Raw genomic sequence first — 55171 nt, forward strand, 5'->3', positions numbered from 1 at the left:
TTCCAGCGTATCCAGCCGGTTGTTGCCGGGCCGGTCGGGGATGGCGATCGTCCGGTCGTCGAGGATGGCGGCGAAGCCGGGCCTGTCGCCGCGCGGCGTCACGTCGGCATTGCCCGATCCGTCCGAGGAGCCGATCAGCACGAAGGGGCTCTTGCCGATGAAGGACCGGCAATGGCCGTCGAGCGCCTTGAGCTCCTTGCGGATCGAGCCGTCGGTCGGCCGCGGCGTCTTGTAGATCTCCCGCAGCTCCTCGCGCGTGGTGATGAAGTCCATCGCTCTCCCCCGTTTTCGCCGACTACTTGCCGGCTTTTTCTTCTCCGCTCGCCTTGTCGTCCAGCGAATGGCGCAGGATCAAGGGCATCTGGCTGAAGGTGAACAGAAGCGTGATCGGCATGATACCCCAGACCTTGAAGGTAACCCAGGCATCGGTGGAAAAATTCCGCCACACCACCTCGTTGACGAGGGCCAGGAACAGGAAGAACAGGCCCCACCGGAAGGTGAGCTTCTTCCAGCCCTCGGCATCGAGCCGGAAGGCGGACTCGAAGACATAGCCGAGCAGCGAGCGGCCGAAGAGCAGGCCGCCCAGCAGCACGCCGCCGAACAGCGTGTTGACGATGGTCGGCTTCATCTTGATGAAAATGTCGTCCTGCAGATAGAGCGTCAGCGCGCCGAAGATGAAGACGACGACGCCAGACACCATCGGCATGATCGGCAAGGTGCGGGTCAGCAGCCACGAGGCGATCAGGGCGATGGCGGTCGCGGCCATGAACAGGCCGGTGGCGACGAAGATCGGGCCGCCGAATTCGGCCAGCACCGGAAATTTCTGCGTCAGCCATTCCCCGCGCGCGTTGGCGAAGAAGAAGACGAGCAGGGGTCCCAGCTCCAGCACCAGCTTGAGCACGGGATTGATGCCTTCCTTCTTCTCTTTCTGCGGGTCGGACGGGTCGCGTTCGAGAATGGGTGGGTTCATGGTTTCCTTCTTACGCATGGTCCGGAAAGCCTGTGCTTTCCGGCGTCATGCCGTTATGCCACTCCAGCGATCGCCCTGGCGAATTCGCTCGCTGAGAAAGGTTCGAGGTCGTCGACCTGTTCGCCGACGCCGATGAAATAGACCGGCAGCCTGTGCTTTGCCGCGATCGCCACCAGAATACCGCCGCGCGCCGTGCCGTCCAGCTTGGTCATCACCAGGCCGTTGACGCCGGCGACATTGCGGAAGATCTCGACCTGGTTCAGCGCGTTCTGGCCGGTGGTGGCATCGACCGTCTGCAACACGGTGTGCGGCGCTTCCGGGTCGAGCTTGCCCAGCACGCGCACGATCTTTTCCAGCTCGGCCATCAGCTCGGTCTTGTTCTGCAGGCGGCCTGCGGTGTCGATGATCAGCACGTCGGATCCCGCCTCCTTCGCCTTTTCGAAGGCGTCATAGGCAAGGCCGGCGGCATCGGCGCCGAGCTTGGATGCGACGACCGGCGATTTCGTCCGCTCACCCCAGATTTTCAGCTGTTCGATCGCGGCGGCGCGGAACGTGTCGCCGGCGGCAAGCATCACCGACAGTCCGCCATCGGTCAGCTTGGCGGCGAGCTTGCCGATGGTGGTGGTCTTGCCGGTGCCGTTGACGCCGACAACCAGGATGACATGCGGCTTGTGCGAGAGGTCGAGTTCGAGCGGCTTCGCCACCGGTGTGAGCACCTTCTCCACCTCGGCGGCCATGACGGCGCGGACCTCGGTGTCGGAAACATCCTTGCCGTAGCGGCTGGATGCGAGTGAATCGGTGACGCGCAAGGCGGTTTCCACGCCGAGATCGGCGCGGATCAGCACATCCTCCAGATCCTGCAGCGTCTCCTCATCCAGCTTGCGCTTGGTGAACACGCCGGCAATGCTGCCGGTGAGTTCGCGCGAGGAGCGGGCAAGCCCATCGCGCATGCGCTGGAACCAGGAGCGTCTTGGCGCCGGCTCGGGCGCACTCACCGGTTCGGCCTTCTGCTCGACCTTCTTGGCGACGGTCACCTTGCCGGGGGCCGGCTTTGGCTCCGGCGCCGGTTGAGGGGATGGCGGTGCCATGGGCGCCGGCTTTACCTCCCCCTCGATGGGGGAGGTCCCGAGCGCAGCTCGGGGGTGGGGGTGAGCAGCGCCAGCGTCGGCGCCATCACCCCGCCCCGCCACTTCGTGGCGACCCTCCCCATCGAGGGGAGGGTGGGGAGCTTCGTCCTCCTTCCCGTCCCTATACGGGGAGAAGGTGCCGGCAGGCGGATGAGGGGCAGCACCAGCCTTGGGGACCAGATCCTCGGCGGCGGCCGACGGAGCGGCCTCGACCGGAGCGGCTGGCGGCACCTCGATTGGCGCCGGCGTTTCGGCGGGAACCTCGGCAGGCGGCGCCGGAACTTCGGCAGGCGCCGGTTCCGGCTGCTTCTCGGGACGTGACGGCACAATCTCCGGCTCGGCCGGAGCAGGGACTTCTTGCGGCTGCGGCTCGGGTGTGGGCTCCGGAGTCGCGGGGGGAAGCGGAATTTCCTCGGGCGCAGGCGGCTCCGGAGGCTCTGGTGCCGGTTCCTCTTGCGGCGTGGGCTCAGGCAGTGGTTCCGGTTCAGACGGAACGATCGGCTCGGGTGCTGGTGGAATGGTCGGAGCCGGCTCGGGCGCCGGTTCTTCAGGTGCCGGCCGAGGCGCGTCCTTTACCTCCCCCTCGATGGGGGAGGTCCCAAGCGAAGCTTGGGGGTGAGTGGCGCCAGCGTCGATGTCTGCGCCGTCACCCCTCCCCGCCACTTCGTGGCGACCCTCCCCATCAAGGGGAGGGTGGGGAGCCTGCTCGGCCGAGGGTGCCGCCACGACCTCCGCCTCGGGCTCTGCCTGCTCGCGCTTCAGAAACTCCGGAACGACCTGGTCCGCCGCCGGTTTCAGCGCGTCGAGCTGGTCCCATTTGATCGGCGGCAGCGGGGCGGTCTCGTCGATCCGCTCCTCGACAACCTCCTTCTTGCCGAACGAAAATATCTTCTTGAAAAAACCAGCCATGCTTTTGCGTTTCTCAGGCGGCGCGGGCGGCAAGGGGAGCGGCGATCAGGCGCGCACCGTCATGGCCCGATATGCTGGCCTCGACGATCTCACCCGGTGCGCCGATGCCGAGCGCGGCAAGCGTGAATCCCTCCGTCCGGCCAAGGCCGTCGCGCTCGATCAGGATCGACTGACGGGTGCCGGCGAGCGACGTCAGATGTTTGACATAGGCGGTCTCGCCGGCGGCACGCAGCCTTGCGGCGCGTTGCTTGACCGCCTCTCGGCGAACCTGCGGCATGCGCGCGGCGGGCGTGCCTTCGCGCGGCGAGAACGGGAAGACGTGCAGATGCGTCAGGCCGCATTCCTCGACGATCTTCAGGGAATTCTCGAACATCTCGTCGGTCTCGGTCGGGAAGCCGGCGATGATGTCGGCGCCGAAAACGATGTCGGCACGCAGCTTGCGCACATCCTCGCAGAAGCGGATCGACTGGTCGCGCAGATGCCGCCGTTTCATGCGCTTCAGGATCATGTCGTCGCCGGACTGCAGCGACAGGTGCAGATGCGGCATCAGCCTCGGCTCGGTGGCGATGGCATCGAGCAGGTCGTCATCCGCCTCGATGGAGTCGATCGAGGACAGCCTGAGCCGTTTCACATCGGGCACTTGTCTGAGAATGGTCTTCACAAGCTTGCCGAGCTTGGGCGCGCCCGGCAGGTCGGCGCCGAAAGATGTCATGTCGACGCCGGTCAGCACGATCTCGGCATAGCCGTTGCCGGCGAGCCGCTTGACCTGTTCGACCACGGCGCCCATCGGCACCGAGCGGGAATTGCCGCGGCCATAGGGGATGATGCAAAAGGTGCAGCGATGGTCGCAGCCATTCTGCACCTGGACGAAGGCGCGCGCCCGGCCTTCGATGGCGTCGACCATATGGCCGGCGGTCTCGCGCACCGAGAAGATGTCGTTGACGCGGGCCTTTTCGGTGTCGTTGACGCCGAAATCCGGCAGCGCGCGATAGGAATGCGCCTTGAGCTTCTCTTCATTGCCGAGCACGAGATCAACCTCGTCCATGGCGGTGAAGTCCTGCGGCGCGGTCTGGGCGGCGCAGCCGGTGACGATGATGCGCGCTTGCGGGTTTTCACGGCGCGCCTTGCGGATCGCCTGCTTGGCCTGGCGCACGGCCTCGCCGGTGACGGCGCAGGTGTTGAAGATCACGGCGCCGCCAGCCAGCGCGCCAAGGCCCGCACTTTCGGCCTCGCGGCGCATGACTTCGGATTCATAAGTGTTGAGGCGGCAGCCGAAGGTGACGACGTCGACGCCTTTTTGAAGAGCCGGCATCAGGCCGCGCTTTCGGTGTCGCGGGCCCAGGCGCCGGTCGAGGGGTCGAAGCTGCCGGAAAATTCCCACTCGGCCGCACCCGTCAGGATGACATGGTCGTCGTCGCGCCATTCGACATGCAGCGTGCCGCCGCCGGGCGTCAGCAGGCTGACGGCGCGGCCGGTCCGCTTGGTGCGGGCCGCGGCCACCACCGCCGCGCAGGCGGCCGAACCGCAAGCCTTGGTCAGGCCCGCGCCGCGTTCCCAGGTGCGGATGATCATGGTCTGCGGTGAGGTCACTTGAGCGATCGTTATGTTCGCACGCTCCGGGAAGATCGGATGGTTCTCGAGCAGCGGGCCGAAGCGGTCGAGTTCGTAGGACCAGACGTCGTTGTCGACCCAGAAGATGGCATGTGGGTTGCCCATCGAGACGGCAGAGGGCGAGTGCAGGACCGGCGCATCGATCGGGCCGATCTGCAGCTCGATCATGCGGGTGTCGCGGAATTCCTCGGCCAGCGGAATTTCCTGCCAGCCGAAACGCGGCATGCCCATGTCGACCGAAATCGTGCCGTCGGCATGTTCCCTGGCGTTGAGAATGCCGGCGCGGGTCTCGAAGGTGAAAGTCTTCTGGCCGGTTTCGGCGGCAAGCGCCTGCACCACGCAACGCATGCCGTTGCCGCAGGCCTGGGCGCTGGTGCCGTCGGAATTCAGGATGTCGACATAATAGGCGGTGCCCGGCGTCCTGGCGTCATGGATCGCCATGATCTGATCGAAGCGGGTCGCGCCGTCGGCGTTCAGGGCGACCGCAGCCGCAGCCGTCACCTGGTCGGCACGGCCGCGCATATCGGCAACGATGATCTCGTTGCCGATACCGTTCATCTTGGCGAAGGGGGCGGTGCCTGCCATTTGTCGCGCAAATTCCACGTCCGTTTGGCGCTATATGGCGGAAACGGGCGGGAATTACCAGTCCGGGATAGGCTCAGCCGCGTTGCTCGCCTAGTTGCTCAACCAAGTTCCTGGGCAAGCCCGATCAGCAGCCCTTCAGGCCCACGGATATAGCAGAGTCGATAGACGTCCTTGTACCGGACCACTTCGCCCACGAGCCGTCCGCCGCGGGCCTGGAGCCTTTTCAGCGTGTCATCGATGTCGTCGACGGTGAACATGGCACGGAGGTAGCCGAGAGCATTGACCGGGGCATTCCGGTGATCGGCCACGACAGCCGGCCTCAGAAAGCGGGAAAGTTCGAGCCGGCTGTGACCATCCGGCGTGCGCATCATGGCGATCTCGACATGCTGGTCACCCAGTCCGGTGACACGCCCAGCCCATTCGCCCTCGATCGTCGCCCGCCCTTCGAGTTCTAGGCCGAGTTCGACAAAGAAATCGATCGTCGCGCCGAGATCCTCGACGACGATTCCCATATTGTCCATCCGCTTGAGCGCCATGCTTCCACTCTCCAATATGCCGGTCGGTCACCCGCAATCGGCCCACTGCCGTTCCCGGAAACCTTTATCATTGCCGGAGCCGTTCAGCACTTCGCGGAAGCGCAGAACGGCTGCGGCTCGCCAATTCTATGGGAGGCCGCGCCGGGTTCAGGTCACCGCAAATACGCCGAGCACGATCAGCAGGAAGATGACGAGCACGATGCCGATCAGCACCCGCGCGCCGGTGGCCGCGGCTCCGGCCAGCGCCGGCATGCCAAGCAGGCTCGCGGCGGCGGCGACGATGAGAAGAATGATGATCCATTTGATCATGGGAATGCCTCGCAAGCCGACAGTTTTTGAAAACCGCATCAAAACGCGGCTGCCGCGCCTGGGTTCCGCAAGCTATGCGAGACATTTGCTGGATCAGTATGATGTCAGGTGTTGGAGCCGACATCATCCGAAGGACGTAGAGCAGCGAATTATCCGGCGATCTCGATGTCGGTGCTGAATGGCGCCGTCTTGGTAGAGTTCTGGTCGTGCATGAGGAAATCGCAGCGGTATTTGCCGGGCGGCAGGCCGTCGAGCGACAGATCCAGCTTGAAGAACAGCTCGCGGTTGTGCGACCGCGATGCGACCTGAACGGCGCCGATCTTTTCGAAAGTGCCGAGCTTCTCGCCCGCTGCGGAAAGCACGGTCAGGTCGACGGACAGCGCTATCTGGCTGTTGCCGAGGCCGTCCGAGCCGTAGCCATAACCCACCGGCTCCATATAAAGGACGACCTTTTCGCCAGGCTTGTAGATATGGTTGGCGCGTTCGCTGTAGATGCCGAAGCCGCTGGCCGAATCGACCTGTTTCACATTCATCACGGCGAGCGGCATCGCCGTCCACAGCGCCTCCTCGGCGCCGCGGAATTTTTCCAGAGCGCCTGCCGCGTCGCCCGACTGGAGCGCCTTCTCCGCTTCTGCCGACCTGTCGGCGATTTCGCCGGCACAAGCGGCAGAACCCGCGATCATCAGCGCCGCCAGGGCTAAGGCTAGCGATTTCATCTGTCTCTCCCGCATTGTCGTGCGCGCATCGTGGTCGAAAAAGCCCGCGGGGTAAACTGTCACGTCATCGCGAAGCGCCGGTGTCAGGCACTTCCCACGCTTCTCCGGGACGCATGGCGCGGAAGCAATCTCCGGAGATGCCTTCCGCCGCCAGGGCCTCGGCCAGTTTGCGGGCGGGCTCGTCAATCGGTTCATCCGTGAGCTGGAACGTGCCCCAGTGGCAGCCGGCGGCGAAGGTCGCGTTGGCGAGTTTCATGCCCTGGACGGCTTCCTCCGGGTTCTGGTGTTGCGGCGCCATGAACCAGCTCGGCTCGTAAGCGCCGATCGGCAGGATGGCGAAGCGGAAACCGCCATGCTTTTGCGCCATCAGCCGGTAGTTGATGCCGTCGTGGAAGCCGGTGTCGCCGGCGAAATAGAATTTTCCGCCCGGTGTCTCGATGACGAAGCCGGCCCACAGCGCCATGCGCCGGTCGCGGGCGCCGCGCGCCGACCAGTGATGCGCCGGCTCGACATGGATGGCGACGCCATTGCCGGTCTCGACCCTGTCGCCCCAGTCATGCGCCGACAGCCGCATGCCGGGAATGGCGGCGGCAATGATGGCGTCGTTGCCGAGCGGCGTGATTACAAGCGGATCGTGGACCGCCTTCAATCGTCGCAACGTGGCGAGATCGAGATGATCGTAATGATTGTGGCTGACCAGCACGAGGTCGATCGGCGGCAGGTCCTCAAAGGCGATGCCAGCCGTATTGACGCGTCTTGGCCCGGCAAAGGAGAATGGCGAGGCGCGCTGCGACCACAACGGATCGGTGAGGATGTTCAATCCTGCGGTCTGGATCAGCAAGGTGGCATGACCGACCATGGTCACGATCAGCCCGGATCCCTCGATCCGCGCCGCCGGCCTTGCCTGCGGGAAGGGGCTCGGGCTGGTTGCCGGCCATTTCGAACGCTGGCCGTTGAACTGCCATTTCAGCAAATCCGTGAAGCGGCCGGGCATCCGGCCGCCCGGGTTGAAGAACAAGGTGCCGTCGAAATGATCGCTGGGTGGTCCGCTGTAATAGCGGTTGGCGGCTCTTTTGCTCGCGGGCAAGATCTGTGCTCCAGCGGATTTCGGCTCCTAGAGATAGGCCTTGTGCCGGCTGACGCAACATCCGGCCGCGGGATCGGCATGAGATCGCTGTCGGCGGATTGCCGCAACGGCACCATGCCGAGGTGGGGCGGTCGCGATTGCGATAAATTTGCAACAAATATTGCCGCAAACCCTATTTTAACCATATCAGGTTGAAATTTCGCCACCTTCTCCATCTTGGTGGAGGTGAGATTGCGCGGACGGCGTCCCCCCAGCCGGATCCGACGGAGGTTGGAATGAATTTTACGAAAAGCGGCCTTGTGGCCGTATCGCTGGCGGCGCTTTTTGCAAGCGGCTGCTCGACCTCGCGGTTCTCGTCCATGGACGACCAGCAGCCCGCGCCGCTGCAGCCGGCCCCGGCCGGCCAGGTGACCTCGAATCAGCTGCCGCCTCCGGCGGCACCCGGTACCACCGACCCGTCGCAGTTCCCGACGGCGCCCGCCAACACGCAGGTCGCCTCGCTGCCGCCGGACGGCACGGCGCCCGCCGGCGCCTCTGATCTCAGCGCGGCCAGCGTCGCCGGCGTCTGGAACGTCAACGTTTCGGGCCAGAGCTGCAAGATCGCGACGCCGCAGACCAAATTCGGCGCCGGCTTCCGCGCCGGGCCGCTGCATTGCCCGGCACCGATCGACGGCATCAAGTCGTGGAACGTCGCCGGCAAGCAGCTGACCCTTTACGACGACAATGGCGGCTCGCTGGCGCGGCTCTACTCTTCGGGCGGCTCGAAATTCGACGGCCAGACCTCCAACGGACAGCCGATCTCGCTTACAAGATAGGCTAGATATGCCGATATCCAGGTGATGCCGGCCTGCGAACGGCGGCTTTCTGCGCTTCCGGTGCTCACGTACTTTAAGTACGCTCCGCTCCGGTTCTCGAAAGCCACCATTCTCGGCTGGGCCTGACCTGAATCTCGACACATCTAGTCCTCGTGGCCTCCTGTTCTGAACAAACGACGTGACCGATGCATCTGCGTGACGGCCTCCAGACCCATGCGACCGTCAGGCAGCGCTACGACCACCTGGTGGCCACCGGGGCGATCGAGCGCGACCCGGCGCAGGAAGCGATCGCGGCGGCGCTCGACCGGCTGACGGTGGAGATTTCGGCCAAGCGGCTGGCGCACAAATCCAGCGCGCTGGGCTGGCTGTTCGCCCGCAAGCGCGAAACGCACGAAACGGTCAGGGGTCTTTACGTCCATGGCGGGGTCGGCCGCGGCAAGACCATGCTCATGGACATGTTCTTCGAGCTGCTGCCGGTGCGGCGCAAGCGCCGCGTCCATTTCAACGACTTCATGGCCGACGTGCAGGACCGGATCCAGAAGCACCGGCAGGCGCGCAAGGACGGCACGGTCAAGGAGGACGATCCTATCCCGCCGGTCGCCAAGGCGCTGGCCGAGCAGGCCTGGGTGCTGTGCTTCGACGAGTTCTCGGTCACCGACATCGCCGACGCGATGATCCTGTCGCGGTTGTTCTCGGCGTTGTTCGCCAATGGCGTGGTGCTGGTCGCCACCTCCAACGTGGCGCCGCAGGATCTCTACCGGGACGGGCTGAACCGGCAGCTCTTCCTGCCTTTCATCGCCATTCTGGAACGCCACGCGCAGGTGCTGTCGCTGGACAGCGACAAGGACTACCGGCTGGAGAAGCTGTCCCGTACGCCGGTCTATATCACGCCGGCCGATGCCGCGGCCGACCAGGCACTCGACGAGGCCTGGAAGGCGATGACGCATGGAGCGCCGACTGCCCCGACATCGCTGGCGCTGAAGGGGCGGCAGGTGGTCGTGCCGGCCGCCGCAGGGGATGCCGCGCGTTTCTCCTTCGCCGATCTCTGCGAAAAGCCGCTTGGCGCGCGCGATTTCCTGGCCATTGCCGGCCGCTTCTCGACCATCTTCATCGATCATATCCCGGTGCTCGGCGAAGGCCGGCGCAACGAGGCCAAGCGCTTCATCCTGCTGATCGATACGCTTTACGACCATCATGCGCGCCTCGTGGCGAGCGCCGAGGCCACGCCGCAGCACCTCTATGTGGCCAAGCGCGGCGTCGAGGTGTTCGAATTCGAACGCACGGCATCGCGCCTGATCGAAATGCAGAGCCGCGACTGGCTGGAAGACTGGGGGGAGCGGCGGAAGGCGAGGGCGGAAGGCCAGGCGCAGAATACCATGCCTTCTTCCACGAGCACTCAAAGCTTATAAACATACATCACGAACGCTTCCGCCTCCTCATGCGGCTCCTGGCGCGCCTCATAAAGCGCGCGGGCGGGACCATTGTCCGGCTCGGTACCGACCCAGGCCTCCTCGCAGCCGTTCTGCCTGCCGATCTCGAACATCGCATCCAGCATCTTGCGCGCGATGCCCTGGCGCTGGAAGGCAGGGGAAACGCCGACCTCGTCTATGTAGAGTTCGCTGACCTTGTCGGGATGGCGGTGGATGACGGCGGCACACTGACCGACGACGAGGCCGTCGGCGAGCGCCACGACCATGAAATGACCCGGCGCGGCGAGGTAGGCCGCCAGCCGGTCGGGCCGGACGGGTTCGTCAAACACATCCGGCGCGATCCGCATCACAAGGGCGTCATCGCCGGGATAGAGCCTTCGGATGTTCACATTCATTGTGTAACTTCTCCCAAGTCGGCTTACAAATTTTGACGTTTACGTAAATCCCAAATCATCTAACCGATTGAAAATGCTCGCTCCAAAATAATCGTTTGAATTTAATCCGCACCGGAGCTATTGGGTGCGGCGAAATTCGCGGTTCCCCGCAGCATTCCGGCTTCTTCCTCGACGCCGTGTTGGCGCCGTCACTGACAAAGGGAAATCATCCTCACATGGCACGCAACAAGATAGCGCTTATCGGCTCTGGCATGATCGGCGGCACGCTCGCTCACATGATCGGCCTCAAGGACCTCGGCGACGTGGTCCTGTTCGATATTGCCGAGGGCATCCCGCAAGGCAAGGGTCTCGATATCGCACAGTCGTCGCCGGTCGACGGCTTCGATTCCCGGCTGACCGGCGTCAACGACTATGCCGGCATCGAGGGCGCCGATGTCTGCATCGTCACCGCCGGCGTGCCGCGCAAGCCCGGCATGAGCCGCGACGATCTGCTGGGCATCAACCTCAAGGTCATGGAGCAGGTTGGCGCCGGCTTGAAGAAGTACGCGCCCAAGGCCTTCGTCATCTGCATCACCAATCCGCTCGACGCCATGGTCTGGGCACTGCAGAAGTTTTCCGGCCTGCCCAAGACCCATGTGGTCGGCATGGCCGGCGTGCTCGACAGCGCGCGCTTCCGCTATTTCCTGGCCGAGGAGTTCAAGGTTTCCGTCGAGGACGTCACCGCCTTCGTGCTCGGCGGTCATGGCGACTCCATGGTGCCGATGATCCGCTATTCGACGGTCTCCGGCATTCCGCTGCCCGACCTGATCAAGATGGGCTGGACCTCGAAGGAGAAGCTCGACCAGATCGTGCAGCGCACTCGTGACGGCGGCGCCGAGATCGTCGGCCTGCTCAAGACCGGCTCCGCCTATTACGCGCCGGCCGCTTCGGCGATTTCGATGGCCGAATCCTATCTCAAGGACAAGAAGCGCGTGCTGCCGTGCGCGGCGCATCTCTCGGGTCAGTATGGGGTCAAGGGCACCTATGTCGGCGTTCCCGTGGTGATCGGCGCGGGCGGTGTCGAGCGCGTCATCGAGATCGACCTGAACAAGAGCGAGCAGAAGATGTTCGACGCTTCCGTGGCGACGGTGCAGGGGCTGACCGAGGCCTGCGTCAAGATCGCCCCGCAGCTTGCCTCGAAGTAACCCCGGCCGCTGATCTGGAGATATCCAAATGAACATCCATGAATATCAGGGCAAGGCGCTGCTGAAGTCGTTCGGCGCGCCGGTGGCCGAAGGCGTGCCGGTGTTCAAGGCAAGCGAGGCGGAAGCCGCCGCGCAAGCGCTGCCCGGCCCGCTCTATGTGGTGAAGAGCCAAATCCATGCCGGCGGCCGCGGCAAGGGCAAGTTCAAGGAGCTCGGCCCCGATGCCAAGGGCGGCGTGCGGCTGGCGAAGTCGGTGGCCGAAGTCGTCGCCAACGCCAACGAGATGCTCGGCCATACGCTGGTCACCAAGCAGACCGGCCCGGCCGGCAAGCAGGTCAACCGCCTCTATATCGAGGACGGCGCCGACATCGAACGCGAGCTCTACCTTTCCATCCTGGTCGACCGCTCCGTCGGCCGCATCGCCTTCGTCGTCTCGACCGAAGGCGGCATGGACATCGAGGCGGTCGCCCACGACACGCCGGAAAAGATCGTCACCGTCGCCATCGATCCGGACAAGGGCGTCACGGCCGATGACGTCAAGAAGCTCAATGCCGCGCTGAAGCTCGACGGCGACGCCGCCAAGGATGGCGCCACGCTGTTCCCGATCCTCTACAAGGCCTTTGTCGAGAAGGACATGAGCCTGCTCGAGGTCAATCCGCTGATCGTCATGAAGAACGGCCGGCTGCGCGTGCTCGACGCGAAAGTGTCGTTCGACAACAACGCGCTGTTCCGCCACCCCGAACTGATGGAACTGCGCGACACCACCGAAGAGGACGAGAAGGAGATCGAGGCGTCGAAATACGACCTCGCCTATGTCGCGCTCGACGGTAATATCGGCTGCATGGTCAATGGCGCCGGCCTTGCCATGGCGACCATGGACATCATCAAGCTCTACGGCGCCGAGCCCGCCAACTTCCTCGACGTCGGCGGCGGCGCGTCCAAGGAAAAGGTCACGGCGGCGTTCAAGATCATCACCAAGGATCCGGCTGTCGAAGGCATCCTCATCAACATCTTCGGCGGCATCATGAAGTGCGATGTCATCGCCGAGGGCGTGATCGCCGCGGTCAAGGAAGTCGGCCTCAAGGTGCCGCTGGTCGTGCGCCTCGAAGGCACCAATGCCGAACTCGGCAAGAAGATCATCAACGACAGCGGCTTGAATGTCGTCTCGGCGGACGATCTGGACGACGCGGCCAAGAAGATCGTCAAGGCGGTGAAAGGCTGAGCGGATGCCTCCGCGCAAGATAAACCTGGTCGAGGCGGCGGATGCGAAGATCAGCAAGGTCTTCGATCCGCACATCGCCGGCGATGTCAATGATGCCCAGGCGAAGGTCGCCAAGTTCGGCGCGGCCTTCGATTGGCATGCGCATGAGCATGAGGACGAAGCCTTCCTCGTGCTGCGCGGGCGCATCGCCATCGATTTCCGCGACGGTCCGGTCGAACTCGGCGAAGGCGATTTCATCGTCGTGCCGCGCGGCGTCGAGCACCGGCCGCGTTCGCTGACATCGGAGCCCGTGGTGCTGATGTTCGAGCCGGCCACGACGCTTAACACCGGCAATGCCAAGAGCGACCTCACAGTCACCGATCTGAAGCGGCTCTGACCCATGAACGCGGCGTCCTTCTCCTCGCTGTCTTCCGACCACCAGCGCCTGCAGGCGTTGGTCGGCGCGTGGCAGGGCGTGGAGGAGGTGGCGGCCACGCAATGGGCCGACGAAGGCACGGCGACCTCGGACGTGGTGGCCGAGGCCGAGTTCGGCGGCCAGTTCGTGGTGCAGCGCTATCGCCAGCGCCGCGACGGCACGGTTTCGTTCGGCGCCCATAGCGTGTTCGGCTTCGACCAGCAGAACAGCCTCGTCACCATGCATCAGTTCGATTCGATGGGCTTCGTTCCGGCCGCGCCGGCGACCGGGAGCTGGAACGGCGACGAGCTGGTGCTCGAGCGCTCCTCGCCGCGTGGTTTCGCGCGCGTGACCTATATTTTCGACGGTCCCGACACCTACCGCATGCGGCTGCATTTCAAACCCGCCGGCAGCGATGCCTGGCAAGACATGGTGAGCGGCGTCTACCGGCGCGTCTCGCCTTCCTCGATCAACAGTCTTTAGAAAAGGGCTCCGATGTCCATTCTCGTCGACAAGAACACCAAGGTGCTGGTGCAGGGCCTGACCGGCAAGACCGGCACGTTCCACACCGAACAGGCGCTGGCCTATCACGGCACCAAGATGGTGGGCGGCATCCATCCCAAGAAGGGTGGCGAAACCTGGACCGGCGCCAAGGGCGAGAGCCTGCCGATCTTCGCCTCGGTGGCCGAGGGCAAGGCCAGGACCGGCGCCAACGCCTCCGTCATCTACGTGCCGCCGGCGGGCGCCGGCGAAGCCATCATCGAGGCCATCGAGGCCGAGATCCCGCTCATCGTCTGCATCACCGAGGGCATCCCGGTGATGGACATGGTCAAGGTCAAGGCGCGGCTCGACCGCTCCAAGTCGCGGCTGATCGGCCCGAACTGCCCCGGCGTGCTGACACCCGACGAATGCAAGATCGGCATCATGCCGGGCAACATCTTCCGCAAGGGCTCGGTCGGCGTTGTTTCGCGCTCGGGAACACTTACCTATGAGGCTGTGTTCCAGACCACCAATGTCGGCCTCGGCCAGACCACCGCCGTCGGCATCGGCGGCGACCCGGTCAAGGGCACCGAGTTCATCGACATGCTCGAAATGTTCCTGGCCGATGAGGAAACCAAGTCGATCATCATGATCGGCGAGATCGGCGGTTCGGCCGAGGAAGACGCCGCGCAGTTCCTCAAGGACGAGGCCAAGCGCGGCCGCAGGAAACCGATGGCGGGCTTCATCGCCGGGCGCACGGCGCCGGCCGGCCGCACCATGGGCCATGCGGGCGCGGTCATCTCCGGCGGCAAGGGCGGCGCGGAAGACAAGATCGCGGCGATGGAATCGGCCGGCATCAAGGTGTCGCCCTCGCCGGCGCGTCTCGGCACGACGCTGGTCGAGGCGATCAAGGGTTAAGGCAGTAGTGAGTAGGCAGTAGTCAGTAGTGAAAAAGGGAAGATCGGGCGAGTAGCAGTTGGGCAGGAATTTCGTTCTTCTACCCACGACTGACTACTCACTATTCCCCTCGAAAGGAGACGGAGCCGGGCTCCGCGGACAAAATGGCACGACAAGATCAGGCCAACGACCAATTTTCGCTCACCTCGTTCCTCTATGGCGGCAACGCCGATTACATCGACGCGCTGTACGCCGCCTATGAGGACAATCCCGGTTCGGTCGATCCCGAATGGCAGGAATTCTTCGCCGGGCTGAAGGACGATGCCGGCGATGTGCGCCGGAATGCCAAGGGTGCCTCCTGGGCCCGGCCGTCCTGGCCGCTGCAGGCCAATGGCGAACTGGTGTCGGCGCTCGACGGCAATTGGGGCCTGGTCGAAAAGCATCTGGAAAAGAAGGTCAAGGAGAAGGCGGTCGCCAATGGTGCGGCGCCCTCCGATGCGGACGTGCACCAGGCGACGCGCGATTCGGTTCGCGCCATCATGATGATCCGCGCCTACCGCATGCGCGGCCATTTGCACGCCAATCTCGATCCGCTCGGCATCGCCAAGCCGCTGGAGGATTATAACGAGCTGTCGCCGGAGAATTACGGCTTCACCGAAGCCGATTACGACCGGCCGATCTTCCTCGACAATGTGCTGGGGCTGGAATTCGGCACCGTGCGTCAGATGCTGGAAATCCTGACCCGCACCTATTGCTCGACGCTCGGCGTCGAGTTCATGCACATTTCCGACCCCGAGGAGAAGGCCTGGATCCAGGCCCGCATCGAAGGCGCCGACAAGGAGATCTCCTTCACCGCGACCGGCAAGAAGGCGATCCTGCAGAAGCTGGTCGAGGCGGAAGGCTTCGAGCAGTTCATCGACGTCAAGTACAAGGGCACCAAGCGCTTCGGCCTCGATGGCGGTGAATCGCTCATTCCGGCGCTCGAGCAGATCGTCAAGCGGGGCGGCCAGCTCGGCCTCAAGGAGATCGTGCTCGGTATGGCCCATCGCGGCCGCCTCAACGTGCTCTCCCAGGTGATGGCGAAGCCCCACCGCGCCATCTTCCACGAGTTCAAGGGCGGCTCGGCCGCTCCCGACGAGGTCGAGGGCTCGGGCGACGTGAAGTACCATCTGGGCGCTTCGTCGGACCGCGAGTTCGACGGCAACAAGGTGCACCTTTCGCTGACGGCCAACCCGTCGCACCTGGAAATCGTCGATCCGGTGGTGATGGGCAAGGCACGCGCCAAGCAGGACTATCTGTTCGCGCGCGGCCGCGAGGAGATCGTGCCGCTGGAGGAACGCGCCAAGGTGCTGCCGTTGCTCCTGCACGGCGACGCCGCCTTCGCCGGCCAGGGCGTGATCGCCGAAATCCTCGGCCTGTCGGGGCTGCGCGGACACCGGGTCGCCGGCACGCTGCACTTCATCATCAACAACCAGATCGGCTTCACCACCAATCCGCGCTTCTCGCGCTCGTCGCCCTATCCGTCCGACGTGGCCAAGATGATCGAGGCGCCGATCTTCCACGTCAATGGCGACGATCCGGAAGCCGTGGTGCACGCCACCAAGGTGGCGATCGAATTCCGCATGAAGTTCCACAAGCCGGTGGTTGTGGACATGTTCTGCTACCGCCGCTTCGGCCACAATGAGGGCGACGAGCCGGCCTTCACGCAGCCGCTGATGTACCGCAACATCCGCACCCACAAGACCACGGTCCAGATCTATGGCGACCGGCTGATCGCCGAGGGACACATCACCCAGGCCGAGCTCGACAAGTTGAAGGCCGACTGGCGCGCGCATCTGGAATCGGAATGGGAGATCGGCCAGCATTACAAGCCCAACAAGGCCGACTGGCTGGATGGGGCATGGTCGGGCCTGCGCACCGCCGACAACCAGGACGAAACGCGGCGCGGCAAGACCGCCGTGCCGGTCAAGACGCTGAAGGAAATCGGCAAGAAGCTGACCGAGGTGCCCAAGGGCTTCGAGGCGCACAAGACCATCATCCGCTTCCTGGAGAACCGTCGCGAAGCGATCGAATCCGGCGAAGGCATCGACTGGTCGACCGCCGAGGCGCTGGCCTTCGGCGCCATTCTGCTCGACGGCAATCCGATCCGCCTTTCGGGCCAGGATTCCGAACGCGGCACCTTCTCGCAGCGCCATTCCGTGCTGTACGACCAACGCGACGAGACCCGCTATATCCCGCTCAACAATCTGTCGGCGGCACAGGCCGGCTATGAAGTCATCAACTCGATGCTGTCGGAAGAGGCGGTGCTGGGCTTCGAATATGGCTACAGCCTGGCCGAGCCGAAGGCGCTCACCTTGTGGGAGGCGCAGTTCGGCGACTTCGCCAACGGCGCCCAGGTGGTGTTCGACCAGTTCATCTCCTCGGGCGAGCGCAAGTGGCTCAGAATGTCGGGCCTGGTCTGTCTTCTGCCGCATGGCTATGAGGGCCAGGGGCCGGAGCATTCCTCGGCGCGGTTGGAGCGCTTCCTGCAGCTTTGCGCGGAAGACAACATGCAGGTGGCGAACTGCACCACGCCGGCCAACTACTTCCACATCTTGCGCCGGCAGTTGAAGCGCGACTTCCGCAAGCCGCTGATCCTGATGACGCCCAAGTCGCTGCTGCGCCACAAGCGGGCGGTCTCGACGCTGCCGGAAATCTCGGGCGAGAGCTCGTTCCACCGGCTCTTGTGGGACGACGCACAGCTGCTGCCGAACCAGGCGATCAAGCTGACCAAGGATTCCAAGATCCGCCGCGTCGTGCTGTGCTCGGGCAAGGTCTATTACGATCTCTATGAAGAGCGCGAGAAGCGCGGCATCAACGACATCTATCTGCTGCGCGTCGAACAGCTCTACCCGTTTCCGGCCAAGGCGCTGATCACCGAACTGTCACGCTTCCGCAATGCGGAGATGGTGTGGTGCCAGGAGGAGCCCAAGAACATGGGCGCCTGGTCGTTCATCGATCCGTATCTGGAATGGGTGCTGGCCCATATCGACGCCAAGCATCAGCGCGTGCGCTACACCGGCCGCCCGGCGGCCGCGTCGCCGGCGACCGGGCTGATGTCCAAGCACCTTGCCCAGCTCGCCGCATTGCTCGAAGACGCGCTCGGCGAATAGGCAAACCGGGCGAAAAGACAGAACAGAACCGAAAGAAAACGGACAGGCACAATGGCTACCGAAATCCGCGTTCCAACTCTCGGCGAATCCGTTACCGAGGCGACCATCGGCAAGTGGTTCAAGAAGGTCGGCGATGCCATTGCCGTCGACGAGCCGCTGGTCGAACTCGAGACCGACAAGGTGACGGTGGAAGTGCCGGCCGCCGCCGCCGGTACGCTGAGCGAGATCACCGCCAAGGAAGGCGAGACGGTCGGCGTCGGCGCGCTCCTGGGGTCCATTTCCGCCGGTGCGGCAGCCGCGCCCAAGCCGCAGGCCGTCGCGCAGGCATCGAGCCCCGAAGCCGCCCATACCACCAAGCAGGCCGCGGCCGAGACCGCCAAGATCGCCGGTGACGGCCCGGTCGAGCCGCGCACCATGCCGCCGGCGCCGGCGGCGGCCAAGCTGATCGCCGAGAACAATCTGTCGGTCGACCAGCTTTCCGGCTCGGGCAAGCGCGGCCAGGTGTTGAAGGGCGATGTGCTGGACGCCATCTCCAAGGGCGCGCCGTCGCAGCCGGCCGAAACGCCGAAGGCCGCTCCGGCGCCCGCTCCCGTCGCCGTTCGCGCACCCTCCTCGGGCGACGACGCGGTGCGCGAGGAGCGCGTTCGCATGACCAAGCTGCGCCAGACCATCGCGCGCCGGCTCAAGGAAGCGCAGTCGACCGCCGCCATGCTCACCACATTCAACGAGGTGGACATGAGCGCGGTGATGGCGCTGCGGACCAAGTACAAGGACGTGTTCGAGAAGAAGCACGGCGTGAAGCTCGGCTTCATGGGCTTCTTCACCAAGGCCGTCACGCATGCGCTGAAGGAGATCCCGGCGGTCAATGCCGAGATCGACGGCACCGACATCATCTACAAGAACTTCGCCCATGTCGGCGTCGCCGTCGGCACGGAAAAAGGCCTTGTGGTTCCCGTGGTGCGCGATGCCGACCAGATGTCGATCGCCGAGATCGAGAAGGAAATCGGCCGGCTGGGTCTTGCGGCGCGCGACGGCAAGCTGTCGGTCGCGGATATGCAGGGCGGCACGTTCACGATCTCCAATGGCGGCGTTTACGGGTCGCTGATGTCGACGCCGATCCTCAACGCGCCGCAGTCCGGCATTCTCGGCATGCACAAGATCCAGGACCGGCCCGTGGTGGTCGGCGGCCAGATCGTGATCCGGCCGATGATGTACCTGGCGCTCTCCTACGACCACCGCATCGTCGACGGCAAGGAAGCGGTGACCTTCCTGGTGCGGGTCAAGGACAGCCTGGAGGATCCGGAGCGGCTGGTGCTCGATCTCTAACGGCATTTCCCGTAGTGTTTCGCATGCTGGCCACCCGAGCCAGCCAAGGAGGAACGCCCAATGGAAGCTTTGGCCGCATCGAGTGAAATCAGGGTTCTGGGCTGGAGCGTCATCCTGCTCCTGGTCCATATCGTCGCCCAGACGCTGTCGCTGATCAAGGACGGTGGGCTGGGCTACGCAATGAGCAATCGCGACGGCGAGGTCGGCATTTCGCTGATGACCGATCGATTGACGCGCGGCCTGCGAAACTTCGCCGAAACCTACGGCGCCTTCATCGCGCTGGTCGTGGCGCTCGCCGCAACCGGAAAGGTGGGTGGTCTCGCGGCTACCGGGGCCATGGTCTGGTTCTGGGCCCGCGTCGTCTACATCCCCGTGTTCGCACTCGGCATACCGGTGGCCCGTACCGGTGTATGGACCGTGTCCATCATCGGGCTGGTCCTGATGCTGGTCCGGCTGCTCGCCTGAACGGGATCGAGGGAAGGATCCGCCCCGGCGCATGACACTCCGTTCTCTCCAGCGCGTCAGGTTGGTCCTGTCGGCTCTTGCCGCAACGGGGCTCTGTGCCACGGCCGCGCAAGCCGCCTGCCCGATCGAACTCGCCGTCTATGGCGACGCGCAGAGCGGCAGCGAGATCGATTTTACCCCGACCGGCACCTCGGCTGTTGTCACCAACGACTTTCGCATGATCCTCGACAACAATGTGGTGCTGAACGGCATTGTGATGTGGAGCACGGGTGAAGCGCGGCCAAACGGTTCCTTGATGTACAAATGCCCTGAGGGCGACGTCACGGGCGGTGAACTTGCCGCCTGCACACTCTGGAGCGGCGTGATCTACACGTCGGACGACAAGGGCGCGATCGGGCTGTTGCCGGCGCAAGGCGTCGATGCTCCGAAGACGTTGATCCTTCCCGACCTTGGGCCGTCGTTGCGGCACTCACTTGCCTATGGCGGCAGCGGATTTTCGAAAGTGCCGTCGGATGTGTTCACGCTGAAGGGATGCCAGGAATGAGCGAGACGCAAAAGGTGCTGCTGGTCACCGGCGGCAGCCGTGGCATCGGCGCCGCCGTTTGCCGGCAGGCGTCAAAGGCCGGCTATCGCGTGGCAATCAACTATGCCTCGAACCAGGCGGCCGCCGACGCGCTGGTTGCCGAAATCAAGGCCGGCGGTGGCCAGGCTTTCGCCGTCAAGGGCGATGTCGGCGGCGAGGCCGATATCCTGACCATCTTCGAGACGGTGGACCGAACCTATGGCCGGCTCGACGCCTTCGTCAACAATGCCGGGATCGTCGACGCCAAGGCGCGCGTCGACGAGATGAGCGCGGCACGGCTGGAGCGCATGATGCGCATCAATGTCGTCGGCTCCATCCTGTGCGCCCGCGAGGCTGTGAAGCGCATGTCGACACGCCATGGCGGCCCGGGGGGATCGATCGTCAACCTCTCATCGGCGGCGGCAGTGCTGGGCGCGCCGGACAATTATGTCGATTACGCCGCCTCCAAGGGCGCCATCGACACGCTCACGGTCGGGCTTGCCCGCGAGGTGGCCGCCGAAGGCGTGCGCGTCAACGCGGTGCGCCCAGGCATCATCGATACCGATATCCATGCTTCCGGCGGACAGCCGGACCGGGTGGCGCTGATCCAGGGCACGCTGCCGATGAAGAGAGCCGGCACCGCCGATGAGGTCGCTGCCGCCATTCTCTATCTCCTGTCCGATGCCGCGTCCTACACGACCGGCGCGATCCTGAATGTCAGCGGCGGCCGCTGAGCCCCAAGCAAAGGAAAACCAACATGGCTTATGACGTCGTTATCATCGGCTCGGGACCGGGCGGCTATGTCTGCGCCATCAAGGCGGCGCAGCTCGGGCTGAAAGTCGCGGTGGTCGAGAAGAACGCCACCTTCGGCGGCACCTGCCTCAACATCGGCTGTATCCCCTCCAAGGCGCTGCTTTACGCGTCCGAAATGTTCGCGGAGGCCGGCCATTCCTTCGATACGCTGGGCGTCGAGATCCCGGCGCCGAAGCTCAATCTGAAGAAGATGCTGGCGCACAAGGATGCGACGGTGGCGTCCAACGTCAACGGTGTTGCCTTCCTGTTCAAGAAGAACAAGATCGACTCCTTCCGCGGCACCGGAAAAGTCGTCGCCGCTGGCAAGATCTCGGTGACCGGCGAGGACGGCAAGGTGGAAGAGATCGAGACGAAGAACATCGTCATCGCCACCGGTTCGGATGTCGCCGGCATTCCCGGCGTGAAGGTCGATTTCGACGAGAAGGTCATCGTGTCGTCGACCGGCGCGCTGTCGCTCGACAAGGTGCCCGGCCGCCTCGTCGTGGTCGGCGGTGGCGTCATCGGACTGGAGCTCGGATCGGTCTGGGCGCGGCTCGGCGCCAAGGTCACCGTCGTCGAGTTCCTAGACACCATCCTGGGCGGCATGGATGGCGAGGTCTCCAAGCAGTTCCAGCGGCTGCTGTCGAAGCAGGGCTTCGAGTTCAAGCTCGGCGCCAAGGTCACCGGCGTCGCCAAGGCCAAGAAGGGCGCGGCCGTCACCTTCGAGCCGGTGAAGGGCGGCGCGGCCGAGACCATCGATGCCGACGTGGTGCTGATCGCCACCGGCCGTCGCGCCTTTTCGGACAGCCTCGGCCTCAAGGAGGCGGGCGTCGAGGTCGACGAGCGCGGCCGGGTCAAGACCGACGGCCATCTCAGAACGAACGTGCCTGGCATCTATGCCATCGGCGACGTCATCGCCGGGCCGATGCTGGCGCACAAGGCCGAGGACGAGGGCGTGGCGGTGGCCGAGACCATCGCCGGCCAGGCCGGTCATGTGAATTACGATGTCATTCCGAGCGTCGTCTACACCAGCCCGGAAATCGCCTCGGTCGGCAAGACCGAGGAGGAGCTGAAGAAAGCCGGCATCGACTACAAGATCGGAAAATTCCCGTTTACGGCCAATGGCCGCGCCCGCGCCATGCTGCATACCGACGGTTTCGTGAAAATCCTCGCCGACAAGCAGAACGACCGCGTGCTCGGCGTCCACATCGTCGGCTTCGGCGCCGGCGAGATGATCCACGAGGCGGCGGTGCTGATGGAGTTCGGCGGCTCGTCGGAGGATCTCGCCCGCACCTGCCATGCGCACCCGACCATGTCGGAAGCGGTCAAGGAAGCGGCGCTGGCGACGTTCTTCAAGCCGATCCATATCTAGACGCGAAAGGCGCCAGACGCCGAACGCTTCGTCATTTTAGGGCGGAGCGGGGAGCGAAGCGACGGCGCACCTCGAGGCCTTGCGGCGGCGGTCTCCGAATGGATACTCGGGTCTAGCCGAGTTCGACCAAAGCTTGTTACCCAAGACAAAACGGCCCGCTTTTCAGCGGGCCGTTCGTATCCGTTATCGAACCGGTCAGTTGGCCGGTGCGGGCGCCGGAGCCGGTGCAGGAGCCGGTGCCGGAGCCGGGGCTGGCGCGGGGGCCGGAGCCGGAGCGGGTGCAGGGGCCGGTGCAGGGGCCGGCGTGGCCGGCTTCATCGGTTCTGCCGGTGCGGGCGCGGGCGCCGGTGTGCTGGCCGCCGGCGGCTCGGCCGGCGCGGGATGCTCGCCGCCGCCTCTTCCGAAAATGTAGTACGCGACAATCGCCAGGATCACGACGACCAGGGCGATCAGCCAGGGGCTGCCGCCACCACCTGACCTAGGGGTGTCGTTCGATGGATTCGCCATAAAGTTCCCTCCGTGGATGAAAATGATCAATCAACAGCCATCAACGTGCAACCGTTGAATGGGTTTCACGCTAGGGAAGGAAAACGCCGAAAACGCGGCATTTGAACCCTTCCGCCGTCGCCGACTCAATTGACGGCGGTGACAGTATAGCCGGCTTTGCGAAAATCCTCGACCAGTCCCTGCTGCGGCCTGGCGGCGTTTCGCCACGCAGCGAGGCCGGCCAATGGATGCTATCTTTGGTTGCGAGGGTTTTCCGGCATGACTCCCACTGCACAGACCTTTCCCGATCCCGAAGGCGTTCTTGCCGGCGCTCAGTTCGCCGACCGGTACGCGCTCACAACCGATGGTCTCGCCCTGACTGCCATTGGCGCGGCCGAGCGCGTCCTGGGGCGGCCACCGCGATGGGTCGGCCGGCTTACGCAGCTCCGCAATCTCGCCGTCAGGCCATTTGGGTTGAAGACTGGGTTGGCGTCCGACGCACCAGCGGAAGGCAGGGTCGGCATCTTTCCCCTCATCAGCCAGGCACGCGGCAGGGTCGTCCTGGGTCTGGACGACCGGCATCTCGATTTCCGCATCCTGGTAGAGGTGAACGAGCTCGGCGCGGGCCGGCAGGAGGTGGCTGCGTCGACGATCGTGAAGACGCACAACCTGCTTGGAAGAGCCTATCTCGCCATCGTCATGCCGTTTCACCGGGTCATCGTTCCGGCGATGTTGGCTCAGCTTTTGATCAAGTAGCGTTAAAGCCCTATGGCGGTGACGGTATAGCCGGCTTTGCGAAAATCCTCGACCAGTCCCTGGGGGCCGGGAAGGTGCAGAGCGCCGACCGCCATGAAGGCATTGCCCTTGGCCAGGATCGGCTCGGCATGATCGACCATCACCTTGTTTCGGCTGGTGATCATCGTCTCCTCGAAGGCCGCGTAGCCGGAGGGGTCGTTCTGCTCGTCGGGCATGGCGGCGCGGAACAGTGGCCAGAACATGCCGGTGTCGCCGCGCTGGTAGAGCACGATCATGGTCTCGTTGATGTCGTTGACCTTGTCGCCGAGCTTCAGCGTGTCGACCAGACCCTTCATGTGAAAGGCAAGCGGCAGCGAGGCCATGGCGCGCAGCTGGCTTTCGGCGGTCTCCAGTCCTTCGACCGGCTTGCCGGCGGCCTTGGCGCTCTGCGCCAGCTTGACGTCGAGCACCGGGGCTCCACCGGACTGGCGGGCGAGTTCGCAGGCCGGAAGCGCCATCATGGCCGACAGCATCCAGGGCTTCATCTTCGCGACGGTCGCCGGCGGAATGCCGCGCGCGTCGAGCGCGGCGTTCATCGCCGCGGCCTCGTCCGGCGACAGCAAGGACGACAGCGTCGTGGAGTCGGTGAACATCATCAGGTCCGGCTCCTTCAGCATCGCCGTCATCATCTTCTGCTTGTCGAGCACGTCGGTGGTTTCGATGATGAGCGTGCCGGCCGCGTCGAAGACCTTCTGCGCCGCCGCCGGCAGCGTGGTGACGCGCGTATCGGTCATGTGCATGGTGCCGAACAGGTAGGAGGGCTGTTCGCCCGACTTTTCGAGCTTCCAAAGCAGGCCCTTGCCGTTCAGCGTCGCGGCCGCTTCCGCCTCGATCTTGCCGTAGGTCGCGGGATTGCTCTTCTGCAGGGCCGACAGCATGTCGGCGCCGGTGCAGGTCGGCACTTCCGCGCGCGCCCTGCCGGCCGCGAACAGAAGCACGGCCAGGAAGGACAGGAAAAACAGGATGTTGAGCGCGACAAGCAGCCTCAGCGAGACGGAAGCGGCACGGTCGGCGATGGCGATGACGCGTTTCATGATGCCGTTCTAGCGGCGAAAAACGGCAAAACGGTTAATTGGGGGTGCGAAATTGTCTTCGACCGGCCATGAAGTTGGGTAGGCGTCGGCTAGTTGTGAACGTTCATAGTAATAGGCCACCGAGACTTTTGCGGCGCGACCGACGCTCACGCCCTTGGATGCGCGGACTCATAGATTTCGAGCAACCTCGCCGTGTCGACGCCGGTATAGACCTGGGTCGTCGACAGGCTGGCGTGGCCGAGCAGTTCCTGGATGGTGCGCAGATCGCCGCCGCGGCCAAGCAGATGCGTGGCGAAGGAATGGCGAAGCGCATGCGGCGTCGCGGTGTCGGGCAGGTTGAGGGCGGAGCGCAGCCTGACCATGTCGCGCTGGACGATGGCGGGATTGAGCGGGCCGCCGCGGGCGCCGCGAAACAGAAGACCCTTCGGGTCCAGTTGATAGGGGCAGAGCCGACGGTATTCTGCGACCGCCTTCAGCGCCACCGGCAGCACCGGCACCAGCCGCGTCTTCCCGCCCTTGCCGGTGACGCGCAGCACGGTGTCGGCCTCGGAGGCGAGATCGGCGCCGGCGAGGCCGAGCGCCTCGGAAATGCGCAGTCCGGAGCCGTAGAGCAGCGTCAGCACGGCGGCATTCCTGGCGGCGATCCAGGGCTCTTCCGCCAGTTGGCCTTCGATCGAAACGACATGCCTGGCGTCGCTTGCCGTCAGCGGCTTCGGCAGCGATTTGGGCTGGCGCGGCGCGCGCAGCGCGGCGGCGCCGGCCGCATTGGCGAGACCACGCCGTTCGAGGTAGCGCAGCAACGAGCGGATGCCGGCCAGGCCACGGCCAAGGGTGCGGGCACCGGCGCCGTCATTGCGGCGCGCGGCGAGGAAGCCGCGCAGATCGGCGGGGCGCAGATTGGCGATCTCCGCAATGCCTGCCGGTCCGCCGCAATGGCCGGTCAGGAAATGCAGGAACTGCCTGGTGTCGCGCTCATAAGCCTCGACCGTCTCTGGCGACAGCCGTCGTTCGCGCGCCAGCATCTTCAGCCAGCTTTCGCGCGCCGCCTGAAGATCCGGCTTTGCCGGGATGAGGAATTCCTGCATGGCGTCTGTTCCGGTTCGGCGTCATTCTGTGGCAGCCGGGTTAGGAAGCGATGAAGAGAGGCCGTCATTGAAATGGCGGCAAGGCGATCATTGAAATGACGCCGGGGCGGCGCTAGAGCAGGGCCAAAGGATGTCAGCCATGTCGAAGCCGCAAAACCCTGTCCAGATGGCCGTGATCGGCGCCGCCCACGGCATCAAGGGCGAACTCAGGGTGAAGACCTTCACCGGCGATCCGCTGGCGCTTGCCGACTACGGGCCGCTCTATGCCAGGGATGGCCGGGTGTTCCAGATCACCGATATCAGGCCGGCCAACACCGTCGTCGTGGTCCGCTTCAAGGGCATAAGCGACCGTAACGCCGCCGAGGCGCTCGCCGGCACCGAACTGTTCGTCGACCGTTCGATGCTGCCCGACGATGGCGAGGAGGATGAATTCTACCATGCCGACCTGATCGGGCTCGACGTACGCGACGATACCGGCGCCGTGCTCGGCAAGGTGGTGGCGGTGCACAATTTCGGCGGCGGCGACATCCTCGACGTCACGCTTTCCGGACGCAAGGGCGTGCTGATTCCGTTCACGCAGGCCGCGGTGCCCGCCGTGTCCGTCGCCGAGGGCTTTGTCCGCGTCGATCCGGCAGCTGCCGGGCTGGTCGAGGACGAGGACGGCGATGCGCCGCGCGATGAGGGGTTCGACCCGAAGGGCAGGCCGCGCGGGCCGCGCGATGCCGGAGGCAACCGGTGAGTTTTTCCGCCAGCGTGCTGACGCTCTACCCGGAGATGTTTCCGGGCGCTCTCGGCCTGTCGCTGGCCGGACGGGCGCTGGAGGCCGGCACCTGGTCGCTTCAGGCGATCCAGATCCGCGACTTCGCCACGGACAAGCATCGTACCGTCGACGACACGCCGGCCGGCGGCGGCGCCGGCATGGTGATGCGCGCCGACGTGTTGGCCAGGGCGATCGACCATGCCGCGCCGGCGGGCGATCCACGCCCGCGTCTGCTGATGAGCCCGCGCGGCAAACCGCTGACCCAGGCGCGCGTGCGCGACCTCGCCGCGGGGCCTGGTGCCGTGATCCTGTGCGGACGCTTCGAGGGTGTCGACCAGCGGCTGATCGAGGCGCGCGAATTGGAGGAAGTCTCGATCGGCGATTTCATCCTGTCGGGCGGGGAGCCGGCGGCACTTGTGCTGCTCGACGCGGTGGTGCGGCTGCTGCCGGGCGTGATGGGCAACGCGGTGTCGGGCGAGGAAGAAAGCTTCGAGAATGGCCTGCTCGAACATCCGCACTACACGCGGCCGCAGGAATTCGAGGGCAGGCAAATTCCCGAAGTGCTGATCTCGGGCAACCACAAGAAGATCGCCGCATGGCGTCGGGAGCAGTCGGAGAGGCTGACGAAGGACAGGCGGCCCGATCTTGCCGCTGCTCACCCCTTGGTGAAATAATAAATGGCCAGGAACAGGCCGACCGCGATGACGAAGCCGCGCACCGCGTTCTGCGGCACGCGCTTGGCGATCCAGACACCGGCATAGCCGCCCAGCGCGCCGCCGGGGATCATGACGATGGCCTGCGGCCAGGCGACGACACCGCCCCAGACGAAGACCAGGATGGCTATGGCCGCGATGACCACGGCCAGCATGTTCTTCAGCGCGTTGAGCCGGTGGTAGTCACCGGCCTGGGTGAGGCCGAGCGTGGCCAGCATCATGACGCCCATGCCGGCGCCGAAGAAGCCGCCATAGATGGATGTCACGAACTGCGCCAGCGCGCCGGCGATCGAGCCGACGGACGTTTCGTCCCCGGGGCGCGGCGCCGGCTTCAGCCAGGGGCCGGCGGCGAAGAGCGCGGTCGCGGCGATCAGCAGCCAGGGTACGAGCGCGCGAAAGGATGGGTTCGAGAGCGCCAGCAGGATGAGCGAGCCGGCCAGCGCGCCGCAGGCCGAGATCGCGCACAAGAGCAGCGCCTGGCGCCAGAAATGCCTGATGTCGTCGAGATAGGCGAGTGTGGAGGTGACGTAGCCCGGAAACTGCGTTACCGAGGAGGTGGCGTTGGCGACGATCGGCGGCACGCCGACCAGGGTCATGGCGCCGAAGGTGACGAAAGTGCCGCCGCCGGCGACGGCGTTGACCGCGCCCGAGACGAACCCGGCGAGGAAAAGCAGCACGGCATCGAAGAGTGTCATTGCACAGCGCCGAGGATCATGGAGTTCCGGCTTAGAAAGCCTGGAAGGCCCGCGCAACGCGGCACGGCGGCATTATCATGGTGCCATGGCGCAAAAAATAGGCCGCGAAGGCGTGACAAAGCCACGAAATAGCTGTATGTGCCCGCCCGAACCGGAAGAACAATCTCCCGGGACCCGTCAACAATGACGGTGTAGTCGCCCCTGCCCGATGTTTCGCAAGACAAATGTCCCGGAAACAAAAGGCATAGCCGAGCGGTCGAAGGAACTGCAAGGCGAGCGCAGGGCGCTCTGACTGTCGGAAGAACAAGAAGTGGATTTTTGAGATGGATCTCATCCGTCAGCTCGAGGCCGAACAGGCCGCCAAGATCGAAGCCAAGCGCAAGCTTCCCGAATTCCAGCCCGGCGACACCGTGCGCGTCCAGGTCCGCGTGACCGAAGGCACCCGCACCCGCGTCCAGGCCTATGAGGGTGTCGTCATCGCCCGCTCCGGCGCCGGCTTCCAGGAAAATTTCACCGTCCGCAAGATCTCCTACGGCGAAGGCGTCGAGCGCGTGTTCCCGGTCTACTCGCCGATGGTCGAGGGCGTCGAGATCGTGCGTCGCGGCAAGGTGCGTCGCGCCAAGCTCTATTACCTGCGCGACCGTCGCGGCAAGTCGGCCCGTATTTCGGAAAACACCGGCGTGCGCGCCCGCAAGCTCAACGATGAGGAGCGCGATGCGCTGAACGCCGAGAAGGCCCGCATCGAGGCCGAGAAGGTCGCCGCCGCCCAGGCGCTGGCCGCCGAGACGGCCGCCAAGGAAGCCGCCGAGAAGAAGGCCGCGGACGAGGCAGCCAAGGCCGCGGAAGCGACCCCGGCCGAATAAGATCTTTTGCGATCGATTTCGAAAAGGCGGCTCCGGCCGCCTTTTTTCGTTTCACCAGACTGTGAACGCTTTCGCCTCCGGAGGCGGGATGCGGTGTTGACGACATATTATCTTGTGTACTAAATAATCGTGCACAAGATAATTGGAGATTTGATATGGCACTCTATACGACACAGGCTCACGTCACCGGCGGCCGCGCCGGCCATGGTGAGACCAGCGACGGCCTGCTCAAGGTCGATCTCGCCATGCCCAAGGAACTCGGCGGGCCAGGCGGCGCCACCAATCCCGAGCAGCTTTTCGCCGTCGGCTATGCCGCCTGCTTCGAGAGCGCGGTCCGCTTCATCGCGCGCAAGCAGAAGCTGCCGCTCACGGACGCCGCGATAACGTCCACCGTCAGCCTGCTTCCCCATGGCGAGGGCTTCAAGCTCGGCGTCGCGCTGGCGGTGGAAACGAAAGGCCTTGATCAGGCGGCAGCCGACGCGCTTGTATCGGCCGCGCACCAGGTCTGCCCTTACTCCAATGCCATCCGGGGCAACATCGATGTGGCGCTTTCGGTAAAGGCGGCATGACGACAAAAGTCGAAACCAAAGTGAACGACATCCCGGCGCAGTGCGCCGGGACATTCGCTGTGCCGCGGCTGGACCAGCAGCTCTGCTTCGCGCTCTATTCGGCGAGCGGGCTGATGACCAAGGTCTACCGGCCGCTGCTGGCGCCGCTTGGCCTGACCTATCCGCAATATCTGGTGATGCTGGCGTTATGGGAGCGCGCACCGAGCATTGTGGGCGATCTCGGCGCGGCGCTGGGCCTCGATTCGGCGACGCTGACGCCGTTGCTCAAGCGGATGGAAGCGGGCGGCCTGGTCACACGCCGCCGCGACCCGGCCGACGAGCGCCGGGTGCTGGTCGAGCCGACCGCCAGGGGCGAGGCCCTGCGCGGTGCCATGAAGGACGTGACATCGGCGCTGGCCTGCAGCGTGCCGCTGAAACCGGGCGAGGTAAAAGCCCTGCACGCCACACTCACCCAGCTTGTCGCGGGGCTGCGTGAAAGCACGGCCGATGATCGCTCGACGGAAGCAAATGGCGCAGTCTCCGACAAGGGCACACTCTAGCTGCCAAGGCGGGTGCCCGTTCGAGGCGCGGACCATCCTGAAATCCTTGGCCCGAAATCCCGGGTATCAAGGTATCTGAATCCGTTTTCGCACGGGCTGACGCAGCGGAGCGTCTTGCATGCCGCATGCGGAAAGCTAAAGTCGGCGCCGGATTTTCCTGTAAGCCCGGCCGATATCCGGGCGCTTTCAATTTTCCGGGAGTGTGTCATGACCAAGTCGAAACTGCTGCTGGCCGGCCTGCTGGCCCTTGTCCTGGCGCCCGTCGCCGCTTTCGCGCAGGCATTGCCCGACCTCGGCGGCAAGAAAGTCGTGGTGGTGACCGAGAACGCCTATCCGCCGCTGCAGTTCATCGACGCCAAGACCGGAAAGCAGATCGGCTGGGAATACGATGCGATGAACGAGATCGCCAAGCGGTTGAACTTCAAGGTCGAGTACCAGAACACGTCCTGGGACGCGATGATCCAGGCGGTTTCCGACAACCAGTACAATATCGGCATGACCGGCATCACCATCAAGGACGACCGCAAGGAGAAGGTCGATTTCTCGGACCCCTATATGCGTTCGGAACAGTTCATGCTGGTGCGCGGCGATGAAAGCCGTTTCACCGACGCCAAGACCTTCGGCGCCTTCAAGGACGGGTTGGTCGGCGCGCAGCCGGGCACGACGCCGTTCTACACCGCTGTCTACAGCGTGCTCGACGGCAACGAGCAGAACCCGCGCATCAAGCTGTTCGAGACCTTCGGCGCCACCGTGCAGGCGCTGAAGTCGGGCGACGTCGATGTGGTGCTGACCGACGGCACCGCCGGCAAGGGCTATGTCGACGCGTCCGAGGGCAAGCTGAAGCTGATCGGCGGGCCGCTCGGTTCGGAGGATTTCGGCTTCATCTTCCCGAAGGGCTCGGACCTGGTGAAGCCGGTCAACGCGGCGATCGCGGCACTGAAGGCGGACGGCACGTTCGACGCGCTGAACAAGAAATGGTTCCTCGACTACAAGATGGGGCAGTAGGTCCTATTGTTGCTGCGGCCTCTATCAATCGCAGACGTCGATAAATGGACGCTGCCGCTGAATCTGCCAATCTCCCCCCTTGCGGGGGAGATGCCCGGCAGGGCAGAGGGGGGTGTGAAGAATCGCAACGCTTCGGTTTCAAATTTTTCCAAACAGAACCCAGGCAGAGGCCGTGGCTGTGATTCGCTGACAGGCCGGAGGGACAGCACCCCCCTCTGTCCTGCCGGACATCTCCCCCGCAAGGGGGGAGATTGGCAGCTTTTGCGAAGGCGTCTGCTCGCCAGCGTTGGGAATTGATGCCGCCGTCCTCCTCCAAACCCGAATTTCCCTGGTGGCTGGCCGTTGCCGCGGTGCTTGCGCTGGTGGCGGCGCTGTTCATCGCGGCCAGCGATCTCTATGCGCAAGTGTTCGCAACCGTCGCCAAGGGCATCGGCATCACCGTCTTTGTCACCGTTGTCGCCTTCGCGCTGGCGTCCATCATCGGCCTCGGCATAGCGCTCATGGGCCTCTCAGGCTCGCAATGGATGCGGCAGATCGCCCGTTTCTATGTCGAGATCATCCGCGGCGTGCCGATCCTGGTGCTGTTGTTCTGGATAGCTTTCGCCGGCGCGCCGGCCTTCGTGGCGGCATGGAACGCGCTGACGGCGCCGTTGCAGAGCGCCGGGCTGATTGGCGAACTGCTGGTGCGCGACGTGTCGCTGCTTTGGCGCGCCATCATGGCGCTGACCATCGGCTATTCAGCCTTCATCTCGGAAGTTTTCCGCGCCGGCATCCAATCCGTCGAGAAGGGCCAGATCGAAGCGGCCAAGGCGCTTGGCCTCAACCGTGTGCAGCGCTTCCGGCTGATCGTGTTTCCGCAGGCGATCCGCACCATCCTGCCACCGCTCGGCAATGATTTCGTCGCCCTGGTCAAGGATTCCTCGCTGGTCTCGGTGCTCGGCGTCGCCGACATCACCCAGATGGGCAAGGTCTACGCGGCCGGTTCGTTCCGCTTCTTCGAAACCTATTCGATCGTGGCCTATATCTACCTCATCCTCACCGTCGGCCTGTCGCTGTCGCTGCGGGCGCTGGAGCGGCGCCTGCGCCGCCAGCACGAGGAATAGTTTTTCGGCCAGGACAGGGTTACGATCCCGGCAACGTAGAACCGGGAGGTCTCATGATTGTCGACAAGGCCAATGCGGCGCTGGATTCCGTCTATGGCGCCGATACACCCGAAACATTGGCGCAAGCCTATGCCGCCTGGGCCGCGACCTATGACAACGAGACCGCGTCGCTGGGTTATCTGCTGCCGTTCCTGATCACCGCCTGGGTGGCGCGCCATGTGCCGCAAGGCGAGGGGCCTCTGCTCGATGCCGGCTGCGGGACCGGCCTGTCGGGGCCTTCGCTCAAGGCGCTGGGCTATGGCGACATTGCAGGTCTCGACCTGTCCGACGACATGCTCAGGATCGCCGGCAGCCGCAATGCCTATGGCGACTTGAAGCAGGCGATGCTGGGCGACACACTGCCGTGGCCGGACGGACATTTCCGGGCCTTTTTCTCGACAGGCGTGTTCACCATCAGCCATGCTCCCGCATCGGGGCTGCATGAACTGGTGCGCATCACGAAAAAGGGCGGCCACGGCATCTTCACCGTGCGCGACCAGGTGTTCGAGAGCGGCGGCTTCCAGTCCGTGTTCGACGACCTCACGCAGCAGGGCAAGTGGCGGCCGGTCGAGCACAGTCCATGGTTCCGCTGCTACGCCATCGCCGAACCGGACGCGCTCGTGAAGACGTTTGTCTTCGAGGTGCTCTGATTATCTAGCGTTCGGCTTTGGGCGGCCGTCTGGCAAGGCGCTCGCCCAGCGCCGCCATGTCGTCCAGGAACCAGAGTTGGTCGCCGCGATTGGCCTCGCGCACGAAATCGGCGAACGCCTTGCTTGCGGCCGCGTGCCGCGAGACGTCGCCGAGGATCGCCAGGCGCACGCCGTAGTTCACGCATTTTTGCGACCATTCTCCGGCAATGCCCGTCCTGAGCTCGAAGAAGTCGGCGGGCAGCGCGGACGTGGAAATCGAAACCCAGTCCGGATTGTGCGCCGATGCGTCGCCGATGAGGTCGAGTACCCTGGGCGCGCGATTGTCCTCGCCATGCCATTCAAGAACGCGATGGCCGTGGATGTCCGTGAGCGTGTTCATGACCGGTATCTCCAAGATCGCGCCCAGTGATATGGTTCGAGGGCCCTGTCAATGCCGGTCGCGAAGCAGGTACGGCGCAATTGCCGAAATCGGCAAACATTGATATGAGCAGGCGCATGGAAGAGCTTTTTGGCGATCCGGCTTACAAGGGGTTCGTGCTGCAGGACAGAAAACGCCTGCCGTCGCGCTTCTCCGCGCGCGTGTCCGGCGCGCTGACCAGCCGACTTACCTAGGCCGACCTGTCCAGGTCGTCGCGCCGGGGATTGCCCGGCACATGCTCTTTCCCATTCTCATATCGACGGATTTACGCACATGAGCGCACCGCGCACCCTCTACGACAAGATTTTCGACGACCATGTCGTCGACCGCCAGGACGACGGCACCTGCCTGCTCTACATCGACCGCCACCTCGTCCATGAAGTGACCAGCCCGCAGGCTTTCGAAGGACTGCGCATGGGGGGCCGCAAGGTCCGCCATCCGGAAAAGACGCTGGCCGTGGTCGACCATAACGTCTCGACCTCGCCCGAGCGCAAGTTCGGCATCAAGAACGAGGAAAGCCGCATCCAGGTCGAGGCGCTGGCAAAGAACGCCAAGGATTTCGGCATCGAATACTATTCCGAGAACGATATCCGCCAGGGCATCGTCCACATCATCGGTCCCGAGCAGGGTTTCACCCTGCCCGGCATGACCATCGTGTGCGGCGACAGCCACACCTCCACCCACGGTGCATTCGGCGCCTTGGCGCATGGTATCGGCACGTCGGAGGTCGAGCATGTGCTGGCCACGCAGACGCTGATCCAGCGCAAGGCCAAGAACATGCTGGTGCGCGTCGATGGCCAGTTGCCCGAAGGCGTCACCGCCAAGGACATCATCCTGGCCATCATCGGCGAGATCGGCACGGCGGGCGGCACCGGCTATGTCATCGAATATGCCGGCGAAGCGATCCGCTCGCTGTCGATGGAAGGCCGCATGACGATCTGCAACATGTCGATCGAAGGCGGCGCTCGCGCCGGCCTGATCGCGGCCGACGAGACCACCTTCGCCTATGTCAAGGACAAGCCGCGCGCGCCGAAGGGCGCGGCCTGGGATGCCGCACTCGCCTACTGGAAGACGCTGCAGACCGACGAAGGCGCGCATTTCGACAAGGTGATCGTGCTCGACGCGGCGAAGCTGCCGCCGATCGTCTCGTGGGGCTCTTCGCCCGAGGATGTCGTCTCTGTGCAAGGCATCGTGCCGAACCCGGACGACATCACCGACGAAAACAAGCGCACTTCCAAGCAGCGCGCGCTCGACTATATGGGCCTGACGCCCGGGACAAAGATCACCGACATCGCGCTCGACCGCGTCTTCATCGGCTCCTGCACCAATGGCCGCATCGAGGATTTACGCGCCGCTGCCAAGGTGATCGAGGGCAAGACCGTCAACCCGCGCGTCAATGCCATGATCGTGCCGGGCTCCGGCCTGGTCAAGGAACAGGCGGAAGCCGAGGGCCTCGACAAGATCTTCCTCGCCGCCGGCTTCGACTGGCGCGAGCCGGGCTGCTCGATGTGCCTGGCGATGAACGACGACCGGCTGAAGCCACATGAACGCTGCGCCTCGACCTCGAACCGCAACTTCGAAGGCCGTCAGGGCTTCAAGGGCCGCACCCATCTGGTGTCGCCGGCGATGGCGGCGGCGGCGGCGATCGCCGGCCACTTCGTCGATATCCGCGACTGGAAATAAGATCGCAGCCTTAGCGTTTCCGAAGGCTCCGGACGTCAAACCCGAACCGCGACGCGGTTCGGGTTTTTTCTTGCCCCGGGGCTGCCCGCAATCTCGCGAAAACCGTCGCCGGGCGACGTTTCGACGAGATTTCCGCCGCATATGCGCTTTCGCTTAACCGCTTGTTTGGCCTTATGCCCTAAGGTCTTCCCCGACGTAAGTGAGGGGAAGTCACGGTCCTTTGGACACCAGCCTGTTCATAGCGCTGCTCAATCCGACGATCGCGCTGGCCCTCGGCGCGGCGTTCATCGTGCTGTGGTTCTATCAGCGCCATCGGCCCTATCTTGCGGTGCTGGGCATAAGCTACTGCGTCTCGGCGCCGGGCTTCCTTTTCCAGTATTTCACCTTGCCCATCGGCCTGGCGCTGACCAAGCTCATTTCCAACATCTTCTTCACCGTCGCCGCCTGCTGCCTGTCGGGCGCCATCGTCGCCCGCTATGGCAGGCAGGTGCCCCGCCTTGGCATCTGCGTGCTCGCTGGCGGCGGGCTGGCGTCATTCTCCTGGTTTCTCTTCATCGACCCCGATCTCACCTGGCGCATCCTGGCGATCAACTTCGCCTTTGGCGGCCTCAGCCTGCTCGTTGCCGCCGAACTGCGGCCCGTGCGCAACAACGGTCCGACGGAAAACATCCTGTTCGTGCTGTCGCTGCTGTCGAGCATAAACTTCTTCGTGCGCACGCTCGCCGTCGTGATCGTGCATGGGCCGTTCGTCAGTTACGACGGCTTCTACAATTCGTCCTACTGGACGACGGCGCTGTTGTCGCATGCGCTGCTGTCGTTGCTGATCGCGCTCTCCCTGTTCACCGCCGCGGCGCTCGACGTGATGCGGGCGCTGAAAACCGAGACCCACACCGATCCGCTGTCGGGCCTGCTCAACCGGCGCGGCTTCGAGGAGCGGGCGGAACTTTTGCTGCAGCGCTGCGCCGCGGCAAAGTTCCCGGTGGCGCTGGTGCTGGCCGACCTCGATCATTTCAAGGCGCTCAACGATCTGCACGGCCATGCCGCCGGTGACCGTGTGATCGCCGATTTCGCCAGCAAGCTGCGCGCGGCAACGGGCGCGCGGGGCGCCGCGGGGCGCATCGGCGGCGAGGAATTCGCGGTGCTTCTGCCGTTGACGGACCTCGCGGCCGCGCGGCTGTTCGCGGAGGCCGTGCGCGCGCTCTACTCTGCCGGCAGCGTCGACGGGCTTCCCGCCGGCACCAGGGTGACCGCCAGCTTCGGCGTTGCGGCGCGCAGCGGCGAGGAGGCGCTGGAGCCCCTGATGCGGCGGGCCGACGACGCGCTCTACAAGGCCAAGAAGAACGGCCGCGACAGCGTGCGCCTGTCCTATGAAAGGCCGGAAACTATCTTCGTGCCGGAGCAGCTCAAGGCCGGCTGACCGCGCCTTCGTTAACGTCTTTTTCGCCCGTCGATGCTTAGGTGGAGACGGGATGCGAGAAGAGATGAGCGGCGCCAATTTCATATTGCTGATCAACCTGTCCGTCGCCGGCTTGCTGGCGGCGGCCTTCGTGGCTGTCGCCTTCCATGGCGCCAGCCGGGCGCCGGCGCGCTGGCTGGCGACGGGCTACGTGCTCGGCATGGCCTATTTCGCCATCGAATTCAGCATTCCCGCCTTCGAGGACGCGCGGCCGGCCGTGGTCGCCGCCTTCGCGGTTTTCCTGGGCGCTACCATCGCCTTCAATGGCGGACTTGCGCACAAATATGGCGTCGCGCCGCCATGGCCGCCGATGCTGTTCTTCCTCGTCGTCACCACCGTCGCCGTCTATGTCGCGCAGGATCTGCCGCGCCAGTCGCTGTCGCGCATGATGGCCTACCAGCTTCCCTATGCCGCCATGCAGTTCGCCGGGCTGGCCATCGTCTGGTCATCCAGGCAGAGGCCCGCCATTCTCGATCGCATCCTGATGGCCGTGCTTGCGGCCAGTGCCCTGCAGTTCGCCTCAAAACCGTTTATCGCGCATGCGCTCGGCGGATGGGGCGCCAATCCGCAGGCCTATCTGGAGAGCAGCTATGCGCTGGTGTCGCAGTCGCTCGGCACCGTCTTCGGGCTGGCGCTGGCGCTGGTCATACTCGCCATCCTGGTTCGCGACGTGCTTGCCGAAATGACGTCGAAATCGGAGATGGACACGCTTTCGGGATTGCTCAACCGCGGCGGCTTTACCCGGCAGGCGGAAATGGCGGTGCTCGGCGCGGCGCGGCAAGGCGTGCCCGTGACGCTGGTCATCGCCGATCTCGATCACTTCAAGGCCATCAACGACAGTTTCGGCCATGCGGCGGGCGATCGCGTGATCGAGACCTTCGCCGGCCTGTTGAGCGAGGCCGCCGCCGGCCATCACGCCGCCGGCCGCATCGGCGGAGAGGAGTTCGCCATTATCCTGGCGGGAACCAACCTTGCCGCGGCACGGCTGTTCGCCGAAGGCACGCGCAGCGCTTTCGGCACGCTGCCGATCGAGGGACTGCCGGCGGACAGCCGCTGCACGGCGAGCTTTGGCGTCGCCGAGCTCCATGCCGGCGAGGGGTTTTCCGGGTTGATGCGGCGTGCCGATGCAGCGCTCTACCAGGCCAAGAACGGCGGACGCGATTGCGTGCGCGTCTCCGCTGGACCAACCCTGGCCGAGATCGCGCCCGTCGCGGCGGGGCGCCGATCGTAGTCGTCGCCGGGCGTGCGGGCCTCGTTCAGCGGCAGGGGCTGAGTTGCGGCATCTCGCCGTCGGAAAGGCCGTACATGTAGCTGCGGCCCTTCACGAACACCGGCGGCCGGTAGCAATCGCTGTAACCCGATATTTCGTCGGCCTCGTTCTGGTAGATCACCTTGGGCTGGCCGGCGCTGGTGTAGTCCGACAGCCGCTTGGCGAGCTTGCCTTCGCCAACGATGATGCGCTTGTAGCCGGCCGCGCTGTCGATGACGAGATTGCCGAAGGAATCGGCATAGACACGATCCTGATGGCGGCCGTCGGCCATGGCCGGGGCGGCGAGGCTGGCGGCCAGCGCCGCCGCGATGAGCGCCGCAAGGCGCGATCTGCCGAAGTTCGAACGCATGGCGTCTTCCTTGTCTGGGGGCCGGGACGCGTCCCGCGTCTCACCCCTGGTTGGATGCACGTCGCTTGCGAACCCGCTGCCGCGTTCCGGTCGACATGCACGCCTCCTCGAATCGGAAATTAACTCTTTCTTAACCTTTGTTAAGAGGCTGACGCGTTGCGCTGCGATGTCTCGTCAAACATGGTTAATTTCAGAGGGCAGGAAAAACCCGGCCGCCATCATTCGGCCATGCTTGCCCACACGATCGCGACCGGCGCGAATTCAGCGTCAGGATTGGTGGGTTCGGATTGGTAGCCGGGGCCTGGTGACCTTGATCTTGGCGCAACATCACGGCTAGTTTGCCGCAGGGGAGGACAGCATATGGCGTTACGCCGCACAGCACGGGTGACGCTTGCGTTTCTTCCGCTGCTCGTCACCATCGCCTGCGTGCCGCAGGACAACACCCCGAAAGCTGCCAACAAGATGGCCGCTCCCGCAACGCTCGCGCCGGCGGCTTCGGCGAGCGGCCCCGTCACCGATGTCAGCGCGCCGCAGCCGCGCACCGCGACCTACAATTGCGGCGCCGATGGCATGATGACCGTCGAGAATCTCGGCAGCTCGGTGCATGTGCAGGGGCCCAATGGCATGAACGAGGACCTGCAGGCCTCGCCGGCCAACCAGAACAGCCGCTACCAGCAGGCGCATGACGCGATTGTGATCGATGGCCGCGAGGCGTTGGTGATGAAGGCGGGGTCGACGCCGGTGACATGCAAGCGCTGACGGCTGTGCCGGCGCCGGGCCGGCATGCTGCACTGCAGCGATATCGAGCCGGCTTCGGGCCGCCAGCCCCTAATCGATTGAAGCGCCGGCACGCCTTTTATTCAGACTAAATTACGTTTTCGAAACGGTTTTCTGGCTTTGACGCGGTGCAAAAAGAGCATTAGAAACCGGCTGTCCGAAGTCGCAACCGGAAGCGGCAATGCCGCAATTCCACATGAGGCGGGAGACGCCGAACTGGGGCAGCCATGAGCAAATCACCAGCCACCCAAGCCAGACGCGAACGGCCGCTTTCGCCGCATCTGACGATCTATCGCCCGCCGATCACGATGACGATGTCGATCATCCATCGCATCACCGGCGGCGCGCTCTATTTCGGCACGCTGCTGGTCGCCGTGTGGCTGATGGCGGCGGCAAGCTCGCAGGCGACCTTCGACTGGGTGAACTGGGCGTTCGGCACCTGGCTCGGCCGGCTCGTGCTGCTCGGCTACACCTGGGCATTGATGCACCACATGCTGGGCGGTGTGCGCCACTTCATCTGGGACACTGGCGCCGGGCTCGAGAAGCACACGGCATCGAAGATCGCCTGGGCGACGCTCGCCGGGTCCGTTGTGCTGACGTTGCTGATCTGGGTCGCTGGCTATTTGGCGCGAGGAGCCTGATCATGAGCGGCAAGAACAATACCGACATGCGCACGCCGATGGCCAAGGTCCGCGGCCTCGGCTCGTCGCATGAGGGTACACAGCATTTCTGGCGCCAGCGGCTGACGGCGCTCGCCAACATTCCCCTGACACTGTTCTTCGTCGGGTTCCTGATCGCGCTGAACGGCGCCGGTTACGCGGAGGTGCGGGCAGCACTCGCCAATCCGTTCGTGGCGCTGGTGATGATCCTTTTCCTGATCTCCGGGCTCTACCACATGCGGCTCGGCATGCAGGTGATCATCGAGGACTATGTGATCAGCGAAGGCCTCAAGCTGCTGACGATCGCGCTCAGCACATTTTTCACTGTAGCGGTCGGCGTGGCCTCGATCTTCGCCCTGCTCAAGCTGGCATTCGGAGGCTGAGTTGGCCAAGGACGCAAAATCAGCCAACACGGCAGGTTATACCTTCGTCGACCACAAATTCGACGTGGTGGTCGTCGGCGCCGGAGGGGCCGGCCTGCGCGCCACGCTCGGCATGGCCGAACAGGGCCTGCGCACCGCCTGCATCACCAAGGTGTTCCCGACCCGCTCGCACACGGTGGCGGCGCAAGGCGGCATCGCCGCATCGCTGTCCAACATGGGCCCGGATTCCTGGCAGTGGCACATGTACGACACCGTCAAGGGCTCGGACTGGCTGGGCGATGTCGACGCCATGGAATATCTGGTGCGCGAGGCGCCGGCGGCGGTCTACGAGCTCGAGCATTATGGCGTGCCGTTCTCGCGCACCGAGGAAGGCAAGATCTACCAGCGGCCGTTCGGCGGCCACATGATGAATTACGGCGACGGTCCGCCCGTGCAGCGCACCTGCGCCGCCGCCGACCGCACCGGCCACGCCATCCTGCACACGCTCTACGGCCAGTCGCTGAAGAACAACGCGCAGTTCTTCATCGAGTATTTCGCGCTCGACCTGATCATGGAGCCGGACGGCACCTGCACCGGCGTCGTCGCCTGGAACCTCGACGACGGCACCATCCATCGTTTTTCGGCCAAGACGGTGGTGCTGGCGACCGGCGGCTATGGCCGCGCCTATTTCTCGGCGACCTCGGCGCATACCTGCACCGGCGACGGTGGCGGCATGGCGGCCAGGGCCGGCTTCCCGCTGCAGGACATGGAGTTCGTGCAGTTCCATCCGACCGGCATCTACGGCGCCGGTTGCCTGATCACGGAGGGCGCGCGCGGCGAGGGCGGCTATCTCGTCAATTCCGAGGGTGAGCGCTTCATGGAGCGCTACGCGCCATCGGCCAAGGATCTTGCCTCGCGCGACGTCGTCTCGCGCTGCATGACGCTGGAAATCCGGGAAGGGCGTGGCGTCGGCAAGAAGAAGGATCATATCTTTCTCCACCTCGATCACCTCGATCCGGCGGTCTTGCACGAAAGGCTCCCGGGCATTTCGGAATCAGCAAAAATCTTCGCCGGCGTCGACCTGACCAAGGAGCCGATCCCGGTGCTGCCGACGGTGCACTACAATATGGGTGGCGTGCCGACCAACTACTGGGGCGAGGTGCTGAACCCGACGGCGAAGGATCCCGACAAGGTGTCGCCCGGCCTGATGGCGGTGGGCGAGGCCGGCTGCGCCTCGGTGCACGGCGCCAACCGGCTCGGCTCCAATTCGCTGATCGATCTCGTCGTCTTCGGCCGCGCCGCGGCGATCCGCGCCGGCCAGGTCATCGACCGCAAGTCGGCCATCCCTTCGCCCAACGAGGCCTCGGTCGAGAAGATCATGGATCGCTTCGACAAATTGCGTCATGCCAACGGCTCGACGCCGACGGCGGTGCTGCGCGAAAAGATGCAGAAGGCCATGCAGGAAGACGCCGCCGTGTTCCGCACGCAGGAGTCGCTGGAGAACGGCTGCAAGCGCATCTCGGAAATCTGGGGCGAGCTCAAGGACATCAAGGTCTCCGACCGCTCGATGATCTGGAACTCCGACCTGGTCGAGACGCTGGAGCTGGAAAACCTGATGGCCAACGCCATCACCACCGTCTATGGCGCCGAGGCGCGCAAGGAGAGCCGTGGCGCGCATGCACGGGAGGATTTTTCCGCCCGCGACGACACCAACTGGCGCAAGCACACGCTGGCCCGGCTCAGCGAGGACGGCAAGGTGACGCTGAGCTACCGGCCGGTGCACACCGAGCCGCTGCTGGCCGAAAAGGACGGCGGCATCAGCCTGGCCAAGATCGCGCCGAAGGCCCGGGTGTATTGATATGGCACCGGCGGCAGCGGGATATTCCGGCAAGCCCCTTCCGGCCAAGCTCGGCCTGAAGGACGGCATGACGGCCGCCTTCATCGCATTGCCGCCGGAACTCGACGATCTCGCCCGGGCCGTGGATTTCGCCGGGGTCGACCGGCTGGCCGACTGGTCCGGCATCTCGGGCGCCCACCAGAAATACGATGCCGTGCATGCCTTCACCCGGCAGCGCGCCGAGATCGAGGATCGCCTTGGCGATGTGGAGGCGGCGATCAGGCGCGATGGCATGGTCTGGGTCTCCTGGCCCAAGAAAGCCTCGAAAGTGGCCACCGACGTCACCGAGGGCGTCGTCCGCGCCGAGGCGCTGAAACGCGACCTTGTCGACGTCAAGGTCGCCGCCGTGAATGAAATCTGGTCCGGGCTGAAGCTCGTCATCCGAAAGGACCTGAGGTAATGGTCGAACTCACGCTTCCCAAGAATTCGAAGGTCCAGCAGGGCAAGACCTGGCCGAAGCCGGAAGGCGCGACCAATTTGCGCGAGTACCGGATCTACCGCTGGTCGCCGGACGATGACGAGAACCCGCGCATCGACACCTATTTCGTCGACATGGACGATTGCGGACCGATGGTGCTCGACGCGCTGTTGTGGATCAAGAACAAGATCGATCCGACGCTGACCCTGCGCCGTTCCTGCCGCGAAGGCATTTGCGGCTCGTGCGCCATGAACATCGACGGATCCAACACGCTGGCCTGCACCAAGGGGTGCGACGACATTTCCGGTGCGGTCAAGGTCTACCCGCTGCCGCACATGCCCGTCATCAAGGACCTGGTGCCCGACCTCACCAATTTCTACGCCCAGCACGCCTCGATCCAGCCCTGGCTGCAGACGGTCTCGCCGACGCCCGCCAAGGAATGGCTGCAGAGCCATGAGGACCGCGAAAAGCTCGACGGGCTCTACGAGTGCATCCTGTGCGCTTGCTGTTCGACCTCCTGCCCGAGCTACTGGTGGAACGGCGATCGCTATCTCGGCCCGGCGACCCTCCTGCAGGCCTATCGCTGGCTGATCGACAGCCGCGACGAAGCCAAGGGCGAGCGGCTCGACAATCTGGAAGACCCGTTCCGGCTCTACCGCTGCCACACCATCATGAACTGCGCGCAGACCTGCCCCAAGGGCCTCAACCCGGCCAAGGCGATCGCCGAGATCAAGAAGATGATGGTGGAGAGAAGGGTCTGACGCCGACGTTACCCGCGGACTTCTCCCAGGACGCCGTCGCGGCCATCCGGGCGCGGCTCGATCTTGTGCGAAGCCAAGGTGTGGAAATCCTGTTTGCCATCGAGAGCGGCAGCCGCGCTTGGGGATTTCCCTCGCCCGACAGCGATTATGACTGCCGCTTTGTCTACATCAGGCCGGTGTCGGATCACCTCGCGCTGCAACAGCCGCGCGACGTGATCGAGTTTCCGATCGAAGGCGAGATCGATGCCGGGGGCTGGGATCTGCGCAAGGCCTTGCTGCTGGCGCTCGGTGGCAATGCGGTCATCGTCGAATGGGCAAAATCGCCCATCGTCTATGAGGAAGTCACGGGATTTCGCGCGCGGCTGCTCGACCTGCTGGCCGGGATCGTCGATCCGGGAAAGGTATCGCACCACTATCTCGGCCTGGCGCGCTCGCATGTCGCCAAGATCGGTAGTTTTTCCGGCGAGGTGAAGCTGAAGAAGCTGTTCTATTTGATCCGCCCGCTGGTCGCGCTGGACTGGATGGAACAGCGTGGCTTTGCCGACCTGCCGCCGATGAATCTTGGCGAATGCCTTGACCAGACGGACGTGCCGGCGCCGGCAGCAGAGGAAATCCGGGGGCTGATCGAAAGGAAAAGCCAGACGCGGGAGATGGGGTCCGGTGTCATCCCGACGGCAATCGCGCACTACCTCGAAGCGCGCTATGGTCACCACGAAATGAACCTCGCCGCCACGATCAGGGATGAGGCCCGCCAAGCGCGCAAATATGCTCTTGCAACTGAATTTTACCGCCGGGAGGCTGAACAATTTCCATGAGCGAAGACCTTCCCATTCTGTCTCCCGCCGAGGCGCGGGTGCTTGGATGCCTTATCGAGAAGAAGGAACTGACGCCGGACGTCTACCCGCTGACGCTCAACGCGGCACTCGCCGCCGCAAATCAGAAGACGGCGCGCGAGCCTGTCATGGCGCTGGAGCAGACGGAGGTGCACCGGGCGCTCAAGCTGCTCGAGCAGAAGGGGCTGGTGCGGCAGATGTTCGGTTCGCGGGTGGAGCGTTACGAGCATCAGATGGCGCAGCGCTTCTCGCTGACCACGCCGCAGTCCGCGCTGCTCGGCCTGCTCCTGCTGCGCGGACCGCAGACCGCGCATGAGCTGTTGGCGCGAAGCGAGCGCATGGCGCGGTTTTCCTCGATCGAAGACCTGCGCGGCGAACTCGACATGCTGATCGGCCGCCGGCCGCCGCTGGTTCAGGAGATTCCGCGTGGCCCGGGCCAGCGCGAGGACCGCTACGTGCATCTTTTGAGCGGCGCGCCGCAGATTGCGCCAGCCGCGGTGTACCAGGCCCAGCCCTCGCCGGCCTCGGATCTCGAAGAGCGCATCATCGCCCTCGAAGAGGAAGTCGCGAGGCTGCGCGCCAGCATCGAAGCTCTGACTGGCAAAGGTTCCTGACGGCCCTTGGACGCCGGCGGAAAGGGCGCCAAGGCTCGACCGCCTTACCGCCTCACCTTCGCCGGCCCGCACCGGATTGACGCCGACGCGGCCGGACAGGCCGCAGCATAGAACCGGCGCGCCAGGGAAAGGCGTCGCGCGCCCTTGCCAGCCTCATGGCTGACGCTCTCCGGCGCGCGGCGGCAGCTTCAGGTCGCGATGATCGGCAACGGTTTTGCCGAGGGCGATGGACAGCAGATAGACGCGCGGATTGAAGCCTGCCGATGCGAGACCCGACAGTGTCTTCAACAGTTGCAAATGATACATCGAACCCCCTCGTGGTTGTTTGCGACGCGTCTCCGTACGGGAGCGCGCCGCAAGCTAGGGGGATTGAAGAGGGGCAGCTTGGACGCAGCGGCCCTAAAAGCGGTCAAAACGGCCCTGTATTGACGTTTTGGGCGCTCCGGCGCATATGAGCGCCCTCGTAATCGACCGTGATCCTTTCCAAAAACCGGCCCCCCTTTTGGAAATCATGGTCTGAGGCATGGGGGTGCCGGTGACTGCGACGATGAAGGGGCCGTCCGCCGCGTTCAGGCTGACGACGGACATGGTTTCGGAGCGCGACCGCGTCGAGGTCATGCGTGAGGTCTATGGCCGCACCGTGCTCAAGGTCGACCTCGATCCGCTCGGTCCCACCCGGGTCGACATAAAGGTGCGCGCCTTGCCTGGTCTCGGCATCGCTACCGGCACCTGTTCGGAATTCCGCGTCCATCACTCGACGTCGCTGATCGAAAGCGATGACCTCATCCTGCTGGCGGCCCTCGATGGCGCGAGCGTGATGAAGCATCGCGGCCGCGAGGAGGCGGTCGGCAATGGCCAGGCATTGATGATGAGTGGCGAAGAGGTCGGCCTCAACCTCATCCAGCCTGGCGGCCTTCGCTTCGTCAATATGAGCTTTTCGCTGAAGCAGCTTTCACCGCTGATCGGCGATCCGGCCCAGGTCCTGATGCGGCCGCTGCCTGCGGGCAGCGGGGCGATGCGGCTGCTGCTCGACTATGTGCAGTCCATCCAGGATGCCGGCGACGCGCTGACGCCGGAGGCCTTGCACCTGGCGACGACGCATATGTTCGATCTCGCCGCTTTGGCCATGGGTGCGACCCGGGACGCGGCGGAAATCGCGCGCGGACGCGGCGTGCGCGTGGCGCGGCTGCGCGCCATCAAGGCCGACATAGTAGCCCATGGCGGGCACGGCGATCTTTCGGCCGAGGATATCGCCCGCCGGCACCGTCTTTCCGCCCGCTACGTGCGCAAGCTGTTCGAGGGCGAGGGCATGTCGCTGTCGGACTTCATGCTGCGTCAACGCCTGCTGCGCGCGCATCGCATGCTCTCGGATCCGCGTCATGCCGGCCGCAGCATCACCGCGATCGCCTTCGAGGCCGGCTTCAACGACCTGTCCCATTTCAACCGGGCTTTTCGCCGATGCTACGATGCAACGCCTTCCGATGTGCGGGCCGCCGCGTTGAAGGACTGATCTTCAAGATGCGAGCGCCAGCCCGAAGCCGGCGCTCGCGATCGCGCCGTCCCGCTCAACCCAGCCTGGCGTCGAGCGATACCTTGATGGCGCCGAGGGCTTTCGAGACCGGGCATTCGGCCTTGGCTTTTTCGGCCAGTTCCTTGAATTTCGCGGCATCGATGCCGGGCACCTTGCCGACCAGCGTGATAGCGCTGCCGGTAATGCCGGTGCCGGGGACCAGCGTCACCACGGCCTTGGCGTCGAGTTCGGCCGCGGGCGTGCCGTTCTCGGCCAGGAAGTGCGAAAGCTGCATCGCGTAGCAGCCGGCGTGGGCGGCCGCGATCAGCTCTTCCGGATTGGTGCCGGATTTGCCGGTCTCGTCCTGGAAGCGCATCTTGAACGAATAGGGCGCTGCCTTGAGCGCGCCGCTCTGCGTATCGAGCGTGCCCTTGCCCTCGGTGAGATTGCCTTTCCAGACGGCGTTCGCTGTGCGGTCCATGGAGTCCTCCTTGGTTGTCGTGACCTTGTATCGCCGGGTCGAGCCCGGCGTCGGGTCAACTATAGCGCGGGCGTTCGCGAAGACCACTGCGCCGTTTGCAGCACACCACGATGACAGCGCGTCGCATCCCGAAAAAATAATCGTACAAAAATGTCGACTTCCGTCCGGTCAGTCCGTCCTGCGGTTGGCCATGTCATCGGTGGCTGGATGGAGGTTCGCATGGACGATCTGTTTTTCACACTCTGGAAAAGACCTGGGCGCAGCGCCGGGCGAAGGCAGGATTTCTGGCTTGATCCGCCGGCCTCGGGCCTTGGGCGCCTTCTGGCCGCGCTCGCCATAATCGGAGCCTCGGCCTGCCTTCTCGAGCGCGCGGCCACCGGCAAGGCTGACATGCCCGTTACCGCATCCTATGGTTCATCGCAGCAAGGGAGCCCGAAATGAAATATGTCTGTCTGGTCTATGGAGAGGAAAAGGACCTCCACGCCCTCACCGCCGAGCGGGGAGCCAAGCTCAATGCCGACTCGCTCGCCTATGACAGGACATTGGACCAGCAGGGCAAGCTGATCGTCGCAGAGGCGCTGCAGTCGGTGACGTCGGCCAAGACAGTACGGCGTCGCCAGGGCAAGCGGCTGGTCGTCGACGGTCCGTTCGCCGAAACCAAGGAGCAACTGCTTGGTTTCGTCATGGTCGAGGCCGGCACGCTCGATGAAGCGCTCGACATCGCCGCCGGCATCCCGCTGGCCGAAATCGGCACGGTCGAGGTGAGGGCTGTCTACGACATACCGGGGTCCTAAGCGGAGCCGAACCGCGTGAAGTGGATCCGCATCCGGCTCCAGCATCGCCCGCCAGATCAGACTTGTTATCCGCCTAAGCTTCACCAGCCGTGAATTGAATTTTCTCCAGGCAAGGCAACTCACGCGTGTTGAAGCGAGGCGCCAGTTCTCATATCGTCGCCGCGATTTTGAGGGGACCGTGCTATGCCTTTCGTGATTGCTATCCTTGGCGCATTGGGCGCGGCGGCGTTCTGGTGGTACCGGATGAAGGCGATGAACGACGCCGCGCGCGAGGTCGCCGACGTCGTCGGCCGCGTGCAGGGCAACATCAGGCGCAAGAAGCTGCGCAAGCAGGCGGCGCTGTCGCCGCTGACGGCGATCGACGACCCGGTGGTGGCGGCCGCGACGCTGATCACCGCGATCGTGTCCGAGGATGGACCTGTCCTGCCGCAGCGCGAGGCGGTCATCCGCGAGGTGATTTCGCAAATCGCGGACGGCCCGAAGAAGACGGACGAGGCGGTCGTCTACGCCAAGTGGGCCGCCTCGCAGATCGACGACACGACCATCGTCATCGACAAGCTGGCGCCGTTCCTGCGCGAACGCCTCGATCCCCATGAAAGGGAAGACCTGCTGCAGATGCTGAACCGCGTGGCACAGGGCGGCGAGCAGCGCCTGAAGATACAGGACCAGCGGATCTTGAGGTTGCGGCAGAAACTCGGGTTCGAGGTGAATTGAGCTGCGTTGATATTCGAGGTCGTGGCTTCGGGCTCAACTCATCTACAATCGTTTGCGCCGCCCCTACCTGCCTGCCGGCATCCTCTCCCCGTATAGGGACGGGGAGAGGGGCGCTGTATAAGCTATTTCGCCAATCGCCGACGCTGCAAGGAAAACGCCGAGGCTGCGGCCAGCCCTTTCTCCCCGTCACTATACGGGGAGAAATGCCCGGCAGGGCAATGAGGGGCGGCACTGACGTTCGATACTCTGGCCCCTCATGTTGAGCTCACAGTTAGTGCTCCGATCGGCAGCCAGGCGACGCAGCTTCGCTCAGATCGCCTCGCCCTTCAAAAGCCTCGGCGTGCCGGCGGACAGGCCGGAGGCCTGGCGGATGAAGAAATCCTTCACTCTCGGCATGCGCTCGACCAGGCCGAGGCCGATGTCGCGGACGGCGCGCAGCGGGGCAATGTCGTTGGAAAACAGCCGGTTCAGCACATCGGTGGTGACGCCCATCTGCACGGTGTCGAAACGGCGCCACTGCTGGTAGCGCTCCAGCACGTCGAGCGCGCCGATGTCCTGGCCGAGCCGGTCCGCCTCGACGATGACTTCGGCAAGGGCCGCCACATCCTTGAAGCCGAGATTGAGGCCCTGGCCGGCAATCGGATGAATGCCGTGGGCAGCATCGCCGGCGAGCGCGACGCGTGGCGCGACGAAGGCCTGTGCGATGGTCAGGCCGAGGGGCCAGGCGCGTGGCTTGTCGGCGACGCGGATCTCCCCGAGTTGCAGGCCGAAACGCTGCTCGAGTTCGTGCTCGAACACGAGATCGTCGCCTTCCACGAGCGCTTTCGCGTCTTCCGCGCGTTCGACCCAGACGATCGAGGACCGGTTGGTCCCGTCCTCGTCGGGTTTGAGCGGCAAGGTGGCGAAGGGGCCGGCCGGCAGGAAGTGTTCTTCGGCGCGGCCATTGTGCGGGCGCTCATGGGCGACGGTGCAGACAATGCCGGACTGGCCGTATTCCCATTTGACCGTCTTGATGCCGGCCATGTCGCGCAGCCTGGAGTTGACGCCGTCGGCGGCAACCAGCAGCCGCGCCGTCAAGGCAGCGCCATCGGCAAGGTGCACCGTGATGCCGCCGCCATCGGTTTCGAAGCCATGCACCGCGATGCCTTCGATGATGTCGATGCCGAGCTTTTCGGCCCTGGCGCGCAAGGCGCCGTTCAGCGTCCTGTTGGCGACCATGTGCGCGAAAGGTTCGCCCGGCGCGACCTCGCCGCCGAACGTCAGGAAGACCGGACGCACCGGGTCGGAACTGCGCGAATCGGTGATGATCATCTCGGTGATCGCCTGCGCCCGGGGCGCGATCTCGGCCCAGACGCCGAGCTGGTCGAGCATGCGGCAGGCGGCTGCGGCAATCGCCGAGGCGCGGCCGTCCCGCTGCCAGGCGCCGGCAGGCGCCGCATCGACCAGCGCCACGGCAAGGCCCGGCCGGGCCTGCTTGAGCGAGACTGCGGCGGCCAGCCCGACATAGCCGGCCCCGGCGATCAGGATATCGAGCCCGGCTCCGGTCTTGGCGTGCGCCTTGCGTTCCATTGTCCTGGCTCCTTGTGTCCGCCATCTTGTGTGCGCCATCTTGGGGCGCCGGCCCGGCCTGCGCCCTTGACGGCTGGTTCTTCCTGTCGGAAACCGCCATAGCAATTTTGCGGCGAGGTCACAAAACATGACGGCGGCCATGGACGAGCTTCTGCGCATTCTCGACCTCGAGAGGCTGGAACACAATCTGTATCGTGGTCGCAGCCCCCAGGTGGAGTGGCAGCGCGTGTTCGGCGGCCAGACGATCGCCCAGGCGCTGGTGGCGGCGCAGCGGACGGTGGAGCCGGACCGCTTCGTGCATTCCCTGCACGGTTATTTCATGCGGCCGGGTGACATCAAGGTGCCGATCATCTACGAGGTCGACCGCATCCGTGACGGCGGCTCCTTCACCACGCGGCGCGTGCTGGCGATCCAGCATGGCCAGGCGATCTTTTCGCTCGAAGCCTCGTTCCAGGTCGACGAAAAGGGTCTCGAGCACCAGTTCGCGCTGCCCGACGACGTGCCGCCGCCGGAAGGGTTGAAGACGCAGCGCCAGCTGCTCGAAACCGCCGACCGGGTGCCGGAAGCGGTCCGCCGCTTCTGGGCGCGGGAGCGGCCGCTGGAACTGCGGCCCGTCAACCTCCAGCATTACGAAAGCCGCGACAAGCTGCCGCCCCGCCAGAACGTCTGGATCCGGCTTGCCGGACCGGTCCCCGACGACCGCGCCCTGCAGTCGGTGCTTTTGGCCTATCTCTCCGACATGACGCTGCTCGACACCTCGACCTTCGCACATGGGCGCGGCCTGTTCGATCCCGACATCCAGGCGGCGAGCCTCGACCATTCGATGTGGTTCCACCGGCCGCATCCGCTGGACGGCTGGCTGCTCTACGCGCAGGACAGCCCGTCGAGTTCGGGATCGCGCGGTTTCAGCCGCGGCACGCTCTACGCGCGTGACGGCACGCTGATCGCCTCCATGGCCCAGGAAGGGTTGATCCGGCTCAAGCGTTGAGCAGAAGCCGGCGAATTAGGCATTTCGAGAAAATTGCATAATTTTTGAGCAAGTGCTGAGCCTCAGGCTTCGGCACTTGCCGGCTGCGGTCATTCCAATCCCTTTGTTTACAACAGGTTAACACGTCGCTTCGGCACTTGGCACGGAGCTTGAATCCCTTGGAGCACTCTCCGGCTCCTTGGGATCGGTGCAGTCGTGCAAACGCGGGGGACCGCAACAGCAAAGGGTGAAACCTTATGAAAATCGTGATGGCAATCATCAAGCCGTTCAAGCTCGACGAGGTGCGCGAAGCGCTCACCGCTGTCGGCATCCAGGGCCTGACCGTCACCGAAGTCAAAGGCTACGGGCGTCAGAAGGGGCATACGGAAATCTATCGCGGGGCGGAATACGCGGTCAGCTTCCTGCCGAAGATCAAGATCGAAGTCGCGGTCGGCGCCGACATGGTCGACAAGGCCGTCGAGGCCATCACCGCCGCCGCCAAGACCGGCCAGATCGGCGACGGCAAGATTTTCGTTTTCGGCATCGACCAGGCGGTGCGCATCCGCACCGGCGAAACAGACTCCGACGCGCTTTAAGCCGCGAACACGTATTCCAATGGAGAGTTCAATGAATATTCCTTCCACCTTGAAGACAACGGGACGGGCGGCCCTTCTGGGCTCGCTCGCTCTCGCGGCATTGGGCAGCGTCGCCGCCTTTGCGCAGGAAGCAGCTCCGGCGGCTGCCGCGGCCGCGCCGGCCGCCGCTCCCACTCCCGTGCTCGATACCGGCAACACCGCCTGGATGCTGACCTCGACGGCGCTGGTGCTGATGATGACCATCCCCGGCCTGGCGCTGTTCTACGGCGGCATGGTGCGCAAGAAGAACGTGCTGGCCACCATCATGCAGAGCTTCGCCATCACCTGCCTGGTGACGGTGCTGTGGTTCATGTTCGGCTATTCGCTCGCCTTCTCCACCAACGATTCCGCCAGCCTGAACAACTATATCGGCGGGTTCTCGAAATTCTTCCACCACGGCATCACGGTCTCGACGCTGTGGGCGCCGGGGGTGGCGAACATTCCTGAATTCGTCTTCTCCATGTTCCAGATGACGTTTGCCATCATCACCCCGGCGCTGATCGCCGGCGCCTTCGCCGAGCGCATGAAATTCTCGGCTCTGCTGATCTTCATGACGCTGTGGCTGCTGTTCGTCTACGCGCCGATCGCCCACTGGGTGTGGGGCGGCGGTTTCCTTGGCTCGTGGGGCGTTCTCGACTTCGCCGGCGGCACGGTCGTCCACATCAACGCCGGTGTCGCGGGCCTGGTCTGCGCGCTCGTCCTTGGCAAGCGCGAGGGCTACGGCACCACCAACATGGCGCCGCACAACCTCGTCTATTCGGTGATCGGCGCCTCGCTGCTGTGGGTCGGCTGGTTCGGCTTCAACGCCGGTTCGGAGCTTGCGGCCGACGGCGTCGCCGGCGCGGCCATGATGAACACGCAGGTCGCCACCGCCGCAGCGGCGCTGGCCTGGATGTTCGCCGAATGGATCGTCGCCAAGAAGCCATCGGTTCTGGGCATCATTTCGGGCGCCGTGGCCGGCCTCGTCGCGGTGACGCCGGCTTCCGGCTTCGTCAACCCGACCGGCGCCTTCATCGTCGGCATCGTCGCCGGCGTGGTCTGCTACCTCTCGGCGGTCAAGCTCAAGCACGCTCTCGGCTATGACGACTCGCTCGATGCCTTCGGCGTGCATGGCGTCGGCGGTGTGGTGGGAGCGTTGCTCACCGGCGCGCTCGCCGATCCGGCGATCAACGCGCTCGGCAAGGGCGCCTCGGTCGTCACCCAGTTCTACGGCATCATCTTCACCATCGCCTGGACCGCGATCGTCACCTTCGTGATTCTCTACATCGTCAAGGCGCTGGTCGGCCTGCGTCCGACGACCCAGGAAGAGGTCGAGGGCCTCGACATCTCCCAGCATGGCGAAGTGGTGCCATAAGGCAGGCTTCGCCAAGGGGCCGGCGGAACCCTCCTCCCGCCGGTCCCATGGTCACAGAGATCCCGTCGTGATGCTCCCGAAAGGCGCTTCACGCATTGAGGCCCGGACCTTGTCCGGGCCTCCTTTTGTTTGGAGATGCGTGTCGATCACATTCACTTGATTCGCCGGGGATGAAACATCCGCAGCGCCAACCCCGAACTGTTGTGGCGATCGTCGTTCCGGCGGTCGAAACAAAAAGGGAAGGACCTGCAGATGAACATCAAGAATATCCTCCTCGGGGCAATCGCTCTTTCCATGGTCAGCGGCGTTGCATTGGCGGGCGCGCTCGACGATCCTGACAACATGGCGCCGTTCTTCACCGATTCCAGCATGAAGACCATGAAGCCGATGGCGGAATTCAAGGCCGCCTTCATGGCCATGCCGAAGGACAAACAGGATGCCATGATGAAGGAATGCCAGGACGCGGCCATGAGCAAACCGCATGCCGAGTTCTGCGGCAATCTGAACACGCTCGGCGGTGCCAACAAGTAAGCGCCTCGCTCCCCTGTCGAATGGATGGCGGGCCAGGCGGCCCGCCATTTTGGCGCCGCGCGGCCGTCGTCGTGAATCTCCATGCCCCACGCTTCCGATCAGGGGCTTATAGTTAATGCGCCCTTAACCTTCCCCCGCATAGTCTGACATCCGAATCTGCCGGAGTGCGTCGTGCGCTCGGGCCAGCCACGCACAGACGAGGAAGAGGCATGCGTTCAGGGGCTTCAGCACCGCTCGCGCTGACCGACACGGGGCACGGCATCCAGGCTTTCGCGCGGCGCCAGGTCGGCCGGCTGGTCGGCGCCGGGCTGTTTGCCTTCGTTGCCTTCGGGGTCGCGAGCCTCGCCACCTGGAACGTCGCCGATCCCAGCTTCTCGCATGCCACCGCCAACACCGTCACCAACGCCATGGGCTATGCCGGCGCGGTCTTCTCCGACCTTGCCATGCAGTTCTTCGGCCTTGCCGCCGTCGCCGCGCTGGTGCCGGCCGTCATCTGGGGCTACCTCCTGTTTTCGGCGCGCGGCGTCGACAGGCTGCCCAAGCGCGGCCTGTTCTGGTTCGGTTTCGCGCTGCTGGCCGCGGCGATCGCCGGCTGCATTGTCCCGCCCAAGACCTGGCCGCTGCCGACCGGCCTCGGCGGCGTGTTCGGCGACATGGTGCTCAAGATTCCCGGCGTTCTGACCGGCGGCTATCCGACCGGGCTGATCGCCAGCGTGCTTGCCGTGCTGCTGGCCGCACCGGCGCTGTGGCTGTTCGCCTACGGATCGGCGCTGATCGGCCGCAAGAACGGCTTCGCGGTCATGGAAGAGCCCACCGCGGCCGACCCGCGCGAGGACGAGCTGCTGTTCGACGAGGACGAAGACGAGGGCGACGAGGGCATATTGGCGCTCGGCGCCGTTACGCACTGGTGGCTTTCGTTGCGCGCCTGGATGCATCGTCGCGCCGTGCGCCGCAGGCAGGAGCGTGACGAATACGAGCCTGAGATGGAACCGCGCGCCAGCGGCTGGCGCCGCGCCGCCGAACGGGTCGAATCGGCCGAATTCGCCGAGCAACGCATGAGCGCGGCCGGCCGCGCCCGCGTCGAGCCCGAATTCTTCGCCGCCATGGTCAACGACCGCAGCGTGTCGGTCGATCCCGAGGACGCCGATGTCTTCGACGACCGCTTCGACAATGGCGAGGACGATATCGATCTCGATGACGAACCCGTCCAGCGCCGCGCTTCGCCGGCGGCCAAGGTGCAGCAGTTCCGTTCCGATGCCGCCACGCGCGTTGCCGCGCCGGCGCCGCGTCCGGCGCCGGGCGCCCGCGTCCAGCGCGAGGCGCAGACATCGCTCATCGGGTCGGACACGTTCGAGATGCCGTCGCTGCATTTCCTGTCCGAACCGAAGAATGTGGCGAAGGACCCGAGCCTGTCGAAGGACGCGCTGGAGCAGAATGCGCGGCTGCTCGAAGGCGTGCTGGAGGATTTCGGCGTCAAGGGCGAGATCATCGCGGTGCGCCCGGGTCCGGTGGTCACCCTCTACGAGCTCGAACCCGCCCCCGGCATCAAGTCGTCGCGCGTCATCGGCCTTTCCGACGACATCGCCCGTTCGATGAGCGCCATCGCCTGCCGCGTCGCCGTGGTGCCCGGCCGCAACGCCATCGGCATCGAGCTGCCGAACGCCAAGCGCGAGACGGTCTATCTGCGTGAAATCATGGCCAGCCGCGACTTCGAGACCACCAAGGCGAAGCTGGCGCTGGCGCTGGGCAAGACCATCAATGGCGAGGCCGTCATCGTCGACATCGCCAAGATGCCGCACGTTCTCGTCGCCGGCACCACCGGCTCGGGCAAGTCGGTCGCTATCAACACCATGATCCTGTCGCTGCTCTACCGGCTGACGCCGCAGGAATGCCGGCTGATCATGATCGACCCGAAGATGCTCGAACTTTCCGTCTATGACGGCATCCCGCATTTGCTGACGCCCGTCGTCACCGATCCGAAGAAGGCCGTCGTGGCGCTGAAATGGACCGTGCGCGAGATGGAGGACCGCTACCGCAAGATGTCCAAGGTCGGCGTGCGCAACATTGACGGCTTCAACGCCCGGGTCAGCCAGGCGGAGAAGAAGGGCGAAAGAATATCGCGCACCGTGCAGACCGGCTTCGACCGCCAGACCGGCGAGGCGATCTACGAGACGGAGAATCTCGATCTCGAGCCGATGCCCTACATCGTCGTCATCATCGACGAGATGGCGGACCTGATGATGGTCGCCGGCAAGGACATCGAAGGCGCCGTGCAGCGCCTGGCGCAGATGGCGCGCGCCGCCGGCATTCATGTGATCATGGCGACGCAGCGTCCTTCGGTCGACGTCATCACCGGCACCATCAAGGCCAACTTCCCGACCCGAATCTCCTTCCAGGTCACCTCCAAGATCGACAGCCGCACCATCCTGGGCGAACAGGGCGCCGAA

Annotated in this window: 58 protein-coding genes and 1 pseudogene (2 of these 59 cut by a window edge); 41 read left to right on the forward strand and 18 right to left on the reverse strand. The window is 64.7% G+C overall.

The window, feature by feature from the left end; translation table 11 throughout:
* From FFS37_RS07965 to FFS37_RS08005, 9 genes are all read right to left on the reverse strand, one after another.
* Positions 1-273: the 5' end (the start) of a pyridoxamine 5'-phosphate oxidase family protein gene (locus tag FFS37_RS07965; RefSeq protein ID WP_137930385.1), read on the reverse strand. 348 nt of this gene lie to the left of the window's left edge; the window shows 273 of its 621 coding nt (coding positions 1-273); the start codon lies at positions 271-273; its stop codon lies beyond the left edge, outside the window.
* Positions 274-295: 22 nt separating this feature from the next.
* Positions 296-970 carry a septation protein A gene (locus FFS37_RS07970; RefSeq protein ID WP_137930386.1) on the reverse strand — a complete coding sequence of 225 codons (675 nt, stop codon included), beginning with the start codon at positions 968-970 and terminating at the stop codon, positions 296-298.
* A 53-nt stretch (positions 971-1023) separates the two neighbouring features.
* The gene (ftsY, locus tag FFS37_RS07975) at positions 1024-3006 is read right to left on the reverse strand and encodes a signal recognition particle-docking protein FtsY (protein ID WP_137930387.1); all 1983 of its coding nucleotides are present in this window, start codon (positions 3004-3006) and stop codon (positions 1024-1026) included.
* Positions 3007-3019: 13 nt separating this feature from the next.
* Complete coding sequence (gene mtaB, locus FFS37_RS07980) at positions 3020-4318, reverse strand: tRNA (N(6)-L-threonylcarbamoyladenosine(37)-C(2))-methylthiotransferase MtaB (RefSeq protein ID WP_137930388.1); 1299 nt, start codon at positions 4316-4318, stop codon at positions 3020-3022.
* Positions 4318-5202 carry a diaminopimelate epimerase gene (gene dapF, locus FFS37_RS07985; RefSeq protein ID WP_137930389.1) on the reverse strand — a complete coding sequence of 295 codons (885 nt, stop codon included), beginning with the start codon at positions 5200-5202 and terminating at the stop codon, positions 4318-4320. The genes mtaB and dapF overlap by 1 nt, the downstream gene beginning before the upstream one ends.
* Before the next feature lie 98 nt (positions 5203-5300).
* On the reverse strand, positions 5301-5738 hold the full coding sequence (locus FFS37_RS07990) for a VOC family protein (protein ID WP_137930390.1): 438 nt from the start codon (positions 5736-5738) through the stop codon (positions 5301-5303).
* Between the two features lie 147 nt (positions 5739-5885).
* A complete protein-coding gene (locus FFS37_RS07995; protein ID WP_023683859.1) occupies positions 5886-6047 on the reverse strand; it encodes a DUF1328 family protein in 162 nt (53 codons plus the stop codon).
* 149 nt (positions 6048-6196) lie between these two features.
* On the reverse strand, positions 6197-6763 hold the full coding sequence (locus FFS37_RS08000; RefSeq protein ID WP_137930391.1) for a hypothetical protein: 567 nt from the start codon (positions 6761-6763) through the stop codon (positions 6197-6199).
* 64 nt (positions 6764-6827) lie between these two features.
* Positions 6828-7850: an MBL fold metallo-hydrolase gene (locus FFS37_RS08005; protein ID WP_137930392.1), complete on the reverse strand. Its 1023-nt coding sequence runs from the start codon at positions 7848-7850 to the stop codon at positions 6828-6830.
* Positions 7851-8125: 275 nt separating this feature from the next.
* Between FFS37_RS08005 and FFS37_RS08010 the strand changes: the two genes are divergently transcribed.
* Both FFS37_RS08010 and zapE read left to right on the forward strand, forming a co-directional pair.
* The gene (locus FFS37_RS08010) at positions 8126-8665 is read left to right on the forward strand and encodes a protease inhibitor Inh/omp19 family protein (protein ID WP_137930393.1); all 540 of its coding nucleotides are present in this window, start codon (positions 8126-8128) and stop codon (positions 8663-8665) included.
* Between the two features lie 185 nt (positions 8666-8850).
* A complete protein-coding gene (gene zapE, locus FFS37_RS08015) occupies positions 8851-10074 on the forward strand; it encodes a cell division protein ZapE (protein ID WP_137930394.1) in 1224 nt (407 codons plus the stop codon).
* Here zapE and FFS37_RS08020 read toward each other — a convergent pair.
* On the reverse strand, positions 10062-10490 hold the full coding sequence (locus FFS37_RS08020; protein ID WP_137930395.1) for a GNAT family N-acetyltransferase: 429 nt from the start codon (positions 10488-10490) through the stop codon (positions 10062-10064). The genes zapE and FFS37_RS08020 overlap by 13 nt on opposite strands.
* Positions 10491-10705: 215 nt before the next feature.
* On the opposite strand from FFS37_RS08020, the gene mdh reads away from it, so the two are divergent.
* The 12 genes from mdh to FFS37_RS08085 all read left to right on the forward strand — a co-directional run bounded on the left by mdh (position 10706) and on the right by FFS37_RS08085 (position 23578).
* Complete coding sequence (mdh, locus tag FFS37_RS08025; protein WP_137930396.1) at positions 10706-11674, forward strand: malate dehydrogenase; 969 nt, start codon at positions 10706-10708, stop codon at positions 11672-11674.
* Between the two features lie 28 nt (positions 11675-11702).
* Complete coding sequence (gene sucC, locus FFS37_RS08030) at positions 11703-12896, forward strand: ADP-forming succinate--CoA ligase subunit beta (RefSeq protein ID WP_137930397.1); 1194 nt, start codon at positions 11703-11705, stop codon at positions 12894-12896.
* A gap of 4 nt (positions 12897-12900) precedes the next feature.
* The gene (locus FFS37_RS08035; RefSeq protein ID WP_137930398.1) at positions 12901-13272 is read left to right on the forward strand and encodes a cupin domain-containing protein; all 372 of its coding nucleotides are present in this window, start codon (positions 12901-12903) and stop codon (positions 13270-13272) included.
* Between the two features lie 3 nt (positions 13273-13275).
* Positions 13276-13773 (forward strand): DUF1579 family protein, encoded by a 498-nt coding sequence (locus FFS37_RS08040; protein ID WP_137930399.1) that lies wholly within the window; start codon positions 13276-13278, stop codon positions 13771-13773.
* A gap of 12 nt (positions 13774-13785) precedes the next feature.
* Positions 13786-14688, forward strand: a complete 903-nt coding sequence (gene sucD / locus FFS37_RS08045; RefSeq protein WP_137930400.1) for a succinate--CoA ligase subunit alpha — start codon at positions 13786-13788, stop codon at positions 14686-14688.
* Positions 14689-14831: 143 nt separating this feature from the next.
* On the forward strand, positions 14832-17819 hold the full coding sequence (locus FFS37_RS08050) for a 2-oxoglutarate dehydrogenase E1 component (RefSeq protein WP_137930401.1): 2988 nt from the start codon (positions 14832-14834) through the stop codon (positions 17817-17819).
* Positions 17820-17870: 51 nt separating this feature from the next.
* Positions 17871-19145, forward strand: coding sequence for a 2-oxoglutarate dehydrogenase complex dihydrolipoyllysine-residue succinyltransferase (gene odhB / locus FFS37_RS08055; protein ID WP_137930402.1), 1275 nt, complete (start codon positions 17871-17873; stop codon positions 19143-19145).
* 60 nt (positions 19146-19205) lie between these two features.
* On the forward strand, positions 19206-19610 hold the full coding sequence (locus FFS37_RS08060) for an MAPEG family protein (protein ID WP_137930403.1): 405 nt from the start codon (positions 19206-19208) through the stop codon (positions 19608-19610).
* A 31-nt stretch (positions 19611-19641) separates the two neighbouring features.
* Complete coding sequence (locus tag FFS37_RS08065; protein ID WP_137930404.1) at positions 19642-20154, forward strand: hypothetical protein; 513 nt, start codon at positions 19642-19644, stop codon at positions 20152-20154.
* Entirely contained in the window at positions 20151-20906 is a 756-nt protein-coding gene (locus tag FFS37_RS08070) for an SDR family oxidoreductase (RefSeq protein WP_137930405.1), read from the forward strand. The genes FFS37_RS08065 and FFS37_RS08070 overlap by 4 nt, the downstream gene beginning before the upstream one ends.
* Before the next feature lie 23 nt (positions 20907-20929).
* Positions 20930-22336 (forward strand): dihydrolipoyl dehydrogenase, encoded by a 1407-nt coding sequence (gene lpdA, locus FFS37_RS08075; RefSeq protein WP_137930406.1) that lies wholly within the window; start codon positions 20930-20932, stop codon positions 22334-22336.
* A 765-nt stretch (positions 22337-23101) separates the two neighbouring features.
* A complete protein-coding gene (locus FFS37_RS08085) occupies positions 23102-23578 on the forward strand; it encodes a DUF2867 domain-containing protein (RefSeq protein WP_137930407.1) in 477 nt (158 codons plus the stop codon).
* 2 nt (positions 23579-23580) lie between these two features.
* Here FFS37_RS08085 and FFS37_RS08090 read toward each other — a convergent pair whose 3' ends face one another.
* Together FFS37_RS08090 and FFS37_RS08095 are read right to left on the reverse strand one after the other, a co-directional pair.
* Positions 23581-24651 carry a TraB/GumN family protein gene (locus FFS37_RS08090; RefSeq protein WP_137930408.1) on the reverse strand — a complete coding sequence of 357 codons (1071 nt, stop codon included), beginning with the start codon at positions 24649-24651 and terminating at the stop codon, positions 23581-23583.
* Positions 24652-24797: 146 nt separating this feature from the next.
* Entirely contained in the window at positions 24798-25736 is a 939-nt protein-coding gene (locus tag FFS37_RS08095; RefSeq protein WP_137930409.1) for a tyrosine recombinase XerC, read from the reverse strand.
* A gap of 139 nt (positions 25737-25875) precedes the next feature.
* Here FFS37_RS08095 and rimM point away from each other — a divergent pair, with 139 nt between their 5' ends.
* Together rimM and trmD are read left to right on the forward strand one after the other, a co-directional pair.
* Positions 25876-26475 carry a ribosome maturation factor RimM gene (gene rimM, locus FFS37_RS08100; RefSeq protein ID WP_137930410.1) on the forward strand — a complete coding sequence of 200 codons (600 nt, stop codon included), beginning with the start codon at positions 25876-25878 and terminating at the stop codon, positions 26473-26475.
* Positions 26472-27170, forward strand: a complete 699-nt coding sequence (trmD, locus tag FFS37_RS08105) for a tRNA (guanosine(37)-N1)-methyltransferase TrmD (RefSeq protein WP_137930411.1) — start codon at positions 26472-26474, stop codon at positions 27168-27170. Before rimM ends, trmD begins: the two co-directional genes overlap by 4 nt.
* Here trmD and FFS37_RS08110 read toward each other — a convergent pair.
* Positions 27152-27904, reverse strand: a complete 753-nt coding sequence (locus tag FFS37_RS08110; RefSeq protein ID WP_137930412.1) for a sulfite exporter TauE/SafE family protein — start codon at positions 27902-27904, stop codon at positions 27152-27154. The genes trmD and FFS37_RS08110 overlap by 19 nt on opposite strands.
* 323 nt (positions 27905-28227) lie before the next feature.
* Between FFS37_RS08110 and rplS the strand changes: the two genes are divergently transcribed.
* The 6 genes from rplS to FFS37_RS08145 all read left to right on the forward strand — a co-directional run bounded on the left by rplS (position 28228) and on the right by FFS37_RS08145 (position 32672).
* The gene (gene rplS / locus FFS37_RS08120; RefSeq protein WP_137930413.1) at positions 28228-28767 is read left to right on the forward strand and encodes a 50S ribosomal protein L19; all 540 of its coding nucleotides are present in this window, start codon (positions 28228-28230) and stop codon (positions 28765-28767) included.
* Between the two features lie 155 nt (positions 28768-28922).
* The gene (locus FFS37_RS08125; protein WP_137930414.1) at positions 28923-29336 is read left to right on the forward strand and encodes an organic hydroperoxide resistance protein; all 414 of its coding nucleotides are present in this window, start codon (positions 28923-28925) and stop codon (positions 29334-29336) included.
* Positions 29333-29875, forward strand: coding sequence for a MarR family winged helix-turn-helix transcriptional regulator (locus FFS37_RS08130; RefSeq protein WP_137930415.1), 543 nt, complete (start codon positions 29333-29335; stop codon positions 29873-29875). The genes FFS37_RS08125 and FFS37_RS08130 overlap by 4 nt, the downstream gene beginning before the upstream one ends.
* A gap of 207 nt (positions 29876-30082) precedes the next feature.
* Positions 30083-30880, forward strand: a complete 798-nt coding sequence (locus FFS37_RS08135) for a basic amino acid ABC transporter substrate-binding protein (protein ID WP_137930416.1) — start codon at positions 30083-30085, stop codon at positions 30878-30880.
* Between the two features lie 296 nt (positions 30881-31176).
* Complete coding sequence (locus FFS37_RS08140) at positions 31177-31983, forward strand: amino acid ABC transporter permease (protein ID WP_137930546.1); 807 nt, start codon at positions 31177-31179, stop codon at positions 31981-31983.
* Positions 31984-32036: 53 nt separating this feature from the next.
* On the forward strand, positions 32037-32672 hold the full coding sequence (locus tag FFS37_RS08145) for a class I SAM-dependent DNA methyltransferase (RefSeq protein WP_137930417.1): 636 nt from the start codon (positions 32037-32039) through the stop codon (positions 32670-32672).
* Positions 32673-32676: 4 nt separating this feature from the next.
* Here FFS37_RS08145 and FFS37_RS08150 read toward each other — a convergent pair whose 3' ends face one another.
* On the reverse strand, positions 32677-33051 hold the full coding sequence (locus FFS37_RS08150) for a DUF4180 domain-containing protein (RefSeq protein ID WP_137930418.1): 375 nt from the start codon (positions 33049-33051) through the stop codon (positions 32677-32679).
* Positions 33052-33363: 312 nt separating this feature from the next.
* Between FFS37_RS08150 and leuC the strand changes: the two genes are divergently transcribed.
* The 3 genes from leuC (at position 33364) to FFS37_RS08170 (ending at position 37460) form a co-directional block, all read left to right on the forward strand.
* Positions 33364-34773 carry a 3-isopropylmalate dehydratase large subunit gene (gene leuC / locus FFS37_RS08160; protein WP_137930419.1) on the forward strand — a complete coding sequence of 470 codons (1410 nt, stop codon included), beginning with the start codon at positions 33364-33366 and terminating at the stop codon, positions 34771-34773.
* Positions 34774-34993: 220 nt separating this feature from the next.
* Complete coding sequence (locus FFS37_RS08165) at positions 34994-36190, forward strand: GGDEF domain-containing protein (protein WP_137930420.1); 1197 nt, start codon at positions 34994-34996, stop codon at positions 36188-36190.
* A gap of 64 nt (positions 36191-36254) precedes the next feature.
* On the forward strand, positions 36255-37460 hold the full coding sequence (locus FFS37_RS08170; RefSeq protein WP_137930547.1) for a GGDEF domain-containing protein: 1206 nt from the start codon (positions 36255-36257) through the stop codon (positions 37458-37460).
* Between the two features lie 25 nt (positions 37461-37485).
* Here the strand turns inward: FFS37_RS08170 and FFS37_RS08175 are convergent, their stop codons facing one another.
* A complete protein-coding gene (locus tag FFS37_RS08175) occupies positions 37486-37848 on the reverse strand; it encodes a hypothetical protein (protein WP_137930421.1) in 363 nt (120 codons plus the stop codon).
* Between the two features lie 360 nt (positions 37849-38208).
* Here FFS37_RS08175 and FFS37_RS08180 point away from each other — a divergent pair, with 360 nt between their 5' ends.
* The 8 genes and pseudogenes from FFS37_RS08180 to FFS37_RS08215 all read left to right on the forward strand — a co-directional run bounded on the left by FFS37_RS08180 (position 38209) and on the right by FFS37_RS08215 (position 44169).
* The gene (locus FFS37_RS08180; protein WP_137930422.1) at positions 38209-38607 is read left to right on the forward strand and encodes a hypothetical protein; all 399 of its coding nucleotides are present in this window, start codon (positions 38209-38211) and stop codon (positions 38605-38607) included.
* Positions 38608-38852: 245 nt separating this feature from the next.
* A complete protein-coding gene (sdhC, locus tag FFS37_RS08185) occupies positions 38853-39266 on the forward strand; it encodes a succinate dehydrogenase, cytochrome b556 subunit (RefSeq protein ID WP_137930423.1) in 414 nt (137 codons plus the stop codon).
* Positions 39267-39268: 2 nt separating this feature from the next.
* Positions 39269-39667 carry a succinate dehydrogenase, hydrophobic membrane anchor protein gene (gene sdhD, locus FFS37_RS08190; RefSeq protein ID WP_137930424.1) on the forward strand — a complete coding sequence of 133 codons (399 nt, stop codon included), beginning with the start codon at positions 39269-39271 and terminating at the stop codon, positions 39665-39667.
* 1 nt (position 39668) lies between these two features.
* Positions 39669-41504, forward strand: coding sequence for a succinate dehydrogenase flavoprotein subunit (gene sdhA / locus FFS37_RS08195; RefSeq protein ID WP_137930425.1), 1836 nt, complete (start codon positions 39669-39671; stop codon positions 41502-41504).
* Between the two features lies 1 nt (position 41505).
* Positions 41506-41943, forward strand: coding sequence for a DUF3052 family protein (locus FFS37_RS08200; protein ID WP_137930426.1), 438 nt, complete (start codon positions 41506-41508; stop codon positions 41941-41943).
* On the forward strand, positions 41943-42722 hold the full coding sequence (locus FFS37_RS08205) for a succinate dehydrogenase iron-sulfur subunit (RefSeq protein ID WP_137930427.1): 780 nt from the start codon (positions 41943-41945) through the stop codon (positions 42720-42722). Before FFS37_RS08200 ends, FFS37_RS08205 begins: the two co-directional genes overlap by 1 nt.
* An 80-nt stretch (positions 42723-42802) precedes the next feature.
* Positions 42803-43372 (forward strand): annotated as a pseudogene (locus tag FFS37_RS08210) (nucleotidyltransferase domain-containing protein); the annotation flags it as partial.
* A 161-nt stretch (positions 43373-43533) separates the two neighbouring features.
* Positions 43534-44169 carry a YceH family protein gene (locus FFS37_RS08215; RefSeq protein ID WP_137930429.1) on the forward strand — a complete coding sequence of 212 codons (636 nt, stop codon included), beginning with the start codon at positions 43534-43536 and terminating at the stop codon, positions 44167-44169.
* Positions 44170-44322: 153 nt separating this feature from the next.
* Here the strand turns inward: FFS37_RS08215 and FFS37_RS08220 are convergent, their stop codons facing one another.
* Positions 44323-44475, reverse strand: a complete 153-nt coding sequence (locus tag FFS37_RS08220) for a hypothetical protein (protein WP_137930430.1) — start codon at positions 44473-44475, stop codon at positions 44323-44325.
* Positions 44476-44704: 229 nt separating this feature from the next.
* Here FFS37_RS08220 and FFS37_RS08225 point away from each other — a divergent pair, with 229 nt between their 5' ends.
* The gene (locus tag FFS37_RS08225) at positions 44705-45679 is read left to right on the forward strand and encodes a helix-turn-helix transcriptional regulator (protein ID WP_232375602.1); all 975 of its coding nucleotides are present in this window, start codon (positions 44705-44707) and stop codon (positions 45677-45679) included.
* Positions 45680-45734: 55 nt separating this feature from the next.
* Here the strand turns inward: FFS37_RS08225 and FFS37_RS08230 are convergent, their stop codons facing one another.
* The gene (locus tag FFS37_RS08230) at positions 45735-46160 is read right to left on the reverse strand and encodes an OsmC family protein (RefSeq protein ID WP_137930432.1); all 426 of its coding nucleotides are present in this window, start codon (positions 46158-46160) and stop codon (positions 45735-45737) included.
* Between the two features lie 437 nt (positions 46161-46597).
* On the opposite strand from FFS37_RS08230, the gene FFS37_RS08240 reads away from it, so the two are divergent.
* Positions 46598-46954, forward strand: coding sequence for a YciI family protein (locus tag FFS37_RS08240; protein ID WP_137930434.1), 357 nt, complete (start codon positions 46598-46600; stop codon positions 46952-46954).
* Positions 46955-47137: 183 nt separating this feature from the next.
* Positions 47138-47668 (forward strand): hypothetical protein, encoded by a 531-nt coding sequence (locus FFS37_RS08245; protein ID WP_137930435.1) that lies wholly within the window; start codon positions 47138-47140, stop codon positions 47666-47668.
* 309 nt (positions 47669-47977) lie between these two features.
* On the opposite strand, the gene FFS37_RS08255 is transcribed toward FFS37_RS08245, so the two are convergent.
* Positions 47978-49237, reverse strand: a complete 1260-nt coding sequence (locus FFS37_RS08255; RefSeq protein WP_137930436.1) for a ubiquinone biosynthesis hydroxylase — start codon at positions 49235-49237, stop codon at positions 47978-47980.
* A 127-nt stretch (positions 49238-49364) separates the two neighbouring features.
* Between FFS37_RS08255 and tesB the strand changes: the two genes are divergently transcribed.
* From tesB to FFS37_RS08280, 5 genes are all read left to right on the forward strand, one after another.
* Positions 49365-50225: an acyl-CoA thioesterase II gene (gene tesB, locus FFS37_RS08260; protein ID WP_137930437.1), complete on the forward strand. Its 861-nt coding sequence runs from the start codon at positions 49365-49367 to the stop codon at positions 50223-50225.
* 236 nt (positions 50226-50461) lie between these two features.
* Positions 50462-50800: a P-II family nitrogen regulator gene (locus FFS37_RS08265; protein ID WP_137930438.1), complete on the forward strand. Its 339-nt coding sequence runs from the start codon at positions 50462-50464 to the stop codon at positions 50798-50800.
* Positions 50801-50831: 31 nt separating this feature from the next.
* Positions 50832-52193 (forward strand): ammonium transporter, encoded by a 1362-nt coding sequence (locus tag FFS37_RS08270; protein WP_137930439.1) that lies wholly within the window; start codon positions 50832-50834, stop codon positions 52191-52193.
* A 252-nt stretch (positions 52194-52445) separates the two neighbouring features.
* Positions 52446-52724, forward strand: a complete 279-nt coding sequence (locus FFS37_RS08275; protein ID WP_137930440.1) for a hypothetical protein — start codon at positions 52446-52448, stop codon at positions 52722-52724.
* Between the two features lie 209 nt (positions 52725-52933).
* Positions 52934-55171, forward strand: the 5' portion of a protein-coding gene (locus FFS37_RS08280) for a DNA translocase FtsK (RefSeq protein ID WP_137930441.1). 432 nt of this gene lie beyond the right edge of the window; 2238 of the gene's 2670 nt are visible here — the first part of the coding sequence; it begins with the start codon at positions 52934-52936; the stop codon falls past the right edge of the window.

This window comes from Mesorhizobium comanense, from assembly GCF_005503535.1.
GTDB lineage: Bacteria > Pseudomonadota > Alphaproteobacteria > Rhizobiales > Rhizobiaceae > Mesorhizobium > Mesorhizobium comanense.

Coding starts and splice junctions, on each gene's coding strand:
- FFS37_RS08060 (WP_137930403.1), top strand. CDS start 19,206: ATGGAAGCTTTGGCCGCATCGAGTGAAATCAGGGTTCTGGGCTGGAGC.
- mdh (WP_137930396.1), top strand. CDS start 10,706: ATGGCACGCAACAAGATAGCGCTTATCGGCTCTGGCATGATCGGCGGC.
- FFS37_RS08240 (WP_137930434.1), top strand. CDS start 46,598: ATGAAATATGTCTGTCTGGTCTATGGAGAGGAAAAGGACCTCCACGCC.
- FFS37_RS08000 (WP_137930391.1), bottom strand. CDS start 6,763: ATGAAATCGCTAGCCTTAGCCCTGGCGGCGCTGATGATCGCGGGTTCT.
- rplS (WP_137930413.1), top strand. CDS start 28,228: ATGGATCTCATCCGTCAGCTCGAGGCCGAACAGGCCGCCAAGATCGAA.
- FFS37_RS08180 (WP_137930422.1), top strand. CDS start 38,209: ATGGCGTTACGCCGCACAGCACGGGTGACGCTTGCGTTTCTTCCGCTG.
- sdhD (WP_137930424.1), top strand. CDS start 39,269: ATGAGCGGCAAGAACAATACCGACATGCGCACGCCGATGGCCAAGGTC.
- dapF (WP_137930389.1), bottom strand. CDS start 5,202: ATGGCAGGCACCGCCCCCTTCGCCAAGATGAACGGTATCGGCAACGAG.
- zapE (WP_137930394.1), top strand. CDS start 8,851: ATGCATCTGCGTGACGGCCTCCAGACCCATGCGACCGTCAGGCAGCGC.
- ftsY (WP_137930387.1), bottom strand. CDS start 3,006: ATGGCTGGTTTTTTCAAGAAGATATTTTCGTTCGGCAAGAAGGAGGTT.
- FFS37_RS08275 (WP_137930440.1), top strand. CDS start 52,446: ATGAACATCAAGAATATCCTCCTCGGGGCAATCGCTCTTTCCATGGTC.
- FFS37_RS08125 (WP_137930414.1), top strand. CDS start 28,923: ATGGCACTCTATACGACACAGGCTCACGTCACCGGCGGCCGCGCCGGC.
- tesB (WP_137930437.1), top strand. CDS start 49,365: ATGACGGCGGCCATGGACGAGCTTCTGCGCATTCTCGACCTCGAGAGG.
- odhB (WP_137930402.1), top strand. CDS start 17,871: ATGGCTACCGAAATCCGCGTTCCAACTCTCGGCGAATCCGTTACCGAG.
- FFS37_RS08140 (WP_137930546.1), top strand. CDS start 31,177: ATGCCGCCGTCCTCCTCCAAACCCGAATTTCCCTGGTGGCTGGCCGTT.
- FFS37_RS08095 (WP_137930409.1), bottom strand. CDS start 25,736: ATGCAGGAATTCCTCATCCCGGCAAAGCCGGATCTTCAGGCGGCGCGC.
- FFS37_RS08135 (WP_137930416.1), top strand. CDS start 30,083: ATGACCAAGTCGAAACTGCTGCTGGCCGGCCTGCTGGCCCTTGTCCTG.
- FFS37_RS07970 (WP_137930386.1), bottom strand. CDS start 970: ATGAACCCACCCATTCTCGAACGCGACCCGTCCGACCCGCAGAAAGAG.
- sucD (WP_137930400.1), top strand. CDS start 13,786: ATGTCCATTCTCGTCGACAAGAACACCAAGGTGCTGGTGCAGGGCCTG.
- mtaB (WP_137930388.1), bottom strand. CDS start 4,318: ATGCCGGCTCTTCAAAAAGGCGTCGACGTCGTCACCTTCGGCTGCCGC.
- lpdA (WP_137930406.1), top strand. CDS start 20,930: ATGGCTTATGACGTCGTTATCATCGGCTCGGGACCGGGCGGCTATGTC.
- FFS37_RS08245 (WP_137930435.1), top strand. CDS start 47,138: ATGCCTTTCGTGATTGCTATCCTTGGCGCATTGGGCGCGGCGGCGTTC.
- FFS37_RS07990 (WP_137930390.1), bottom strand. CDS start 5,738: ATGGCGCTCAAGCGGATGGACAATATGGGAATCGTCGTCGAGGATCTC.
- FFS37_RS08205 (WP_137930427.1), top strand. CDS start 41,943: ATGGTCGAACTCACGCTTCCCAAGAATTCGAAGGTCCAGCAGGGCAAG.
- FFS37_RS08040 (WP_137930399.1), top strand. CDS start 13,276: ATGAACGCGGCGTCCTTCTCCTCGCTGTCTTCCGACCACCAGCGCCTG.
- FFS37_RS08035 (WP_137930398.1), top strand. CDS start 12,901: ATGCCTCCGCGCAAGATAAACCTGGTCGAGGCGGCGGATGCGAAGATC.
- FFS37_RS08175 (WP_137930421.1), bottom strand. CDS start 37,848: ATGCGTTCGAACTTCGGCAGATCGCGCCTTGCGGCGCTCATCGCGGCG.
- FFS37_RS08020 (WP_137930395.1), bottom strand. CDS start 10,490: ATGAATGTGAACATCCGAAGGCTCTATCCCGGCGATGACGCCCTTGTG.
- FFS37_RS08150 (WP_137930418.1), bottom strand. CDS start 33,051: ATGAACACGCTCACGGACATCCACGGCCATCGCGTTCTTGAATGGCAT.
- FFS37_RS07995 (WP_023683859.1), bottom strand. CDS start 6,047: ATGATCAAATGGATCATCATTCTTCTCATCGTCGCCGCCGCCGCGAGC.
- FFS37_RS08215 (WP_137930429.1), top strand. CDS start 43,534: ATGAGCGAAGACCTTCCCATTCTGTCTCCCGCCGAGGCGCGGGTGCTT.
- FFS37_RS08270 (WP_137930439.1), top strand. CDS start 50,832: ATGAATATTCCTTCCACCTTGAAGACAACGGGACGGGCGGCCCTTCTG.
- FFS37_RS08170 (WP_137930547.1), top strand. CDS start 36,255: ATGAGCGGCGCCAATTTCATATTGCTGATCAACCTGTCCGTCGCCGGC.
- FFS37_RS08265 (WP_137930438.1), top strand. CDS start 50,462: ATGAAAATCGTGATGGCAATCATCAAGCCGTTCAAGCTCGACGAGGTG.
- FFS37_RS08220 (WP_137930430.1), bottom strand. CDS start 44,475: ATGTATCATTTGCAACTGTTGAAGACACTGTCGGGTCTCGCATCGGCA.
- FFS37_RS08230 (WP_137930432.1), bottom strand. CDS start 46,160: ATGGACCGCACAGCGAACGCCGTCTGGAAAGGCAATCTCACCGAGGGC.
- FFS37_RS08145 (WP_137930417.1), top strand. CDS start 32,037: ATGATTGTCGACAAGGCCAATGCGGCGCTGGATTCCGTCTATGGCGCC.
- rimM (WP_137930410.1), top strand. CDS start 25,876: ATGTCGAAGCCGCAAAACCCTGTCCAGATGGCCGTGATCGGCGCCGCC.
- FFS37_RS08130 (WP_137930415.1), top strand. CDS start 29,333: ATGACGACAAAAGTCGAAACCAAAGTGAACGACATCCCGGCGCAGTGC.
- FFS37_RS08085 (WP_137930407.1), top strand. CDS start 23,102: ATGACTCCCACTGCACAGACCTTTCCCGATCCCGAAGGCGTTCTTGCC.
- leuC (WP_137930419.1), top strand. CDS start 33,364: ATGAGCGCACCGCGCACCCTCTACGACAAGATTTTCGACGACCATGTC.
- FFS37_RS08255 (WP_137930436.1), bottom strand. CDS start 49,237: ATGGAACGCAAGGCGCACGCCAAGACCGGAGCCGGGCTCGATATCCTG.
- FFS37_RS08070 (WP_137930405.1), top strand. CDS start 20,151: ATGAGCGAGACGCAAAAGGTGCTGCTGGTCACCGGCGGCAGCCGTGGC.
- FFS37_RS08010 (WP_137930393.1), top strand. CDS start 8,126: ATGAATTTTACGAAAAGCGGCCTTGTGGCCGTATCGCTGGCGGCGCTT.
- FFS37_RS08050 (WP_137930401.1), top strand. CDS start 14,832: ATGGCACGACAAGATCAGGCCAACGACCAATTTTCGCTCACCTCGTTC.
- FFS37_RS08200 (WP_137930426.1), top strand. CDS start 41,506: ATGGCACCGGCGGCAGCGGGATATTCCGGCAAGCCCCTTCCGGCCAAG.
- FFS37_RS08065 (WP_137930404.1), top strand. CDS start 19,642: ATGACACTCCGTTCTCTCCAGCGCGTCAGGTTGGTCCTGTCGGCTCTT.
- sdhC (WP_137930423.1), top strand. CDS start 38,853: ATGAGCAAATCACCAGCCACCCAAGCCAGACGCGAACGGCCGCTTTCG.
- FFS37_RS08110 (WP_137930412.1), bottom strand. CDS start 27,904: ATGACACTCTTCGATGCCGTGCTGCTTTTCCTCGCCGGGTTCGTCTCG.
- sucC (WP_137930397.1), top strand. CDS start 11,703: ATGAACATCCATGAATATCAGGGCAAGGCGCTGCTGAAGTCGTTCGGC.
- FFS37_RS08090 (WP_137930408.1), bottom strand. CDS start 24,651: ATGAAACGCGTCATCGCCATCGCCGACCGTGCCGCTTCCGTCTCGCTG.